A 47,825-nucleotide genomic window follows, 5' to 3' on the forward strand; every position below is an offset into this window, starting at 1 on the left:
AAGATATCTCCTTTCTTCCGGCAGATCCTAAGGCTGCTGCCTCTCAGGGAAGTCAGGTCGGCCCCGTCGCGCAGGTCTTGGGTGGTGAGGCTGCCTTTGACAATGTGCTGTTCCAGAAAAGCCTTCAGCTGTTCCGGTGAATCTTGCTGGTGCTGCGCCAAAGTGCTTTCTGCGGGCGCAAAAAAAGTATACGCCTCTCCGTTAGACAACACTGGCATAAGGCCGGCCCTAGTTACCAGTTCCAGCAGCAAGGGGTTCTGTTGGGCAATGCCTTCGCCAAGGCTCAAAGAGGATACTTTTGCTGAGGCCGCTACTTTTCCCATGAGCGACTGGCCTTCACTTCTTGCCTGTAGCAGCAAGCATAAGCAAAGCACCAAAAATATCTTGGCATTATACAACCTGCGTTTCATCTTCACCTCCCTTGAATTACCTGTATTACAGTAGTATACGGAAATTTCAGAAGAAGAGTCAACTGGTTAGACTATGGGAAGTCCTACTAAGGGTTACCCGATGATATCACTGATGAAATGCGAAATTTGGCCAGGCACCAAGATCAGGCTCACCAGAAACCCGAACGCCGCCCCATAGAAGTGGGCGCTGTGGTTAATGCCATCATTGCCTTTCTTGCTCAGGTAATACGAATAGAAGAGGTACAGGCCCCCAAAGATATAGCCCTTGATAGGAATAGGAATGGGGAAGATAATGAGTTCTGTGAGGGGGTTGAAATAGATGCTGGCAAAAATAATGGCCGCTACCCCGCCAGAGGCCCCCAGAGAATAGTACCGGCTGTCATTGCGGTGTTTGAAAAGCGTAGGCAGGTCTGAGACCACAATAGCCAACAGGTACAGCAATATATAGAACGCTGCCCCTGCCCCAAAGCCGAACACGGCCATGAACTGTTGCTCTACCACTCCTCCAAAAATGTACAAAGAGAACATATTAAAGAAAAGGTGCATGAAATCTGCGTGCAGAAAGCCTGAGGTCAGCAGGCGCCACCATTCATTGTTCTGCGCCACCGACTGCGGATGGTGTACCCAGTTCTCCATCAAATTCTGGTTTCGCCAGGCAAACAGAGATACCAGAACCGTAACGGCAATAATGATGAAGGTGATGCTTATTGGCATAAGAAGATGGCAAGTAAGGGAATGGGTTTCAGGCCGGGTTCTAAGAAAACGACCTGAAACGTGATATATTGGTTATACTATATTTAATCTGTCACTGGGTCACTGTCATGCCCCCAGAATAGCTTTCTCTAAGGCTTAAAGCCGCAGGAAATCAGTTATGAAAGACCTTAGCTGTCGCGCTCAATCAACTGAATAGCCAACAGCCTAAGAAGCTCTTTTTTGCTGTTCAGGGCGTTTACCTCGTTCAGATGGTGCAGGCCTTTCTGGAAGTAATGATTGATCTGGTTCTGGGTGATGCTCTGAATGTTCAACCCATCATAGATCTCCTTCACCGCCTCCACTTTCTGCTGTTCCGTTTCAGGCTTTGTCTTGCTCTGCCATTTCACCAACTCTTTGCGCTGGGTGGCCGAGGAGCGTTCCAGCGCTGTCAGCAACAGATAGGTCTTTTTGTCTGAAAGGATATCGCCTCCTACCCGCTTGCCAAACTTGGCTTGATCACCGTACACGTCCAGCAGGTCATCGCGTAGCTGGAACGCAATGCCCATGTTGATCCCGAACTCCTTCAGATGGCGGGCATCCTCCGCGGCGGCATTGTTGATGAGGGCGCCTAGTTCCAGGCTGAAGCCCAGCAAGACTGCCGTTTTCAGCCGGATCATGTGCAGGTATTCCTCAATCTGCACATCTTGGCGGGTCTCAAAATTCATGTCCAGTTGCTGCCCTTCGCACACTTGGGCGGCGCAGGTGCTGAAGAGCTTCAGGGCGGTAGGGAGTTTCTTGGGCTCAATGCCCAGGAAGAACTCATACGCACGCACCAACATCACATCACCACTCAGAATGGCGGTGTTGGTGTTCCATTTCTCATGCACCGTGGCGTTTCCTCTGCGCAGCGGGGCATTGTCCATGATGTCGTCATGCATGAGCGTGAAGTTGTGGAAAACCTCTACCCCAATGGCGGGCATAATGGCTTTCTCCACCTCATCATGAAAGAGGTAAGCCCCTAAAACAGTCAGCAGCGGACGCACCCGTTTCCCCCCCAGTTCCATCATATAGCGGATTGGCGCGTACAGCTCCTCTGGCGTCTGCCCATAATGGAGCGTGGACAGCGTCTGGTTTATGCGTTCCGAGAATTGTGAGATATCCACAGTTTTTTGGTTAAGCGTAATGGCAATTTGCTCTAAAATAGGGTAAACCGGCTTCTTTACCGGACCCCAAAGCTACATTAAAATAAAGGAACCGGAGGTATTGCCGGCAAAGAAAAGCGTTCTCAGCACCTTTTCTGGAAAAGGGACTGAAAACGCTTCTGGGGTAAGTTGTTTCTATTTTACCGTGTCTACCAGGGTAAGGTCAATGGTACGCTCCAGGATATTGGCGGCTTTCACCTCCACTATCACCTCATCCCCGAAGGAAATGATGCGCTTGTTGTTCTGCCCGATGATGCGGTAGTTGGCGGCATCCAGTTCATAGAAGTCGTCTTGCAGGTCTGCCAGACGCACCATGCCTTCGCACTTGTTTTCTTCTATCTCTACGTACATGCCCCAATCTGTGAGACCGGAGACAATGCCCTTGAACTGTTGCCCCACAAACCCACTGATGTACTCTACCTGCTTGAACTTAATGGAAGCCCGTTCCGCATCGGCGGCGCGTTTCTCCATGTCTGATGAATGCAGGCTGCGTTCTTCAAACTCCTCCTTCTCAGCAGTGAAGTCTTTCTCACTGTACTGGTAGATAAGCCGATGCGCCATCATGTCTGGGTAACGTCTGATAGGCGAGGTAAAGTGCGAGTAGTGCGCAAACGCCAGACCAAAGTGGCCTTCCTCCTCAGTACTGTACTTGGCTTTGGCCATGGTTCTGATAGCCAGGCTTTGCAACACGCTCTGCTCTGGCTTGCCCAGGGTCTGGTCAGCTAGCTTGTTCAACTCCTTGGAGATGTCACGGCCTTCTTCCAGATCTACCTTATACCCGAACTTGCGGGCGAACAAAGAGAAGTTCATCAGTTTCTCTGGGTCTGGGGCGCCGTGCGTACGGTACACCATGGTCAGTTTCTTGTTGCCTTTCCGCTGTTTGTACACGTGCTCGGCCACGTACTTGTTGGCCAGCAACATGAACTCCTCAATGAGCTTGTGCGCGTCTTTGCGTTCTTTCACGTACAGGTGCAACGGCTTGCCGTTCTCATCCAGCTTGAATTTCACCTCAATGGTCTCAAAGTTAACGGCCCCGTTCTGGAAGCGTTTGTCTTTGAATTTCTTGGCCAGCTCATTCAGCTTCAGGATTTCCTGGGCATAGTCCCCCTGGCCGGTTTCAAGCACCTCCTGGGCTTCTTCATAGGCAAAACGACGGTCTGAGTGGATGATGGTGCGGCCAATCCAGTAATGATGGATCTTGGCACTCTCGTCTATCTCAAACACCACAGAGAAGGTGAGTTTGTCTTCATTAGGCCGCAATGAGCACAACCCGTTAGACAGGCGCTCTGGCAGCATAGGAATGGTACGGTCTACCAGGTACACCGAGGTGGCGCGGCGGTAGGCCTCTTTCTCCAGTTTGCTGCCCGGCTGCACGTAATGGGTCACGTCTGCAATGTGCACGCCAATCTCCCAGTTGCCGTTCTCCAGCTGACGCACGCTGAGCGCATCATCAAAGTCCTTGGCATCTGCAGGGTCAATGGTAAAAGTGGTAATGTCTCTGAAGTCACGGCGTTTGGCAATCTCCTCCGGGGTAATTCCCTCAGGAATAGATTCGGCTTCTTTCTCCACTGATTCTGGGAATTCAAACGGTAATCCAAACTCCGCCATGATGGCGTGGATCTCGGCGTTGTGTTCCCCAGCCGGACCGAACACCCTGATGATCTCCCCGGTTGGTTTCTTGCTAGGGTCATCTGGCCACTCGGTCACTTTCACCAGCACCTTGTCGCCGTGGTTGGCATCGGCCAGGCCGCGCTCCCCCACAAATACGTCAAAGTACATGCGTTTCTGGTCAGGCACAATAAAGCCGTAGCCTTTTGACATCTCCAGGCGGCCTACAATCTCTTCGCGCTGGCGTTGGATCACTTCCACCACTTCGCCTTCGGGGCGCTCATTGGCCCGGCGGCTGCGCCGAAGCTGTACCCGCACGGTATCCCCGTCCATGGCGAACATGAGGCGTTCCACGGGAATTCTGATGTCCTGCTCGCTTTCCTCGGTGACCACGTAGGCATGGCGGCCGTTGGCCAAATCTACTTTACCTACCACGGTGGGGCCGCCTCTTCTGGAGACTACGCCACCTCTATCTGTTTCCCGCTCTCTGCGGTTTCCGCGGGCCGGGCGGTCCTGAGTTTTCTCAAGGCTTTCCCTGAACGCGGGGTTCAGGATATAGGCATCTTCCGGCAAGAAAATCAACTCGCCGTTTTTGCTCATTTTCTTTAAAAGGCCAGATACTTCCTCGCGGCCCTCCTTGTCATTGATGCCCAAGCGGCGGTGCAACTGACGGTAGGTGAATACTTTCTTGGGCTCCTGGCTGAAGATGTTCAGCAGCACATGCCTGGACACTTCACCGGCGTTTGGGCTGCCGCCTTGTCTTCCAGCTGAATCGCCTTTGCCTCGGCGCGGGGCGCCTTTATCTTTTCTGTTATTGGCAGACCTGGGGGCAGAATCTCTTCCTGCGCCCGGGCCTCTTCTTTTTCTTTCCATTAATTCTTGTCAATTGGTCATTGGCCCTACTCTTTGAGAGCCGAACCAATTTGGGCTGTACGTTAACAGCCTTTTTCTTTTTGTTCAATTCGCCTTCCTTCTTGCCGCTGCCTATCTGCCGAAGCAGGATAATGACCCCTTTTTAGAAAATAAGGTCAAAACAGGTGGGAAGGAAGCAGGTCGCAAATATACCTATTCGTCTATACTTGCTTTGTACCCTTTTCGTTTCTCTTGCGCCCTTAAAATATCAGAAAGGTTGCCAGACGGAATGGCCTGCAGCAATGCCTGGGTATAGGGATGCCGGGGAGAAGAAAAGATTTCCTGCGCGTTCCCCTGTTCCACCACCAAGCCCTGGTCCATCACCAGCAGGCGATCAGACATGAACTTAGCCACTGAAAGGTCATGGGTAATGAAGAGGAGCGTGAGGTTCAGTTCCCGCTTCAGGCGGTTCAACAGGTTCAGGACCTGCGCCTGCACAGAAACGTCTAAGGATGATACAATCTCATCACAGATGATACACGAGGGTTCCAGGGCGAGGGCTCTTGCAATGGAGATACGCTGCAGCTGCCCCCCGGAAAATTCATGGGGATAACGGTGGAAATGTTCAGGAAGCAGTTGAACGGTTTCCAGCAACAGAAGAGCCCGTTCTTTTCTTTCCTGTTGGTTCTGTAACACATGATGCACTTGCATGGGTTCCATGATGGCTTCCCCTATTTTCATGTACGGGTTCAGGGCCGAAAGCGGATCCTGAAAAATCATCTGGAAGTTCTTGCGCTTTTTCCTCAGTTCTTCCGGGTGCAGGGAAGCCCAATCTTCCCCGTTGAAAACTATCAGGCCGCTGCTGGGTTCTATCAACCGTAACAAGGTCCGGCCCAAAGTAGTTTTTCCACAACCCGATTCGCCTACAATGCCCAAGGTCTCTCCGGGAAAAACCTCAAAGGAAACGCCTTTCAGTACTTGTTTCACCTCTTTTTTCTGCCAAACGAACATCCGGTTGCGCATGAATTCCACGTGGATATCCTGCACCTGAAGAAGAGGTTTGTCTGCCTGGGTAGATACCTGCAGAGAAGGTGCATCTGCCACTCCATTCTTTATTTTTTCCACGGGAAATAACCCTTCTTCTCCTGTGCGAAGTCCCTGCATACTTCGCATAAGAGAAGATGAGCTTTCCAAAAAGTCTGAGATGGTAGGCAGGCGGGTTCCCTGGGTCTGCAAGGTGGGCCTACAGGCAAGTAAAGCTTTGGTATAGGGGTGCTGCGGCTGGCTGAAGATCTGGGTAACGGTTCCTTCCTCTACTATGCTGCCCTGGTACATGACCAGAATCCGGTCTGCGATCTGGGCTACTACGCTTAAATCATGTGAAATAAACAGCAGGGCCATTTCCTTCTTTACCCGCAGCTCATTGAATAATTGCAGAAGGCTTGCCTGTACCGTCACGTCCAGCGCGGTGGTAGGCTCATCAGCAATCAGAAGTGCCGGGTTACAGGCCATGGCCATGGCAATCATGATCCGCTGCTTCTGCCCCCCAGACAATTCATGTGGGTAACTCCTGAACATGCGTTCGGGCTGCGGGAGCTTTACCAGATCAAAAATGGCCAAGGTACGCGAATACGCCTCTTTTTTGGAAATAGGCAAGTGGATGAGCAAGGCCTCTGCAACCTGTTTTCCACACGACATGATGGGGTTCAACGACGACATGGGGTCTTGGTACACCATGGAGATTTCCTTGCCCCGCACCTTCTGCAGTTGCTTCTCGGTGAGCTGGTACAGGTCTACCAAACCTAATTGCTCAGAAGAGAAAAAGGCCTTGCCAGCTTTGTGGTCTGCCCTGGCAGACAGCAGCCGCATCAAAGAAAGCGCGGTTACCGTTTTGCCCGACCCAGACTCTCCCACAATGGCGACGGCTTCCCCTTTCCTGATTTTGAAAGACACCTCCTTTACCGCCTGCACCTCTTTCTGCCCAGCATGAAACGAGAGGTGCAGGTTGTCTACCTGTAATAAAGGGGTGGTTAAGAGCATTGCCAGTTTAAGTATTTAAGAGCTGCGATGGGGCCATGCTTATAAAAGCAGAGACTTATGGCAACTTTTGACAGGCCGGTAGATTTGTTGTTTCCTGCCCTCTTTTCTCAAAAGAGCCAGAAAAGCCTGAAATTTCTTTAGAGACACAACTTAAATAAATAAACCTAAGTATGCACAATACAATTTGCCCTATATTCCCTTTTGCCCTTTTTTCTTTTCCGTTATGAAAAACATTACCCATGTAAGCACCCTCTTCTTAAAAACTGTTTTGGCTGGGTTTTTCGTCCTCTTTGCCCTGCAAGGGGCCACTGCGCAACACCGCTACCCTAACCATTTTAGAACGGGGGTAGGTTTTGCCTATATCTTAGACGGGGACAACAGTGGGGCTCTGTTCTCTCAACAGTATACGCGTGAACTCACAGATCACTTGCATTTCTCGGTTTCTGGTGAATACCTGAGTTCTTCCCGCTACAGTAAGGAAATCAGTCTTTTCACCTCCAGAAAGGCCTTTGTGATGTTTGATGCTTCGTTTTTCTATGACTTGTATGAGACCCCTAAGTACACCATCAAATTAGGCGCCGGGCCAGCCGTGAGAAGACGTTCAGAGCTTGACCTGGTAAGAGGCGGGGTTGAAGAAGGAGCCGTTATCACGCCAGGTAGAAACGACGACGAGGTATTCGTGCACATCCGGGAAAAGGACTTCGGGGGTAAAGTGGTACTGGAAACCGACTTCTTCAATGACAACCGCCTTTTCTTTGGGATGCGGGCCGCCGGCTATATCTACAACAAAGGCACTTCCATCTTTGCCGCACAGCTTAACATGGGCTATTCCTTCTAACAGGAAACCATGCATAAAAAAGAGGGCTGCCTTGCAAGGCAGCCCTCTTTTTTATGCTTCTACTATGTTTATCTCATGCTTTTCTTTGACCGGCGGCTGGTTCAGGAACCTGTTCTGGTTGAAGATAATGATCAGGACCCCTACAAAGATGGCAGCGTCTGCCACATTGAAGATAGGCCAAAGCGACATAGGCGTACCCCCAATGATGGGGATCCAATGCGGCAGAATCCCTTCCCATATATCAATGTAGAACATATCAATCACCTGCCCGTGCAGCCAGGGGGTAGAAGACCCATAGGGCGCATTGTCAAGGTACACGCCATAGAAGATACTGTCAATCAGATTCCCGATAGCACCCCCCAGAATAAGTCCTACGCACCAGATCAACCCTTTGGGATAGCGGTGCTTTACCAGGTAGAACACCAGATACCCAATGGCTACCATGGCTACCATCCTGAAAAGGGTCAAAATGATTTTACCGTAGTCAGAACCCAATTCCACGCCAAAGGCCATGCCCGGGTTTAGGGTATAATGCAGCTTGAACCAATCCCCGAAGACGGGTATTTGGCCGGCCATTCCCATTTGCATGTTGTTATGGACCAACATCTTCACGGTTTGGTCAATGGCGATCACCAGCAGAGCGACCAGGTAGTATTTTGCGTACTTCATGATTTAGGTTTAGCCTGCTGTTTTTACCTCTTTTTCTCGAAAAGCGGTCTAAAACAGCAGGCGTTCAATCTTCATTTTTATTCCTGGGAAGGAGAAACTTATCTGGCTACCTCTAACCGAACCGGCAGGCTGAAGCCTTCCAGGTCAAGGATGGTGGCCTCTGTCTCCGCCAAAGAAGAGACCAGTGCCAGTTCCACCGCTTGTACCTCCTCAGAGATATACCCGCCAAAGGCTTGAACGGCAGCAGCTACCTCTTCATTGCCATCTTGCAGGAATACCCTGATTTTGTCCTGCACGTCAAGGCCGCTGTCTTTGCGCAGGTTCTGCAGGCGGTTCACCAGCTCGCGGGCCATGCCTTCCAGGCGCAGTTCCTCGGTGATGGTGATGTCCAAGGCCACGGTCAAAGCACCCTCAGAAGCCACCAGCCAACCCGGAATATCTTCCGACATGATCTCCACGTCTTCGCGGCTCAGCACGGTGGTGTCATCTTCCACCGCAATCTCAAAGAACCCCTCGCGCTCCATCTTCAAAATATCTTCCTGGCTCATCTTCTGGATCTGCGCGGCCACCAACTTCAATTTCGGCCCGAACACCTGGCCCAGACGTTTGAAGTTCGGTTTTATTTTTTTGACCAGAATACCGGTGGTGTCTTCTAGGTACTCCAGGCTTTTCACGTTCACCTCAGAGAGAATCAGGTCTTCCACGGCTTGCAGCTGCGTTTTCATCTTCTCATCTAAAATAGGAATCAAGATACGGCTCAACGGCTGACGCACTTTGATCATGTGCTTCTTGCGCAAGGAGTGCACCAGCGAAGACACGTTCTGCGCCAGTTGCATGCGCTGCTCCAGATCCACGTCAATCAGGTCTTCCTGCACCTGCGGGAAGTACTCCACGTGGATGGAAGCCGCCGTGCTGCGACCGCTCACCCGGTTCAGGTCCAGGAACAGGCGGTCCATGTAGAACGGCGCGATGGGTGACGCCAGCTTTGCCACGGTTTCCAGGCAGGTGTAGAGCGTCTGGTAAGCGGCCTGCTTGTCTTGGTTCAGTTCGCCTTTCCAGAAACGTTTGCGGTTCAGGCGCACGTACCAGTTGCTCAGTTCATCGGCCACGAAATCCTGGATGGCGCGGGCGGCCTTAGTAGGATCATAGTCGTCAAAGTAGGCGGCTACTTCTTTCACCAGGGTGTTCAGGCGGGAGATGATCCAGCGGTCGCTTTCCGTGCGCTGGGCCACTGGAATTTCTGCGCCCTCAAACGTGAAGCCATCCAGGTTGGCATACAGCGCGAAGAACGAGTACGTGTTCTGCAACGTACCGAAGAACCGACGCTGCACCTCCGTGATGCCGTCCAGGTTGAACTTGAGGTTGTCCCAGGGTGGCGCGTTCACGATCATGTACCAGCGGGTGGCATCCGGCCCAAAACGGCCGATGGTCTCAAACGGGTCAATGGCGTTGCCCAGGCGCTTGCTCATCTTGTTGCCGTTCTTGTCCAGCACCAAGCCGTTCGCGATCACGTTTTTGAAGGCCACGCTGTCTTCCAGCATCACGGCCAGCGCGTGCAGGGTGAAGAACCAACCGCGGGTCTGGTCCACGCCTTCGGCGATGAAGTCAGCGGGAAAGTTGGCCTCAAAGATCTCTTTGTTCTCAAACGGGTAGTGCCACTGCGCGTACGGCATAGCGCCAGAGTCAAACCACACGTCAATGAGGTCCAGCTCCCGTTTCATGGGTTTGCCGCTGGGGCTTACCAGGATGATGTTGTCTACGTACGGACGGTGCAAATCAAAGCCTTCGTAGTTGAAGTCGGTCACGCCCAGTTCAGCGCGGGGTTCCTCGGTTCCGGTGGGGCTCAGGGCAAATTCACCGGCAAACTCCAATAGGGTGTTGGCCTCATGCTCGGCTTTGGTACCCGTAGGTTTCTCCACGGATTTTTTGGCGGCCCGCAGGGGGTTCTCCGTCATGAAGCCTTCCAATATGCTGCGCTCAATCTCGCGGTCTAGCTCGGCCACTGAGCCGATGCAGATTTCCTCGTCGCCTTCCTCGGTGCGCCAGATAGGCAGCGGCGTTCCCCAGTAGCGCGAGCGCGACAGGTTCCAGTCCACCAGGTTCTCCAGCCAGTTCCCGAAGCGGCCTACGCCGGTAGACTCCGGTTTCCAGTTGATGGTCTTGTTCAGGTCAATCAACCGCTGCTTCACCGCGGTGGTCTTGATGAACCAGGCATCCAGCGGGTAATAGAGAATCGGTTTATCGGTGCGCCAAGAGTGCGGGTAGGTGTGCTCGTATTTCTCAACCTTGAAGGCTTTGTTTTCTTCCTTCAGGATGATGGAGATGATGATGTCCGTGGTTTTGTAGTCCGGGTGGCTTTCATCTTCATTCGTGTAATTCTTGACATAGAAGTCATCGGGCCCAAGAACTTTATGGGTTTTGATGTTGTACTTCGCAACGCCTTCCTGCAACCTTACGCCAATCTCGTTGATGAACTTTCCTCTGCGGTCAACCGTGGGGAGTTCATTGCCCAATTCGTCTTTTATGGTGAGGGCGGGAATGCCGTGCTGTTTGGCTACCCTAAAGTCATCGGCCCCGAAGGTAGGGGACGTATGCACCACGCCGGTACCGTCTTCAGTGGTCACGAAATCTCCGCCAACTACCTGGAACGCTTTATCCGCGTCATAGAAGGGCTGCAGATAAGGCATCAGTTGCTCATACCTTAGACCCACTAACTGCTTACCAGTAAACTCCTGCACAATCTCAAAAGGGATTGCCTTGTCTCCGGGTTTGTAATCTGCCAGTTGTAGGTCTTTGTTCTTGTCTGAAAAATACTTTCCTACCAGGGCTTTCGCCAGCACCACACTTAAGGGTTGGTGGGTATACGCATTGAAAGTATTTACCTGCACATAGGTGATTTTGTCACCAACGGCCAAAGCCGTGTTGGAGGGCAAGGTCCAGGGGGTGGTGGTCCAGGCCAGGATATAGACGCCATCGTTAGACCCAGAGAAAAGGAAATCTGATTTGGAATCTTTGATGACTTTGAACTGCGCCACGATGGACGTATCCTTCACTTCCTTGTAGCAGCCCGGCTGGTTCAGTTCATGGGAGCTTAATCCGGTTCCGTCTGAAGGGGAGTATGGCTGAATGGTGTAGCCTTTGTAGAGGTAGCCTTTGTCATAGAGTTTTTTGAGCAGCGCCCAATTAGACTCTATGTATTGGTTGTCAAAGGTGATGTAAGGGTTGTCCAGATCTACCCAGTAGCCCATGCGCTGGGTGAGGTCGTCCCACTGGTCTTTGAAGCGCATCACGGTTTCACGACAGCGGGCGTTGTAGTCCTCTACCGAGATGGTTTTGCCTATGTCTTCTTTGGTGATGCCCAGTTCTTTCTCTACCTGCAATTCAATAGGCAGGCCGTGGGTGTCCCAACCGCCTTTGCGCTGCACCTGGAAACCCTGCAGGGTTTTGTAGCGGCAGAAGATGTCTTTCACGGCTCGGGCCATCACGTGGTGAATGCCTGGTGCGCCGTTGGCCGAGGGTGGCCCTTCATAGAATACGAACGTGGGCTGACCGGCACGGGTCTCCACGGATTGCTCAAAGATGCGGTTCTCCTTCCAGTAGGCTCTCACCTCTTCGGCCAGGTTCGCATAATCCAGTTGCTTATACTCGTTGTACTTCACCTTTGTGTCTGTATGGGTGGTAGGTGTTATTCTATAATAATAGGGTAAGCGCTAAAAAGAGCCAGGCTCCCTTTCAGCTGCTACCTTTTGGAACAATGAACCCGCAAAATAAAACCTATGTGGCTCTCTTCGCTCCTTTTAGCAAAGTTAAGCAATAAAAACTTGTGTACGGGTTTCAAGCCAAGGTGCGTTTTAAGGCCGCTATTCAGAAAAGAGGTTCTAAATAGAAAATTGATTACCGCTTGCTGTTCTTAGCGCATGAAACTATCTAAAGTTTTTTCTAGTGTTCGGATGGTGCCCTGGGGCTTAGAAGGAGGAGTATCAAGATGACCTTACCGGTGGCAGCAGAGAAAGCAAGGCTGTTGTATTTCTGCTTGATCCTTACGCGGGGAATGGTTTTCTCATCATTATCAAACTCATCATCTCCGCCGAGTCCCAAGATTCACCTCATCCCGAGCCATGAAACCAAAGTCGCTGCAGTTGGGCTTCTTAGAAATATGGCAAGACCTGACGTTTCGAATTTCCTCCTGCCCCCGTGGACAACTCCCTATTTGAAGGCTTCTTTTCCTGAAACTGCCTTGAAACAGGAAAGCTACTTTTTCACAGCATAACTCGTTAGATTTTTACCCCTATTCTATTCCACCACCCATTTTTAGTTGGTACCCTCTCCTTTCTTTGCTTATTTGCCGGAGTACTTATAAACGAATAACCATGTCTCCCACCCAGATTACCTCTGTGAGTTATCAACCGCTCAATTTGCCACTGATTGAACCCTTCGCCATTGCCACCGGCACGCAATACCAGGTAGAGAATGTGGTGGTGCAGGTCACCCTGGCAGATGGGACCACGGGCTTAGGCGAGGCGGCTCCGTTTCCGGCGGTGAGCGGTGAGACACAGCAGAGCACCCTGGTGGTTTTGCAGGAACTGGAAAAACACCTGCTCCAGAAAGACGTGAAACAGTGGCGGACGCTGGCCCAGGAATTGGCACGTTTGGCCTCTGATGCCCCTGCCGCCCGTTGCGGTCTGGAGATGGCTTTGCTGGATGCACTTTGCAAACATTACCAGATGCCGCTCTACGTTTTCTTCGGCGGGGTACAGACCCAACTTACCACTGACCTCACCATTACCGCCGGTGATGAGGCCCATGCAGCAGCTTCTGCCAGTTCCATTGTGGATCGTGGCTTCTCTGTGATCAAGGTAAAGACCGAAGGGGTGGATGTGGATTATGATTTCCGGCGCCTCTTGGCTATCCACACGGCAGCGCCCACGGCTAAATTGATTGTAGATGGCAACTGCGGTTATGATTTGGTACGGGCACAGCAGTTTGTTAACAGAGTAAGAGAATCCGGAATCCCGGTTATCTTGCTGGAACAGCCACTTCCGCGGGAAGATTGGAAAGATCTGGCAGTGTTGGCAACTACGTGTCCTTTCCCCATCGCCGCCGATGAGTCAGCGCGGGGTGCCAAGGACGTGGCGCGGTTGGCGCAGGACCAGAGCGCCAGCGTTGTCAACATAAAATTGATGAAGGGCGGCGTACTGGAAGCGCTCCAGATGGCAGCTTTGGCAAAGGTGCACGGACTGGGACTCATGATCGGTGGAATGGTAGAAAGTATTCTGGCCATGACTTTCTCCGCGCACTTCGCCGCTGGGATTGGCGGGTTCGACTACATAGATTTAGACACACCCCTCTTCATTGCCGAGCATCCGTTTACCGGCGGGTTTCAACAAGAGGGAGAGAAACTGACGCTGAATGCAGAGGCCGCTGGCCATGGCGTCATTTTGGCTTCTCCCCTCTCCTGAGGTATAAGTCCCTTAAGAACCAAAAAGCGAATCGGGCCTGTTTTCACTAAAACAGACCCGATTCGCTTTTACTTTTTGAATTAGAACATAGGGTTGATTAAGCGGAGCAGTAGCCAGTAAGTTTTCATGGTTCAAATCTGTGACTTGGACCCATCATGACTGCAGTTCGTAACTGCCGCAGGACACATTGCTGGGGTGAGTTAGCATCTCGTGTATAGAGGTAATGCTGAATAGAAGTTCTTTGGCTCTCTGCTATAAAGGAACACCACACCTTAATATTAGCGCTTTCGCTCATGCCCTTCTAGTTCGCCCACAAGATCCTTCCAGGATGACAAAAGGAGGTGCAGCGTTCAGCTGTGCCTGCGGACACGGGTTGCAAGCTTGTTCCAGCGGTTCTCTTCTATATTATAGAATCATGTTTTCTCTGGAATCCCTGGCCTTGCTCTATACTAACTATATATAAGGAGTGCTTTTTAAACTCCCGCCTTACTGCAATTGCAAACTGCAGACCATAGGAAGTCCAAGTCACAGACGTGAACCAATTGCTTTTCTTGTGGCATTGCTTAAACATCCACGTGGATAACCAACTTTCAGGCGATTACCTACTCTTAGTTTATCTCACAATAAAAAGGCCTCTACATTGCTGCAGAGGCCTTTTTGTTGTTGGTATGTTTAGAAGCTGTTTTTGAGAAATCAGCTTATTCCACAGGTTAGATTTTCTCGAAAATGCGCTTGAAGCTCACGGCGTCGCCGATGTACTGACGGAGCTCAGAGATGTGCATGCGCTTCTGCTCGCGGCTGTCGCGCTCGCGTACGGTGACGGTGTCATTCTCCAAAGTCTCGTAATCTACCGCGATACAGAAAGGCGTCCCGATCAGGTCTTGGCGGGTATAGCGTTTGCCTATGGCGTCACGCTCCTCGTAGATCATGTTGAAGTCGAACTTCAGGTCATCGAAGATCTGCATGGCCTTCTCGGGCAAGCCGTCTTTCTTTACTAGCGGGAACACGGCGGCTTTCACCGGGGCTATGGCCGGGTGGAATTTCAGGAAGGTCCGGGTCTTGGTGTTCTCGCCTTCGGTGATTTCCTCTTCCTGGTAGGCGTTGCACAAGGTCATCAGGAACAAACGGTCAGCGCCTACAGAGGTCTCTACCACGTAAGGCACGTAGTTTCCATAGGGCTTGCCGTCTTCGTTCAGGTCGTTGTCAAAGTACTGCTGCTTTTTGCGGCTCAGTTCCTGGTGCTGTTTCAGGTCAAAGTCAGTACGGGAGTGGATTCCTTCTACTTCTTTGAAGCCGAACGGGAATTCAAACTCGATGTCTACGGCAGCGTTGGCGTAATGGGCCAGTTTCTCATGGTCGTGGAAACGGAGCTTTTCAGTGGGCACACCCAGAGCCTCGTGCCAATTGCGGCGCATGGTTCTCCAGTGCTGGTACCATTCCATCTCAGAGCCGGGGCGTACGAAGAACTGCATCTCCATCTGCTCAAACTCACGCATCCTGAAGATGAACTGACGGGCCACGATCTCGTTCCGGAAGGCTTTGCCTATCTGGGCAATCCCGAAGGGCACTTTCATACGGCCTGACTTCTGCACGTTCAGGAAGTTCACGAAGATTCCCTGGGCGGTTTCAGGACGTAGATAAATGGTGCTGGAGTCCTCGGCCACAGATCCAACCTGTGTGGAGAACATCAGGTTGAACTGGCGCACGTCGGTCCAGTTGGAAGTGCCTGAAATGGGGCACTTTATATTCTCTGAGATAATCAATTGCTGTACGCCTTTAAGGTCTTCGGCGCCCAATAAGCGTCCCATTTCCTGCAGCAGCGCCTGGGCTTTCTCCACATCTCCGGCTTTCTCGTACTCAGCGGCCTTTTCTTCCAGCAGAACGTCGGCGCGGTAGCGTTTCTTGGAGTCCAGGTTGTCAATCATAGGATCGTTGAACGAGTCTATGTGGCCTGATGCCTTCCAGGTAAGCGGGTGCATGAAGATGGAAGCGTCTATACCCACCACGTTCTGGTGCAATTGGGTCATGCATTTCCACCAAAGCATTTTTAGGTTGTTCTTCAACTCCACCCCATTCTGACCGTAATCATACACGGCCTGCAAGCCGTCATAGATCTCGCTGGACGGGAACACGAAACCGTATTCCTTTGCGTGTGAGATGATGTCTTTTAACTGTGCGTTTTCTGTGGTTTTCTCAGTAGTGCTCATGGGCGCAAATATAGAGGTTTACTTGGCACTTTCTCTAAAAGGCCGCATTGCTTTGAAGTAGGACCTACCTCTTTTACAAAGTAATTGTTCAGGTAAATGGATTGAGCATGAAGGGGCTTACCACTTAGTTTGTACTTTTGCGCTCACAAAATTTCCACCTGAACCATTCCTTAACAATTCGGTAACATTGAGCGGAAATTTATCCGCTACTTTTGGCACCCTTTTCTCACCACAATTACATTATGTTCGGATTAGAAACAGATCTACTGATCTTGCTGGTAATTTGCTTACTGGCCGCGTGTGCTTTTGAGTTTGTGAACGGATTCCATGACACGGCCAATGCCGTGGCCACCGTTATCTACACCAACACCCTTCGCCCATGGGCGGCCGTGGTGTGGTCTGGTTTCTGGAACTTTATTGGGGTATTTGCCGGCGGTATTGGCGTGGCCATGGGTATTGTGTACCTCTTACCCATTGAAACGCTCATTGACCAGGATGTCTGGCACGGCATTGCCATGATTGCCGCCTTGTTGATCAGCGCCATTGTTTGGAACGTAGGTACCTGGTATTATGGCCTTCCTTCTTCCAGCTCGCACACCCTTATCGGTTCCATTTTAGGCTTGGGTATTGCCTATTCCCTCTTGCCTTCTACCACTGAGGCTTCCTTCGCCTGGTCTGAGGCAACCAAGACGGGGATGTCCCTGTTGGTTTCCCCCATCCTGGGCTTCACCCTGACTGTTTTCCTGATGTTTCTCTTGAAAAGGTTCGTAAAGAACAAGACCATCTTCAAAGAGCCCCACAAAAGAAAGGCCCCTCCCCTCTGGATCCGGATTATCCTGATCATCACCTGTACGTTGGTGTCTTTCTTCCACGGTTCTAATGACGGCCAGAAAGGTGTGGGCTTGGTGATGCTGATCTTGATTGCCATTGTTCCTTCTTACTATGCCCTTGATATTGACAAAGACCCAGCCGGGTTAAGAAACTCCATTACCCAGGTAGAGCAGGTGCTGGCCAAGGTAGACCCAACCGTTCTTTCTGCCTCAGACGCCAATGAACTGACTAAGCTGAATGCGGAGGTACTGGAGATGCGGAATGTATTTTCTTCCAACCCAGACATGACCAGCCTTCCTGAAGACACCCGTTTCCTGTTGCGCCGCGACATTCTGCTCATTACCAAAGGCACCGATAAATTAATGGACAGCCAGGACATCACCATGAGCCAGCGTGACCGTGACGATTTGAAGGCAGGCGTGACTGGCATGCGTTCTTACACGGATTACGCTCCTGACTGGGTAATCATGATGATCGCGCTTTCTTTGGGAATTGGTACCATGATTGGCTGGAAACGCATTGTGAAGACCATTGGCGAAAAAATTGGGAAAGAGCACTTGACTTACGCGCAAGGAGCCTCTGCTGAGTTCATGGCTGCCAGTGTGATCGGTTTCTCTACGTTTGTCTTCAAATTACCCGTAAGTACCACCCACATTCTTTCTTCTGGTATTGCCGGTAGTATGGTGGCCAACCGCGGTATCAAAAACCTGAATGCCGGTACCATCAGGAACATTGCCCTGGCTTGGGTACTTACTTTGCCGGTATCCATGTTCCTGTCTGGCTCCTTGTTCCTGCTTTTCCGTTGGATGCTCAACTAATAGCCGCTATTGATAGATAGAAAGAGCCGCTTCAGAAATGAGGCGGCTCTTTTGCTTTATAGGCTTATAAAGGAAAATGCGTCGGTGGAAGTCACTTGGTACTTCTACAGGTACTCCACCTTCCAATAAATCTCTAGCTGCTTACCTACTTTTTCCTACTCTAGAGGTACTTGCCCGTATGTAGCTACCATTAGTGCTATTGGAGGGAAGGCATTAGTGTATGCCTGGTACCTTTGAGCTACGTTTTACTAAAACAATGTTGAATGGCTAAAAGAACAAAGGGTAAAGGGTCAATAGTACCCGCCCAGCCTTACAAGTTCAGAAGAAGAATTGGTGTACTGGACATTATCCTTCGGAAGGAAAAAAACTTCCTTTATTTCATAGCCTTCTCCCTTATTCTTTGTGGTGTGGTGTATCCGTACGCCTCTATTGCCATGTGGGTGGGTTTCGCTTTTGCTGGCTATTCGGCCATTGCGAATGACAGTATCCAAACCATTGGTACCTTCATTGTCTCTAATGAAAACAAGAAGTGGTACTGGCAATGGCTCTTCATGGGCGGTATTTTCCTGGCTACCGTGTGGTACAGTTGGTACATGTTCAACGGAGATGTCACCTACCAGCGGTTAGCTTCCAAGGGATTCAAAGACACCCCAGAAAACTTTGTATTCTTACAGTTGGCGGCCCCGGTTATTCTGCTGCTGTTAACGCGCTTCCGTATCCCGGTTTCTACCACGTTCATGCTCTTAAGCGTGTTCACCATTGACTCTGGTGCCATTTTTAGCATGGTGAACAAAAGCCTGATGGGCTATGTAGCAGCCTTTGTAGTAGCATTGCTGATTTACCTGCTGCTGTCTGGGGTCATCAAGCGTTTTATAAAGGGCGAGGCGCACGGAGCCTGGATTTGGGCGCAATGGATCATTAGTGGTTTCTTGTGGCATACCTGGTTGGCCCAGGATTTGGCAAATATTGCCGTTTACCTGCCCCGGCAGCTAAATGTAGTTGAGTTCTCCGTCTTTGCTGCCTTCATTTTCTTTGGACTGGCCTACATCTTCTACATGCGGGGTGAGAAGATCCAGGGCATCATCAATGAGAAATCTGAGGTGAGAGACGTGCGCAGTGCTACCATCATTGATCTGGTGTACTCTATCATCCTGTACTACTTCAAAGAGGTCAACAATATTCCAATGAGTACCACTTGGGTGTTCGTAGGACTCTTGGCAGGCCGTGAGCTGGGAATGCGCATCAGGGCCAAAGATCCAGGCACCAAATTCTCCAAGACCTTTGTCTTAATAGGCAGAGACATCTTTTCAGTCACCCTGGGCCTGGTTATCTCAATTATTCTGGCCATTGCTATCAATCCAGTTATCCAGCAAGAGATTAAAGCCTTTTTTACTAAATAGAATAAACCACTTCTTAAAACCCTATAAAGCAAAAGAGCCGTCCTGTCGTGGGGCGGCTCTTTTGCTTTATAGGCCTGGGGTTCTATCTGGCAGATTGTGTTGATCTCTATCCTAAGCTGTTTTCAGGTTGTTTTTAGGGAACAATGGCAAAAACACCTAGCATTCTTCCAATGGTTCAGTTCGGACAGTTTCTCTGACAAGCCTTAGAACTTCTCATTTGCTCTCTTCTTAGAACAAGTTCAAGTGTAGAAATGGCCTTTGTCTTTACAGACGCTTTAGGAGACTCTGGCAAGCGTAGGCTCTCAGAGTCCGTTATTTGTTGCCCATACTCCTGAAGGTCTTAAAAACCGCCTTTCTCAGGCCCTTTTGAATAGCTGTTCCACGGTAAAATGCGTGGAACCTCTAAAACGAGGGCCAGGAGAATTCCAAATTCGGCACAGACCACGGCCTTTCCTGGGAATTCAGCCGCAGTTTAGGCTTGTTTTTGGGAATCACGCCATAAACTAGATGCACCCAGAAGGACTATAAACAGAAAGAACCGCTTGAGGCGGTTCTTTCTGTTTATTGGGCGTTTTCTTTCCTGTGAGAAAAGATGCTGTTTTCTTATTTGCCCTCTTCAGGCCAAAGTACCTCCAGGTTATCATCCATGTGTACCCCGAAGTTGACGGCTAAAAGTTTGCCCTCTTCAAAGTAAAGGTCAATCATCTCTTGCTCAAAAGAGAGACAGGTCACATTGTTCTCAATCTTCTCTTTCTCTACGTTCTGCACGCCCTGTTCCTTGAACAACTGCTCCACTTCCTGCTGGCTCATCTCAAAGATCTTCTTCCCGAACAGCGTTACGTTAGGGTTGGCGGTCTCTATGCAGCTCAGTCGATAATCGTCTTCTTTGTCAAAATAGAACGAGAAACCGCTGTCCCAGTAATTCCAGGCCTTGTGCTCAAACTCGTCTTCCTCGTCAGACTCCTCTACCTCTTCCGGCTCGCCCATGATCTCCTCCACGTCGTCCATGCTCAGCCCGAAGCGTAAATCGCCTATCCCGTATCCTAACTTTATCTCGTTGTCGAATTGTTCTCTGTCCTGTTCCATAGTTTCTATTGGTTATATGGTACCGTTTCCGGCTTGATTTTCATAAAACTACTCAAAAATCGCGGTTCTTCCACATTCTGCGGTCCCAGGAACGCCTTCCGGATCAAATCGGGCCGCGCCCCAGCTCCCCTTTCTCCTTCCCGATCTGCGCACTTCTCCCACTTTTCCACGAAGTCAACCGGATATCTATTATAAAACTCTTTTTTTTAAAAAAACTTCTCTTTCATCGTTAGGGCTGTGCAGAAGTGGATAAGATTTCTTGTCCCCACGTTTTCCCCGCGCTTTTAGAATATCCTCTTAGTAGTCCCACTTATTCAGTTTCTTCTGTGGATTCTTCTGCGGTAAGAATCAAGCACTTAAAGAGGATTTCCACTTCTGCACATAAAAACGGGTCAAAGTCCGGCAACGTTTATACTCAGGTGCATAACTTCCGGGAATTTCTGTTTTTATGCACCGCTACGCACACTTGCCCTGTTGAACGCAGATTTCAGGGGTTCGGGTTTCTGGATTTTCAGACTTGGCCTTACTTTATCCATAATCTTGTCCACAATTATCCACTCTGTATCCACCTTAGAATTGGATCACCTGAGACTCTATCTCCCAGTTGGCTCTGATCTCCCAAATATCTTTGGGGAACACCACGGGTTCAGGCAACCGACGCTCTTTCAAGAGGCCGTTGTCCCATTTGCCGTTGCCGTTTTCATCTACCAGGATCCGGATCTGGTAAGAACCGGGTTCCAGATTGTTCCAAAGAATGGTCTTCAGGTTTTTAGCTTCCTTCACCACGGCATTCTGGCGCAGGAGCTGTACCAAGAAGCTTTTCTGCGTGGTGGCCAACTGAATCTTGAGGCTACCAGTGGTAGGCTTGTCACTTACCTGAATGGTGCGCGAGGTTTTAGCAAAGGGCTCCCCTATGAAGGGAAGTACTTTGGTGGAATCCATGGCGATGATGATTTCCCGTTTGGCGGGCAGAGGAAGTTTCACCGCTATCTGCGTGCCGTCTGGGGACAGCAGCAGGTCTTTGGCTTCTTTGGTTGTCACGGTGGTGGTAGAATCTAAGGTAAAGGTGAAGGCTCCGGCGGGCGAAACAATTTTGAGGGGCACCTCAAATTGAAGCGTTAATTCATCGCCGGGCTGTACGGTGGCGCCATTTCGAACGGCGAAGCCGTTGTTTTTTCGGGGAGCGGCCTTGCCGCTGAGGCGTACGGCTATGGTGTCTACGCGGGTGTTGCTGGCACTATCCTGCACTTCCAGAAGCCAGGTTTTCTCCGCTGCGCTGCCAGGGTATAAACTCACCACTTTGCCGTTGGTAGACAGCAATGCTTTGATGTTGGTGTCTTTGTCTGAGGCAGTGACGGTAGCGGCGGTAAGCCCCTCGTTGTATTCCACCTCATACACGTTGGTGAAGCCTCTCCTGGACACCACGTTGGGCCGGGTCACATCTTGTGAGTGCAGTTTGAGTTGCAGCCCTTCTACCGCCGGCCTTACCTTGATGGGCTCTGGGTGGTAGGCGATGTACTCTTTCTCATTATCATAGCGCAGGTTGTTGTTGGTCTCTGTCAATGCATAGATAAAGTAGTCTCCTTCTTTGATGTTCCGGAAGGCAAAGTTCCCCGTGGAGTCTGCGCCCGTCACGTAGAGCGGCCTGCCCTTGGTCACCTGGGAGGTATCTGTAGTAGGGTACAGCAACACGTTCACTTCTTTGGGCGGAGTGTTGCTGAACAACTGGCTCACCGTGCCGCTCACCCGGCCAGAGTCTAACCAGGCCCCGGTACTGAAGGTAAGGACCAAATTCTTGGCGGGGTTTTTCTCCGTGATGTCTGCCAGGCTGTTCCTGAAGTTGAGGCTGTAGGTGGTGTTTTCTTCCCAAGGCTTGGAGAAGGTCAGTTCCACGGTTCTGTCCTTTACCCGGCTTTTGTAGTTATTGTCTGTAAAGGGCGCTATGATCAACTGGCGGGTGAGGTCTAGCGTCTGAATGGCTTCATCAAAGGTGAGCACAATGGTCTCTGGTTTCACGTTGGTCTGTCCATCTTTGGGAGTACTCATGACCAGCTTGGGTGCGGTGACGTCTCTTGCGCCCCCTTCTGGGCTACTGATGCTGGCGCATCCGCCAAGGAACAAGGCAAATCCTGATAAAGCGTTTTTAAGCAGTTTTTTCATTTTTGGCTGTAAAATGGAAATGACCTTATAGTGCGAACTATAAGGTCATTCCTCTTATGGTATCTGGTTATTTTTTCTGCGCGATGAAGATTTGGCTGGAGTAGGAATTGTCATTCTTAGCCCCGTGCAGGTTTGACCTGAACCCTGTGAAAAACGAGTCCAGCATCTTGGTTTGACCATGCTTGTACTTCTCGCTCAGGATGCTCACGTAATAGGAGTCCCACTTCATGGGTAAGACCTCTTTCAGATCTAACCGGTGTTTCTTCAACAGCCGCTGCATGCTGGGTTTATTGAAGTGGTACAGATGCCGGGGTACATCATAGGCGGCCCAATCTGCCCCGTATTTCTTGGCATCATAAGAATCTGCGTTAGGAACGGCCACCACCAGGTACCCCCCTTTCTTGGTGGCATTCACCAAGGCCTTGAGCGTTTCATTGAGCGTGTGCACGTGTTCCAGCACGTGCCACATGGTGACTACGTCAAACGTTTCGGCGCCCAAATTCTCTAAAGGGCCCTGAAACAGCGGCTTCCCAATTTTCGCTTCGGTTTGCTGGCGGGCCGCTTCATTGGGTTCTATGCCTTCTATCTGCCAGCCCTGTTTTTGACAAGCCTGTAAGAAATAGCCTACCCCACAGCCGTAGTCCAGAAGATTGCCTTTGGCACCTAACCGGTTCACCAATTCCACCTTGTTCTTGATGGCCATGGACCGTACCAACCGATAGGTTTTGTTCAACAACCCTTTGCTGGTGTCAGAATGGGAAATGTAGGCTTCAGAAGCATAGTACGGCGCTATGCTTCCTTCCTCTGGCCGGGGGTTGGTGAATTTGAGTTGGCAATGCAGGCACTGCACAATCACGAAACTCTCCTGGCTTACGCTCTTGTCTTGTACTACTAGAAAATTCTTAAACTCTGTCTTGGAACAAATGGGGCAATGGTCTAGCCGTTCGTAGCTCATTCTATTTTCCTAAATATACCATCAGGATGGAGATATCCGCAGGGGATACGCCACTGATGCGCGATGCTTGTCCTAGGGTTTCTGGCTGTACTTTCAGCAGCTTCTCCCGGGCTTCATTGGAAAGCGCGGTAATGGCTTTGTAGTCCAGCCGGTCTTTGATGCGGTAGTTCTCCAGTTCTTCCATCTTAGAGGCCATCTGGTTTTCTTTGTCAATATAGCTCGCATATTTCAAAAGAATAACCGCCTGCTCCAGGCTGTCTGGTAAATATTTGCTCAGGAACAGGTTCAGGCTCTCCGAAGATTCCAGCAAGTGCTCCAGCTCCACGTTGGGGCGCTTCAACAAATTGCCCGCTTTGGCTCTTTCGCTGATAGGTGCTGAGTCCAGGGAAAGCAGCATGGCATTTACTTCTTCCGGCTCAATTCCTTTCTGCTGCAGATACGCCAGTACTTCCTGAGTCTCCTGCTTTTTGCGGTTCACTTTCTGCAGACGTTCTTCTGAGGCAAGACCCAGCTGATAGCCTTTCTCGGTTAACCGAAGATCAGCATTGTCCTGGCGCAACAAGATGCGGTGCTCGGCGCGCGAGGTGAACATGCGGTACGGTTCGTTAGTCCCTTTATTCACCAGGTCATCGATCAAAACACCTATGTAGGCTTCTGATCTTTTCAAGATGAACGGTTCTGAGTTATGCACCTTGTTATGGGCGTTAATTCCCGCCATAAGACCTTGGCAGGCCGCTTCCTCGTATCCGGTGGTACCATTGATTTGCCCCGCGAAGTAGAGGTTTTCCACCAACTTTGTCTCCAGGGTCAGGTTCAATTGGGTAGGTGGGAAGAAGTCGTATTCAATGGCGTAACCGGGCCGGAACATCTTCGCGTTCTCAAATCCGGGAATCTCCCGGAGGGCTTTCAACTGCACATCTTCCGGCAACGAGCTGGAGAAACCATTCACGTATACTTCCACGGTGCTCCACCCTTCTGGTTCCACGAAGATCTGGTGACGGTCGCGCTCTGCGAAACGGTTGATCTTGTCTTCAATGGACGGGCAGTAGCGTGGTCCTAATCCCTGTATCCTTCCCTGGAACATGGGTGATTTCTCAAACCCGGTTTTCAGGATGTCATGAACCTTGGAATTGGTGTAGGTGATGTAGCAGCTTCTCTGTTTGGTGAGGGCAGGCGTGTCTGTGTAAGAGAACTTGGAAGGATTCTCATCTCCCTTCTGCTCTTCCATTACCTCATAGTTCAGGCTGCGGCCGTCTACGCGCGGAGGCGTTCCGGTTTTCATGCGGCCTGCCTCAAAACCCAAAGACACCAATTGCTCGGTGATGCCTTTCGCGGATTTTTCGGCGGCTCTGCCGCCGCCCAATTTTTTCTCGCCAATATGGATGATGCCGTTCAGGAAGGTACCGTTGGTTAAGACTACGGCGTTGGCTTTGATCTCAATGCCAAGGCTGGTCTTCACTCCTACTGCCCGGCCATCTTCCACCAAAATCTCAGAGACCATCTCCTGCCAAAAATCAACGTTGGGCGTTTGCTCCAGTGCTGTTCTCCATTCTTCGGCAAACCGCATTCTATCGCTTTGGGCCCGGGGGCTCCACATAGCGGGGCCTTTAGACATATTGAGCATCCTGAACTGGATCATGGTTTTATCGGTGATGATTCCGCTCATGCCACCTAGGGCGTCAACTTCTCTTACTATTTGCCCTTTGGCCACGCCGCCCATGGCTGGGTTGCAAGACATTTGGGCAATGGTGTTCATGTTCATGGTTACGAGTAGTACTTTCGATCCCATGGTGGCGGCCGCATGTGCTGCTTCGCATCCGGCATGTCCCGCCCCAACTACTATTACATCATAACTTGTGAACATAGTGTGGATTAGTGTGATGTTTCACGTGAAACATTGTTGATAAGTGAGGAAAACTAAGGGAAGAGGTGTTTAAAACTAAAAGCTATCTAAACACTCATTTTCTTTGGAACGCATTAACGCCTTCTTTTCAGGCGTTTTATCATCAAAACCTAGTAGGTGGAGCAACCCATGGGCCATGACCCGATGAAGCTCTTCTTCCTGTGAAATGTTGAAAGTGGCGGCATTGTCCACAATGCGGTCAATACTAATGAAAACATCACCTTCAATAACTCCCTCTACATCGGAATTATCAAAGGTGATGACATCAGTGAGCGTATCGTGCTCCAAGTATTCTACATTCATTTGATGAAGATATTCATCTGAACAAAAAATGTAGTTCAATGATTCTAGTTCGAAAGAATATTTCGAAATAATTTCAGAAAGCCACGTTTTGACCTTCTCTTCGTTCTTTACCTCAAATTCTACCTCCTCGGTAAAGAACTCAATGGGTAGTTCCTGCATTCTCTATATTAAAGGTTAAGGAAACCGTGCGGCCGTCATTGCTGAAAGAGACGTCGTCGCAGAGGTTGCGCATTAAAAAGATACCTCTTCCGCCGGGGTTCTCCAGGTTCTCTGGGGCTGTGGGATCAGATAGGGTTTCTGGGTCAAACCCGTTGCCTTCGTCCTGTACCTCAAACCGCAGTTGATTGGGCTCTACAAAAAGAGAAAGATAAACGTTTTTATCTTTATCAAACTTGTTTCCGTGTCTGATGGCGTTGTTCACAGATTCTGTCACGGCAACCATGATATTACCATAGATGTCATCTTCAATCTGAAATTTCTCCCGTGAGTTGTCAATAAAGCTCTCCACGATGCGGATATTCTCAATGATAGAAGGAATCTGAATTTTTACTTGATTCATAATATGTTTACTATATCTGAAATGTCTGCAAATCTAATAACCTAATCGCTTAAAATAAGCATCTACTTGCTTTTTATAATAAGGTGTCAAAGCAGGTAGGTTCTGACGGAGCGATTCTGTCTGCTGTTTCTGCCGTTCCTGGTATTTCTGCAGCGATGGCGGGATACGGGCAGGCAATTCCTTGGCGGTATTGGCCTCCCGTTTCTCGTCCAGGTCGCGCTCATTGGCGGCCTTCTCAGCTTGCAGCAAACGAGTCAGGATCTCCTTCTGCCGCATCATGGTCTGCTCTGTAAGACGTTTATTAACGAGATCAGTTTCGGTTTGTTCCATGAGCTTGCTCAAATTGCTGAGTTTCTCCCCGCCTTCCTTGCCCCCTGGGGCGGTGGGCGAAGGTGCCAGCTCTTTCATGGCGTTGCGCAGCATTTCCTGCTGGGCCGCCAAGCGGGCTAACTGCTCAGACAGTTCTTTGCCGCTCTGCCCGCTTTTCTGAAGCTGCTGGATCTGCTCATTCAACTGCTGCTGCATCTGGCCCAGCGCCCCCGGTTGGTTTTTGCCGTTCTTGCCTTTGCCTTTCTTCTTGCCCGGGCCGCTCTGCTGCATGGCCATCATGGCCTGCTGCATCTGCTGCTGCACATCACTCAGCATCAACGCCAGGTTGTTCATAGAGGTCATGGCCAGTTGCTGGTGGTTGCCTGTTTTAGACAGGTTACGGTCTTTGATTGCCTCAGAGCTGTTCTGCATCTCCCCTTCCATGGCGCCTACCTCACGGGTTACGAAGGACTGGATCTGCGGCACGCGCTTGGCCAGGGAGAGCAAAGAGTCTTCAATGATCTTGGCGTCATCTGAGAGCTTGATCTGCTGTTGGGCCAGTCCGATGAAGCGTGGGTCGCTCTGCTGCACGTTCCGGAAGTCTTTCATGAGCTTCTCCTGGTCAAAGGAGAGCGTCACCAGGTTCTCCAGGATGTCGCGGAGGTGGTCCAGGTTCTGCTGCGCTTGCTGCATGTCGCCTTCCATCTCCTGGCTTTGCATCTGCTGCGACATCTGCTTCATCTTCTGGGCCGCTGATTTCTGCTGCTGGCTCGCTTTCTTGTTCTGGCCTTTCTCCATAGACTCCTGGGCGTTCTCCTGCTCCTGCTCTATCTGCTCCTCCATTTTCTCAGTGTCTGGAATGTCCTCAGGGTTCTCCAGCTGCTCGTTCATCTTCTCAGCCTCCTTGAGTTCTTCCTGCATCTGCTTGAATTCCTCTTGAAGCTGCTTTTGTTCCTGCTGCAGTTCTTGGTTGGCTTTGTCTTTTTGCTCACCCGTCTTATTAGCCAGATCTTCCTGTTTCTTGGCTAGGTCATCCAGCTTCTGTTGGGCGTTGTCCAGCTTCTGCTCTACCTGCAGCTGCTTGAACATTTCCAGCAGGCGGTCCAGCTCTTTCTGCAGGTTCTCTTCTTTGTTGTTGAGTTTGTCTAGCAGCGGCTGAATCTGCGCGGGATTGGGTTGTTTCTGCTGCAGGAGCTTCTCCAGTTCCTCGTAGAGTTTTTTGGTCTCGTCATCCAGCAGCTGGTCCATCATCTTCTTGAGCTGGTCGCGTTTTTCGGCTAGTTTCTCATTTTGGGGCGAGAACCGCTCCTGCTGCTGGTTCAGCTGGTCGTTCATCTTCTGCAGCTCGGCTAGTTCTTCCTGCAGGGCTTTCTTCTTCTCAGCGAGTTCCTGCAGGGCTTTCTTGTCCTGGAAAGACAGTTCTTTCTTCAGCTTGGTCTTCTCCTCGTTCTGCTCCAGTGATTTCTTCAGTTCCTCGGCTTTGGTGAGCGAAGACTTCATCTGGGACTGTACCTGCTGCGAGGACTCTTCAATGGATTTCTGCACCTCAGACGGGTCTGGGTACTTGAAGATGAAGGTAGACGTACGGGCACTCTTCGGCTGGGGTACCTGGTCGTTGTCGGTTACCTGCACATAGTATTCCAGGCGGTCACCGGGCTGGAGGTTGAGCGGTTTCAGGTCCATTTGCCGGAAATAGCTTTGCGTAGCCAGGGAGCCGCTGAAAGGAATGGCCACTGCCCGGTAGCCGGTAGCGGCTTTGTTGCCCCGCAGCACCCGGTAATGCAGCGCCAAACGGCTGAAACCGTAATCATCTGAGATAGTCCCGCCTACTACTAAATAAGAGTACAGCACCGAATCACGGAACTGTTCCAGGGTAATCTCAGGGGCACGGTCTGCGATCACGGTGATTTGGTGCGAGATCTGTTCTTTGTTCTCAGAATACTGGTTCTTGAGGTGCATGCTGTAGCCCTGGCTCTGCAAGAACGTCTTGCTCACTACGTATTCATCGGCGCGTTGCTGCGCCTTCACGGTTTGGGCCGGCGACGTAAACCGGAGCCAGAGCGAATCGGCATTGTCTGCGGCTAACCGCCAGGTCACCTGGGTGCCTTCGGGAATGGTGAGGTCACCTGTGTTGTCAAGGGTTTCAGCGGCCTTTTTGGTATAAGCCGGGTATTTCAGGTCGGCCTTCAGTTGCCGAAGCATGGGCCGGGCCACTACTTTCAAGGTGTTGGGGTCTGAGTAGAAGCCCGCGCCGGTCAGCTGGAAATCAACAGACTCCTGCACTTGCTGAAATTCATAGACAAAGGTGTTTCCGGGGCCTTTTTTGAGTTTCAAGGGTCTCCCGTCCACCACCAGGGCTACCTCTTCTGGGATGGAGTTTCCTTCAATAGCTACGGTCAGCGCAAAATCCTCTCCTTTGAACGCCTGCAGCGAAGGGTTCTTGATCACGAATTGAAAGGGAGCCTTGGGTGCGTAATGCCTCTTGAAATGGATAATGCGCTCGGTGCCCTGCACAAACAAGGCCGGGTACACAAAGGCTAGAATGATCACCAGCGAAAGCGGCAGGAGCAGGTATTTAAAGTAAGACCGGTTCTGGGTGAGTTTAATGCGCTCCGGGAAGTGGTAACCGGCCAGTTCCTCAGACCGCTGTTCCACACTGGCGGCCACCAGGTCATTGTTCAGGGCCACGTTCTTTAACTGCAGCAAATTGAGAAGCCGGTCCTGGATCTCAGGGAAATAATGCGATACCTGCACCGCCGCCTGTTCATCTGAAAGGAGTTTCTTCAGATTAGCCAAGCCCATAATTGGTGCCCAAAGCCACCTGATGACGGCGAAGGCACTGATGGCCAGAAAAGAGAACAGAAGAAAGGCCCGCACCTCCGGCTGAAAATAGAAGAAGTATTCCAGAAGGGTGATGAGCAGATAAGAGGAAAGCACCAACCCAAAGGTGAGTAAGGAGCCTTTAAAGAGCAGGTTCAGGTAGAATTTGCGCTTAAACGCCTGAAGCTGCTGTAATACTGTGTCTAAAGAACCGGCAGCCCGCATAAGTAAAGGAAGATTAGAGGAACCCAGGAACGGTAGTAACAGGAGAAAGCGTACCAGCCGATTCCATTTTTATCATACGTGTTTCATCAATAGAGTTTTAACTCTTCTGCTTACTAATTTATTGTTAATTCTTTGATTTGGCAGCAAGTTGCCCTGTTTTTAACCCGTTTTACAGAAATAGGACTTAAAATCAGGTGCGCGGGAAAAAGAAGCGCTAATGAATACCTAATTGCTCCTGAAGATAGCCACTCGGATAGTTGGCAGCAGACTAAAAATGAAAATGCGTTTATGGACTGTTTCCGGAGAAACAGACTATAAACGCATTCTTGAAAGGTATCCACTGAGGTTACGCAATCCTGTTGGTGGTTCCCGGCGAGTCTGGAGACTCGGTTCATCCTAAGTCACGAGACTATAGTCTCACGCCAGTTGACTCTAAACCTGTGAGGTCTTCAAGACCTCACAGGTTTTTTCGTTTTCCGCAAGGTCGCCTGCTCCATAGACCTCGTAGTGCGCGCAGCTCCTACGAGTGTCTCCACCAAGACCGTTTACAGCCTGTTTTCTCAAAACAGGTCTTAAACGTCTCTACATATCTATGCCTCCACCGGGTGCATCTCCAGCAAAATGGGGCAATGGTCAGAGTGCTTGGCTTCCGGTAGAATGGCGGCTCGTTTCATCAAGGGTTTTAGGTGCTCAGAAACCAGCAGGTAATCAATACGCCAGCCCAGGTTCTTCGCCCTGACGTTGGCGCGGTAGCTCCACCACGTGTACTGGTGCGGCTCGGTGTTGAAGTGCCGGAAGGAATCTATGTACCCATCCTGTAGGAAACTGGAGAACCAGTTGCGTTCCTCAGGCAGGAAACCGGAGCTTTTGGCGTTTGATTTAGGGTTGTGGATATCAATGGCCTGGTGGCAGATGTTGTAGTCGCCGCAAATGACCAAACCGGGCACAGTGGCTGTTAAACCCTGAATGTACTGTTGAAAATCGCGGAGCCATTCCATCTTGAACCCCTGTCTATGCTCCCCGCTGGAGCCTGATGGCATGTAGACATTCAACACAGAATACCCGTTATAATCAGCCCGGATCACTCGTCCTTCCTGATCATATTGGTCTATGCCACAGCCAATGCAAACGTCCTTAGGGGCAACCTTGGATAAGATGGCCACTCCGCTGTAGCCTTTCTTTACCGCGGGATGGATGTATACATGATACCCTATCTCTTCAAAGCACGCTTTGTCAAATTTGGTCTCGTCTGCCTTGATCTCCTGAAGGCAGAGCACATCTGGGTTAGCAGCTTTCACCCAATCTAGAAAACCTTTGGATATGGCAGACCTAATGCCATTCACATTGTAACTGATAATCTTCATTTACCTCAATTCATCAAAATACTCCAGCGCGTGCCACTTCAGCATGCGCTCCTGTTCTTTCAGGTTGCAGGCGGGCAGCGGCTTCACTGATTTCCAGTGGGGCCATCCTTCCTGGTCGGTGCCTTGCAGTTCATAGTAACCAGACAAGCTCAGGAGTTTGCAGGTGGCAATGTGCATCAGGTCCTGCTTTTCCTCTTTGGTAAACTCCCGAATACCCTGTCCTAGTTCCTGCACACCAATCAAAAAGAGGATGGCATTCAGATCAGGCTTTTTGCCAAATGTACTTTTGATCTCCTGGCGCAAGGCAGCCCACCTTACATCAAAATCTTCTTCGTGGTCCATTCTATACGATGTGAATAAGTAGGGGCGGAAAGGGATTCTCTCTATGTTGATAGCTACTCTTTCTCCACCCATCCTGCAGAAGCATTTTATACCTGTTTCTGCGAAAACAGCCTGCAAACAGCGAAATGACATTGGTTTACTTGATGTAGTAAACCACGCCGGAGCAGTAGTTACATAGAGTAATCCACAGCTGAATTACCTTTGCTTTTGCGGGTAGTTTTAGGAAAACAGCCCTAAAACGCATTCGCGGGGAACCCCTGTTTTCTACGAACCCTGTTGCTCAGTCTTTAGTTCTTCCCAGTATTCCACGGCTCTTCTAAAGTGCGGAATCACGATGGAACCACCAATCAGGTTGGCAATGGCGAAGACTTCGTATACTTCCTCGTCAGAGAGGCCGCACTCAAAGCATTTGCCCAGGTGGTACTTGATACAGTCATCGCAGCGCAGCACCATGGAGCAGGCCAGGCCCAGCATCTCCTTGGTCTTTACATCTACGGCACCCTCTGCGTAAGCATTGGTATCCAGGTTGAAAAAGCGCTTGATTACTTTATTGTCCGCCTCCATGATCTTCTCGTTCATGCGGGTGCGGTAGTCGTTGAATTCTTTTACTTGGCTCATTGTTGTGCGTCATTAAGGCGGCATCTGCGCCGCTGTCGTAAAGTTACATCAAAATCAGGAAGTAGTAGTCTATGTCACAGCTGCAGATGGGGTTCCGTACGCTATACCATGATTTCCTGGCCTTGCTGTTCCCCGAGGACTGCCGCGCCTGCGGTGGGGAACTGGCCCTGGGCGAGGAAGTCATCTGCAGCCATTGCCGCATCAAGCTCCCCTACACCCACTTCCACCTCTCCCCTACCCACAACGCACTGCATGAAGTTTTCTGGGGCCGGGTTCCTCTTCAGTTAGCCGTGGCTTACCTCAAATTTCAGGAGAAAGGCCGGGTACAGCGGCTGTTGCACCAGTTGAAATACCGGGGGCAGGAAGAGGTGGGTGAATTGCTGGGCAGGTGGTTTGGGGCGCAGCTCAAAGAACAGCCGGAATTCCATTCGATTGATGTGGTGGTGCCGGTACCGTTGCATAAAAGCAAGCTTCGGCAGCGGGGCTATAACCAGGTAACGGGCTTTGCGCAGGCATTGGGGCAGCATTTGGAGGTACCCTTGGCGGCAGACGTCTTACTGAAGAACCAGGCCAGTAGTTCTCAAACCCGGAAGAACCGGCAGGCGCGCTGGGAAGCCATGCAACACTTATATGGCATCCAACAGCCTTGGGCAGTAGAAGGAAAACATGTCTTACTCGTAGACGATGTCATTACCACCGGAGCTACCATTGAGGCTTGTGCCGAGTTGCTGCTGCGGCACGGGGCACGGGCCGTGAGTGTGGCTTCCATGGCGTATACCCTGTAGTTTTTACAAACCCCTATAAAACAAGAAAGGCCGGATAGACCGGCCTTTCTTGTTTTATAGGGGTAATAAGATTTCTTATTTGTTGGAGCCTGTGTTGATCATGGCGCAACGGAAACCAATGGTAGAGGTGGCAGAATCCTGCTCCATGAAACGACGGGTTCCTGGCGACAACCAGTATGCTACGTCTTTCCAGGAACCGCCTTTGTACACGCGCACCGTGTTGGTGATCAACGACTGGAAGCCAGCCACGTCATACATAGAAGAGTCATCTTGTACCCCGTTACGGCGTACTGGGTTCAGGTCTTCCACATCCTGGAAAGAAAGCGGACGGTACACGTCTTGTACCCACTCGTTCACGTTACCCGCCATGTTGTACAGACCGAAGTCGTTGGGTGGGTAAGCGTATACGTACTCAGTGATCATGGCACCGTCGTTCAAAGAACCGGCAATACCAGCGTAGTCACCACGGCCCCGCTTGAAGTTAGCCAGGAATTGGCCTTGGCCTTTTCCGTATGGGTTACGCACCTGGTGGCCGTCCCATGGGTAGATCCGCTTATTGGTTTGGTTTTCCTCTTCGCTCAACTGGGTTCCAATCAAGGCTTGGGCTGCATATTCCCACTCAGCCTCTGTGGGGAGACGGTAGTTGGGAAGAATGGCGCCAGACTCAATGGGAGGCGTAGCACCTTCAGCCAGATCACCGTCATAGTCAGCAGCCAGGTTCTTGTTCACCATGGCCGTACGCCAGGTACAATAATCCTGCGCCTGCAACCAGCTCACGCCCACTACCGGGTAGTAGCGGAAACCTGGGTAACGCAGGTAATAGTTAACGTAAGGGTCGTTGAAAGAAAGTTCACGCTCCCAAACGGTGGTATCAGGCAGAGCCTTGGCGTAGATTTCCTCAGAAGAGTCTTTTCTGATGTAGTGCAGGTACTCTAACCAGTGAATGTTGGCTACCTCGGCCTCGTCCATGTAGAAGGAAGCCACGGTAACGGTACGCTCAATGTTGTCACGGGTCATGGCCACATCTTCCTCAGAAGAACCAAGGGTGGTTCTACCGCCTTCAATAAATACCAAACCCGGACCTTCCGGCACGTCACTGTAGTCTGCTACCGCAAAACCACCATCTTCATCATCGTAGGCAATACCAGTAGCAGTACTTTGCTTCCCGGGATCCTGGCTTGTGGGACGTTTGTTCTTGGAGCAGGAGGAGAACACGATGGCTCCTGCCGCCAGTACATACATTAAGTGCTTAGAAAGTTTCATAAAATTGGTAAGTACCAGGTAAAATTGTATTCTTTAGATCAAATGTGGCTTTTAACACGCAATAATATAGAAAATTAGAATGCTGGGCAAGCAATGCGATTGTATTTTTTGTCGGAGCCTAGCTTTTTAAAAATCTTCAAGTAATCCACTTTCTCAAATGAAAGAACAAGTTCATGGGAAGGACCCAACGCCACTGGATTTGCCGCCAGCGGATGCCGGTACCCATACCCTATTTTCAATCCTTTATGTGTAACGCCAACTATACCCTGAATAGTGCTAGCCAATGAAGTATTTTTTACACCTGGTAGCATGGTGACTCCCAGGCCAAGCGTAACCGGAGTGATGTTCGCATACAGGCTGGCATCTAAGCGGTTAAAAGAACGTTGTTGCGTATACGAAAGCGTAGGAATAAAGCTGACTTCTTCAAAATGGTTTCTGTCAAAGTAGCTTTTTACGTAAAATCTGTAACCGGTTTGTAGTTGCAAGACGGGCGCCGTGGTGCTGCCCGCCATTTCCCCTACTCTTGGGTTATTCATATGATGGCCAGAAAGACCTACCCAGAACTGGCGGGTGAAAAGGAGCAGGCCCGCGGACACAGTGGCATAAGAAGTTTTGTCCAATCCGAAGGTCTCTGCCGTAGGTTGGGTGACCGTGCCGCCCGCTGAGAGTTGATCCTCGAAAATAAGCCCGTTGGCAGAAGGCTTCTGTGACCCGTATCCTACTTGCATGCCGGCACTTAGGTCCAGTTTTTCCCGTAGTTTGGTGTGATAGGCATATAACAGGCCCGCCTGCACTTTCTGATACCCACCAGTTGGCGCCCGGTCTGCCATGAAGGTGGCCCCTACCGCATTCTTACTTGTCTTAAACCGGTATTCACCGCTGGCCCACTGGGTGCTGTAGCCGCCGTTGACCCCAGTCCATTGGGAGAGGTGCCCCGCCGTAAGGCTGTAGTCAGACAATAAACCGGTGTAGGCCGGGTTAAGGAAAAGGCGGTGGGCATACGGCAGGGTACTGGAGGTTTCCTGGGCCAGGGCCGCGCTGGACAAAAAGAACGTGAAACAACCCGTGAGAAAATACAAGACGCTTCTCTCCTTCTGCTGGGAAAACCCCCGGCACATTAATTGCAATAGCCTGCAGAAGAGTATATTCATCTGAAAATACCTAAACTTACAAGCTGAAAACACATCATTACCAACATGAGAAAAATATTTATAGGTCTGGCGGTTTTTCTAGTGGTGTTAGTGGCCGCTGCTGCGCTGGTCCCGGTCTTTTTCAAAGATAAGATCAAAGAGCGTTTAGATAAAGAAATAGCCAAGAGCATTAACGCCCAGGTTTTATACGAAACAAATAACGTAAGTCTGTCGCTTTTTAGCACATTCCCAGACCTGGGGCTGAACGTGAAGGAGTTGACCATCATCGGGAAAGACTCTTTCCAGGGAGACACGCTGGCGTACCTGCCTAATTTCAAGCTGGGCCTGGACCTCATGAGCGTGCTCACCGGCGACCAGTTAGAGGTGAACTCGGTGCAGATGGACCAGCCGCGCCTGAAACTGCTGGTGCTCAAGAGCGGGAAAGCCAACTGGGACATTTTAATCCCGGACTCTGCGGCCACCCCTGACACCCAGGATTCCACTGATTTCAAGATGGCGATTGACGAATGGAAGATCAACAATGGCCAAATTGTGTACCAAGACCTGAGCATCCCGTTTGGGGTGAACGCCTACAGCGTGCAGCACAGCGGCAGCGGCGACCTGGCCAAGGAGGTGTTTGACATGAAGACCACCACCCAGGCCGAGCGCTTCACCGTAACCTACGGGGGCGTGAATTACCTGGAGAACAAAAAACTGGACGCTGACGTGACCATGGCCATGGATTTGGCTAACTCGAAATACACCTTCAAAGACAACAACTTCCGGATCAATGATTTTGCCCTGGGCATGGCCGGTTCCATTGCCATGCCCTCTGATGACATTGCCCTAGACCTCACCTTCAAAGCCTTGGAGACCGATTTCAAGAACATCTTCTCTCTGGTGCCTGGCGTGTTCACGGACAAATTCAAAGATATCAAGACCGATGGCAAAGTCGCGTTCAACGGCTATGTGAAGGGGATCTTCAATGAGACCACCATGCCGGGCTTTGGGGTAGACCTGAAAGTGAACAACGGCACCTTCCAGTACCCGGACCTTCCGCAGGCGGCCCGTAACATCAACCTTGACCTGAGCGTGAAGAACACAGACGGCAACCTGGATCATACCGTGATTGACGTGCGCAAATTACACCTAGACCTGGGCAAGAACCCGGTAGATGGCCGCGTCTTGATAGATGGCCTGGATCCCATGAAAATTGATGGCGCCTTACAGGCGAAGCTTGACCTGGCCGAAGTCACGAAGGTATTCCCATTAGAGGGCACCACCCTGCGCGGCTTACTGGACGTGGATGCCCAAGCCAAAGGTGTGTATTTTGAAAACCACATGCCCATGGTGACCGCCAAGTTAAACCTGACCAATGGCTACGTGAAATCGGCTGAGTTTCCGGCGCCTTTGGAACAAGTAACGGTGGTCTCTACCGTAGTCAACCGCACCGGTAAAGCCGCTGACACGGATATTCAGGTGTCACGTTTCAAGATGCTGCTGGACAAAGAACCGCTGGAAGGCCGGGTGTCTATCAAGAACCTGGCCCAACCCCAGTTTGACGCCGACATCAAAGGTGTTTTGGATCTGACCAAACTCACCAAGATCATCCCCATAGAGGGCACCACGCTGAGTGGCCGCCTGAACGGGAACATCCTGGCCAAAGGAAAAATGACTGATGTGGACGCGGGCCGCTACGGAAACGTGCAGGCCAGCGGTACGGTGCAGATCTCGCAGTTGAATTACAAGAGCGTGGACTTACCCCAAGGTATGCGCATCAACTCGGCCAAGGCTACCTTCAACAATGAGCAGGTGGCCCTGCAGCAACTGAACGGGTTCCTGGGCAAGAGTGACGTGCAGATGAACGGAACTATCTCCAACTACATGGGGTACCTGTTCTCTGAAAACCAGCCCTTGCGCGGTAACTTCACCTTGGCCTCTAACAGTTTCAACGTGAACGAGTGGATGGTTGATGAGCATACCGGGCAAACGGTTCCTTCCTCTACCCAGGAAGCGCAAGGCGTTGTGCAGATACCCGCCAACTTGGACATGGTGTTGACAACCCAGGCCGGTACCGTGCTCTATGATAACCTGAAACTACAGAACCTGAAAGGGAAAGTGACGCTTAAAGACCAGATAGCCAGGCTGGAAGATGTTTCTTTCAACACGTTGGGTGGCAAGTTTTCCACTACCGGTTCCTATGATTCCAGGGACCTTATCCACCCCAAGTTCTCCTTCGGGCTGGACATTAAGAGCCTTGATTTTCAGGAAGCTTTCAATTCCTTCAACACAATCCAGAAGTTGGCTCCTATTGCCAAACTGTTGGAGGGCGAGTTCTCTACCAAGTTCAACCTTAGTGGAGAATTAGGCAGCGACATGATGCCGGTCATGAGTACGCTTACTGGTAAAGGCCTGGTAGAGGTGGTAGAAGCGGTGGTCTCCAATATGCCTACTTTGGCCAAGATCAGCCAGATCACCAACCTCAAGGAGGTGCAGAACTTCTCGTTGAAAAACCGGGGCTTTGCCGCCGAGATCATTGGCGGGAACCTGGTGGTGAAACCCTTTGATTTCGCCGTGGGCGATATCAAGATGACGGTGGGGGGCACCAACAACATCAGTGGAAAAGTAGACTACGTGGTGGCCATGGATGTGCCTTCCGGCAAGGTAGGAAATGCCCTGGCCGGTAAGATCACCAGCTTAACAGGGGTGCAAAACCTGGATGGTTTAGACCGGGTGACTTTACATTTGGGGGTGACTGGTAATTACAATGACCCCGCCGTGGCGCTGAAAGGCAGCAGCCTGAAAGCTGAAGCCTCCTCTTTAGTGAAACAGGTGGTGACCAATAAACTGGAAGGCGTCAAGGAGAAATACAACGTGAACGTGCCCACCAACAAAGACAGTATCAAAGCCGAAGTAGCCCGGCAACAGCAGGAACTGGAACTCAGGGCCCGGCAAGAACTGGAGGCGAAACGCCAGGAGGCAGAGCAGAAGCTCAGAAACGAAGCCAAGAACCGGCTGAACAAATTGCTGACGCCTAAAAAACCTGCCGCCCCTGTGCCCCCGGTAGACACCACTAAGCAGCAGTAACAGAAATATAAATAGCAGTAACAGAAACCTTTACCTGTAAGGGAGCCGTTTTTGGGGATGTTTTGATAAAACGCCCCAGAAACGGCTTCGTTTTTGTTATAAACCTTCTACCTGTTTTACGTTAAAGCAGGCGGCCACTACTGGTGGCCTGGTCTCCCCTATTTTACCTATTTATGAAAAAACGCTTAGTATTTGGAATGCTGTGGATGGCGGCCTTCGGGTTTGCCTCTTGTTCAGATGAGAAAGACATAGCTGGTTCTGCCCGCATGGAGGTTCGGTTAACGGATGCCCCCGGTGACTACGAAGAAGTAAACGTAGACATACGCGGGGTGCAGGTGCACCGCGAAACGAATGATGACGGCACCGGCTGGACTACCCTGGAGACCATCAAGCCCGGCGTCTACAACCTCCTGGATTTCGCCAACGGCCGTGATACCCTGTTGGCGACCGCCAATCTTCCCGCCGGCCGTATCTCGCAGATCAGGTTGCTACTTGGTGATAAGAACTCCCTGAAGTTGAAAGGCGAATCTACTACCCGGGCCCTTACCACCCCCAGTGGACAGACCTCTGGGTTAAAGCTCCAGCTCAACGCTGACCTTCAGGCTGATGTGACCTATGTGGTGCTCCTGGACTTTGATGCCGCCAAATCTGTCGTGCCCCGCGGCAACAGCGGCCAGTACAACTTGAAGCCCGTGATCAGAACCCTCACCCATGCGGTAGCCGGGGGCATCAGAGGTACGGTCACCCCTGCCGCTGCCAAACCCGGCATCCTGGTCATCTCCGCTGCGAATGATACCATTGGAGGTTTCGCTGATGATGCCGGCCGGTTCCTGATCAAGGGTGTTCCCGCCGGTACCTATAAAGTACAGTTCAGCACCAAAGAACCATACAAGAACAAAGAGCTGCCCAACATTGTGGTGACCAATGACAGAATCACGGAGGTACCCGCTGTATCCTTAAATTAAGGTTGATCATATCATATAAAAGAGAGGGGGAAGCTGTCATAGCTTCCCCCTCTCTTTTATATTTCCTCTGTTTTAGAGTTCCTTTTCTAAAAAAGGCTCCTAAACAAGTCTATCTTAGATTTCCAGATCCTGGCCGTACACAATGCGCACGTAGGTCACGTAGTCAGAGTTGATGGGCTCATGCCCGGCCAACCGCAACTCACGTGCTACCTGGCCCCGGTGATAAGTGGCGTGGTTGATGGCGTGGGTCAGAATATCCTGTACTTTGGTAGAATAAGCTTTGCCTTGGGTATTGGTGTACTCTATAGTGCGGTTCAACTCGGCCTCGTCAGCGTTGGCATATAGCTCTGCCAGTTTAGCGGAGGTTTGCTCATGCAGCTGGTGCAGTTCCGGTAGGGTATGCCGCTGTAGAACCGTTACCGGGCTTTTGGTACCCGTGATGCGGGCAATCCAGATGGCTTGGGCATTCAATGCGTGGCTGAACATCAGCTGGGCATAGTCAGGAAGGTCTCCCTGGATGCGGTCAAAGCTTTTGAGCACGCGCCAGTTCGCCCACACGTTATATTGGGTGAGGTTCTTCAATACGTCGTTCGTAGTCATGGGTAAGGTAAATTAAGACACCTAGAGAGGCCACTGCCTTTCAAAATTGGGCAAAAGTAGTAAACGCGGGACTGAGAAAGAATGTTTAAGTGTACTTTTCCCACAAAGCCCACAGATAAGGTAGAAATACGAAGAGCCCAGCCACCATAGCCGTCAGCGAAGCCACCAACACCGCGCCGGCCGCTATGTCTTTGGCTTTGCCCGCCAGCGGATGGTGGTTGGGTGAGACCAGGTTGACCACTACTTCCAAGGCGGTATTGAAAAGCTCTGCCATCCAGACCAGGCCAATGGCAAAGCAGATCACCACCCATTCCAGGGCTGTTAGGCTAAGGTACAGGCCGGCCGCCACCACCATGCCGGCAGAGATAACGTGCCACCGCAGGTTCACCTCAGACCGGAAAGCCGCCGAGATGCCTTTCAACGCATACCCGAAGCTATTCAGGCGACTTCTGATAAAGGGAGGGCGTCTTCTTTCCATTAGTAGGCCATACGGATTAGCCAATAGGCAGGTGCAATTTCTGCTATTCAAGAGTTCTTACCAAGCAGATGCTTTACAGACTCTAGGCCTCTCTGCCTTGTTTCTACAGAAAAGGCCACTAACTAGTGGCCTTTTCTGTTTTGGTTCTTGCGGTAGTTCCGGTCAGACCTTAATGATGATGTTCTTTTTGTACATGATCCAGAGAATGACCATCCAGAAGAAGATCCAGGTAAGGGCCCAGGCCAAGGAGGCATTGTAAGGGCTGAAGGAAGACGTGTAGAAGGTCTCATACAGGTAAGTCTTGCTGTCTACTTCTCCGGCGGGGGTGTCTACTTTGATCATGCCCATGATCCTGGGAATAAGTCCGGAGAGGAAAAACACGGTAATAGCGTTCACGCCATAAACTAAAAATGGGGTAGTGAATCTCTGGTAGCCTTTCACGTCAATGACCCAATAGCAAAGGCCCAGGCCCAGCATGGCCAACCCTGAAGTATAGAGAACATACGAACTGGTCCAGAGGCTTTTGTTGATGGGGAAATGCAGATCCCAGACCAAGCCCAGGCACGTGCAAATCACGCCCCACACCATGAGCCAGGCGATCTTGTTTCCCATATCGTCTTTCTTCTTGAGCCACTGCCCGGCCAGTACTCCTGTGAGGGCAGTAGCCACGGCGGGCAAGGTGCTCAGAATGCCTTCGGGGTCCCACACCTTCGTTGACTTCCAGAGGTGGCCCGGTAACAGGGTATTGTCCAGCCAAGCGGCCAGATTGGTGGTAGGCAATAAGTTAGAAACGCCAATGCCTGGTACCGGAACAAACATCATCACCACCCAATAGCCTATCAGCAAAAAGGCGATGATCATGATTTGGGTGCGTTTTTCGGTTTTCAGGAAGATAATGGCCGCCAAGATGAAGACCACCCCAATGCGTTGCAGCACCCCCGGTATACGCACCGTTTCGAAGTCGAATTTTGGAAACAAGGCCAAAAACATACCCAGGGCAAACAGCGTCAGGCCCCGCCTGATGATTCTGCCAATAGTTTTGGTATGGCTCTCCGGTATCTGCTTTGCCCCCGAAAAGGCATAGGCAATGGAAACACCTACTATAAAGAGGAAGAACGGGAACACCAGGTCAGTGGGGGTGCAGCCGTGCCAGGCGGCATGTCTGAGGGGCGCATAGATTTTACCCCAGCTGCCGGGGTTGTTCACCAGAATCATAGCCAGCACGGTAATGCCCCTAAAGACATCTAATGACCTGAGTCTTAGTCTAGGTGCGGCACCCGTTGCCTCTGTGGCGCTGGTGGGTAGATTGGGCTGGGGAGTAGAAGTTGTGGTCAAAGTGGTAAAGGTGGGGTGATGAGTTGTTTAGGTGAATTGGGCTGGTGGCGTTTCTACCTGGGGAGCATAAAGCGGTAAAGCATGAAAACCACAGGTTACTTACAAAAATATTCTTTGGCTGCTATTTCTTTTTGTCATCGGCTAAATGGCTCTAAAAGTTTACTTAATAATATAGTAAAATATTCCTGCATGTCATTGAATTTGAAGCATATAAATGAAGAAAATTGCCTTGTTTAAAGTTATGTTTTAGCCGATAATCGGCTAATTGGTAATTTCATAATAAGGGGGACTATATTTGTGATTAAAATTTCTTTTTAATAAAAATAGGCTATTCGGGAAGATTTAATTTTATAAAAATCATCATTATTGCTAATATTATAGCGAAATAAGCAAAAGATTAATTAGTAAGTGAATTTTTTACAAAAGTATCCAAAGAATTAACATTTGCTCTTCTTATTCAGTCCATATGTCATACTTAATACCAGCTAATACAAGATAAGCCTATGAGATAATTTCCTTTTTATTTCCCTTTGACAGATTAACAACAATAACCAATTAGTATCACTTAATTCTCACTTATGAAAATAATGTTACGGCTAATGCTTTTCACCTTAAGCTTGTGTATTGCACAGGCTGGTTTTGCCCAAAGCAAGACCATTACCGGAAGGGTTACCTCTTCTGAAGACGGATCCGCCATGCCTGGTGTGAGCGTAGTAGTGAAAGGAACAACCAACGGTTCTTCCACAGACGGAGATGGCCGTTATTCCATTCAGGCTCCAGTAGGTGGAGTATTAGTTTTCAGTTTTATTGGTACTATTTCCCAAGAGCGTACCATAGGAGAAAGCAATTCCATTGACGTGGTGTTAAGAACCGACTCTAAGGCTTTGGATGAGGTAGTAGTGACGGCCCTGGGTATTGAGGAAAGAAAAGCAGCTTTAGGTTATGCTATCACTGAGGTGAAAGGTGCTGATGTTGCCCAAACCCAACGGGAAAACTTTGTGAACGCTTTGGCGGGCCGAGTGGCCGGCGTAGATGTGCAATCTACTTCTGGCCTTCCTGGAGCATCCGCCTCTATTACTATAAGAGGGGTAAGTTCTTTAAGTGGAAGCAATCAACCATTATTTGTGGTGGACGGTCTTCCTGTAAGCAATAATACCTTTAGTACTGCAGATCTTGCTTCGGCTTCTACCCGGGATTTGGCTAATAGAGGTGTTGATTTCGGTAACAGAGCCTCTGATATCAATCCTGAAGATATTGAATCCATCACCGTTCTGAAAGGGCCAGAGGCCTCTGCCCTTTACGGTATTGATGCCGCCTCTGGGGCCATTGTGATTACCACCAAAAGGGGAAAAGCGGGCCAGGCCAGGATTAACTATAGCAATAGCTTTAGAATGGACCGGCTGATGAAATATCCTCAGGTTCAGCGTACCTACGGAAGAGGTGCCTTGGGTGTGACAGATGAAGGTTCAGCTATAACAACCTATTTTGGAGAGGCCTATGATGAAGGCGATGTTATTTATGATAACGTTAAAAATTTCTTTCAAACCAGCACATCTCAGCGTCATAACTTATCCCTCTCCGGCGGAACAGATGCTACAACTTATCGGGTTTCAACATCTTATATAGATGCCGGTTCATTTGTGCCAAATACTGGGCAAGAAAAATTTAGCCTTTCTTCAGCAATTACTTCCAAGTTAAATAAATATATATCTACAGATGTATCATTTGCTTATACTTTCTCAGATGTAAAATCAGCATTCAGCCTTGGCGGTGGTCCTATGCTAGGATTATTGGCCTGGCCTGCAAATGATGACGCAAGTAACTACTTGGATGTGAATGGCGATAGAAGATACTTCTCTTCCAAAACTCAAGCTGATGCTGGTACTGAGTTAGAGAACCCCTTCTTTAACATCAATAAAAACTCAATCGGAAACATTAGTGATCGTTATATGACCAGTGCTAAACTGGTGATTGATCCAGTTTCATGGTTTAAGTTTGTAGGAAATGTTGGATTAGATTATTTCACCCAAGAAATAAAGATGGTACGCCATGCACAGTCTAATCTGTCTGGTGCCACTGGGGGAGTTTTTGATCAGACCTTGAATACAAGCAGAAACTTAAACATCCAATACTATGGGCAGTTTACTAAGTCATTGCTAGGTAATAAGGTTGGTGTTGATCTTAAGATAGGTAGCGCCGTCAATGACCAGAACAATTACAGTCAGTCTGTAACAGGTCAAAAATACCTAGCCCCTAATTTCTATTCTATAGAAAACACAGACCCAGTTACCCATAGAGGAAGAAACAGGTTATCGCAGAGAAGGTTAATTGGTGCTTTTGCGTCTTTGGGCTTAGATTACAATAAAATGTTGTTCTTGAACTTCACTGGGCGTAACGACTGGAGTTCTACTCTTCCTAAACAGAACAATTCTTTCTTCTATCCTTCTGCTAGTGTAAGCTTTGTGTTCACTGAGCTTGCTCCATTTGCTGATATTAAGAACATTGTTTCCTTTGGTAAGCTAAGAGCGTCTGCTGCGCAGGTAGGTAAAGATGCTGCTCCTTATATGATACGCCCCTGGTTAGAGCCTAGAGCTACAACAGGCGGTGGTTTTGGCTATGCCGCTAATGGCCCATCTGAAGCATTGGTGCCAGAAATGACCACTTCTTATGAAGTTGGGGGTGAAGTTAAATTTTTCAATGACCGTTTAGGAATTGACTTTGCTCACTATAGAAAAGTTTCTAAGGAGCAGATTGTGAGAGGTTTAAGATTAAGTTATGGAACAGGGTTTATCCTGAAAACCTTTAACGCTGGACAAATTGAAACTGGTGGATATGAATTCCAGATCAATGCTACCCCTCTTATCATAAAAGACTTTAGCTGGGACATGAACGTGAACTTCAGCCATAATTACTCAGAGTTGGTGAAGCTTCCTACAGCTATTCCTGAATACTATAACTCTGATACCTGGTTGTATGGCAACGTGAGAAATGGTGCCCGCGTGGGTGGTCCGGTAAACTCTTTTACAGGATATGATTACTTGAGAAACAACAATGGTGATATCTTGATCAGCCCTACAACAGGTTATCCTCTTAGAAATACAACTGATTGGGTAGTGATTGGAGACAGAACACCTGATTTTACAATGGGTGTAGGAAATACCTTCAAGTACAAAGGCCTTTCCTTAAATTTCCTACTTGAAATTAGAAGTGGCGGGGACGTATTCAATGCTACTGAACATTTCCTTACGGTTCGCGGCTTGAGTATGAGAACGTTGGATCGTTTTCAACCTAGGGTTTATCAAGGTGTGATTCTGGATGGCAGAGAAAATTCAGATAACCCTACTAGAAACAATATTGTCATTAATCCGGCTACTGACCCTACCTACTATTCTTCCACACTATTGGATATAGACTTTATAGAGAAGGATGTAAAATGGGTTCGCTTACGAGATGTAACATTGCGGTATAATCTACCTACCTCTTTGCTTCAGGCCACAAAAATTGCCAAGTCTGCTAATATTTTTGTTACCGGCACAGACTTATTTATTATTTCAAATTATTCTGGCCTAGACCCAGTAGGTAGTGCAACAAGCTTGGCTACAGGTGGAAGTGGTGGATATGGCTTTGATTATGGTAATATGCCAATGCCTATGGGGCTGAATGTTGGGATTAATATTGGATTTTAATTGTTATTGAATATGAGGAAATTATTATATACTTCTCTTGTCGCAGCTAGTTTACTTGCCTCCACAGGATGCGAGACTTGGTTAGATGTTAATACTAACCCTAATGGGCCAGATCAGGCAGTGGATCCACACCTGTATCTTGCCCCAATTCAGTCTGAGATTGGATTAGCTCTTCAGTTTGATGCCCGTTATTTAGCAAAGTACATTGGTAACTGGCACCAGTCAACAACAGAAACTATCTGGGATAGACATGGATACGTGAATAGTGTGGCTGACCTTTCTCAACAATTGTGGAGATCAACATATTTCACCAGTGGCCTTAATCTACGTGATTTGATCCTGAAAGCGGAGGAGCAGAAGAAGTGGGATTTCGCCGGGATTGGGTATGCGCTCCAGGCTTATAACTGGCAGATGACCACAGATTACCATGGTGAGATAATTGTGTCGCAGGCTTTTGATCCTTCCAGATCAGACTTCGATTATGATTCGCAGGAGTTTGTTTATGAAGAGGTAAGAAGGCTTTCTCAAAAAGCCCTTGATGCATTCGCGAAGGGGAGAAAGGAAATCCATCCTAATTCTCGGATTAAAGATGGCGATTTAATTTATGGACAGTTCCATAATGCTAACAGCCCAGATCCAGACATGGCCATCAGAGATAAATGGGAAAGGTTTGTATACGGCTTGTTAGCTATCAACGCCAACCATATGTCTAATAAGGCTACTTACGCAGCCCAGTGGGCTCCTAAAGTGATTGAATACGTAGATAAGTCTTTCCAAGGCAATGCAGATGATGCTTCCATTAGATTTGAGGGAGTTGTAAATGGCAATGCGAACTTCTTGGGGCCAATGCGTGGCAACTTCCTGACCGTACGTCAATCAAGATTCATTACTGGGTTATTGGGTGGCAATAACCCAGTATTTAGAAATGTGGATGCCGCTAATGGAACCATAACCCCTAAGGTAAAAGACCCTATTCTTACGGCTGAGCACATCAAGGATCCGCGTATAGGTATTATGTTGGCACCCTCCCCCAGCGGGAAGTACACCGGGATTGGATTTAGCGGAACAGCTGAAATTACAGTTGCAAATGACCGGCCGCTAAACCTTTATGGTACTACTTCAGACGTGGCTACTGCCAATGCTACTGCACAAGGAAAGTATTTATTCCAGAACGCTGCCAGATTCCCTATCATGACGTATGCACAGCTACAGTTTATAAAAGCTGAGGCTGCCTTAAAATTAGGGAATAAGACAACAGCGCTAGCTGCCTACCGAAACGGCGTTGAAAAGCATATGGATTTTGTTTACTCTCTTGGTACAGCTGCAGAGAAAGCCACGTTTGACCAAAGGAAAACTGCATATTTAGCAAATCCAGAATTATTTCCAAGTGCTAACAACCTTACCCTAGGCCATATCCTAATGCAAAAATACGTTGCTCAATGGGGTTGGGGCTTTATTGAAACTTGGTCTGACCTTAGAAGATATGATTACAATGTAGCAACTGAAGTTGATCCAAAGTCAGGAACTGCCAGACCAGTTTTTGCAGGGTATGAATTACCCCCTATCTACTTTGGGGAAAATGGAGACCAACCTGCGCAAAGAGTTCGCCCTCGCTATAATTCAGAATACATCTGGAATAGAGCAGCATTAGCGAAGATTGGCGCATTAGAAAATAACTACCATGTCAAACCAATGTGGTTTAGCGAACAATAATCAAAAGGTTTCATAATATGAAAAAAGCTTTTAGAAATATATTGGCTTTCCTTGCCTTAGGAACACTCCTTGGAGCCTGTGAGGAAAACGCAATCATTGAGAAAACTGAGTATGTTACGTCAGGTGCTGATATAAAATTCTCTGTTGCTGCCCAAGATGCCCCTATGGTAAATTTTTACCTGAACGGGCAAAAAGTCACCGCCAAAACTCCTAGTAATGGTAGAATTGTTGGGTTGGCGTGGAGAGATGGCGCATTAGCCAATGCTATTCATCCAGCAAATTATGGATACGTAAACGTACCCGCTGGAAGCTATACGTTATCAGCTATTGACACTACAACAATAGCCGGTACTACGAATCTTAAAATGAATGAAGTTTTGAAGACGAACATTCAGCTAAATGAAAAGGAAAGGTATACGGCATATCTAGTTGGCCAAGGCGGAAATTATGAGTTCCTGACTGTTAAAGATGAAATACCACCTTATGATTTTAGCAAATCTTACCTCAAGTTTGTAAATGCTATGGCAGGTGCACCTGGTAAATTTACCATCAAGGCAGTGGGGACTTCTCCGGTGACAGATACAGTGGTGATTGCTTCTAAGGTGTCTTTCAAAGAGGCTACCAACTATGTTACCATTCCCCCAGGGACCTATAACATCGCTGTATTCTTAGAAGGAAAATCCACTGCTTATACAACTTGGACATCAGGTAACATCCAGCCAGGAAGAACTTATACCTTCTTTACAAGAGGCAATTATATAGCTTCTCCAACTACTGTTAACAGACAACTGATGAGAGATAGGTAAAATATTATCTTTCTGAATCGTCCTGCTATAAGTTGACAGATTTACCATTTCCCGGTTTGCTTCAGCAGACCGGGATTTTTATTTGCTGTTGGTGTACTTGTTCAGGTGCCCTCATCTGCAAGGATAAGTGGGGCCTGTGATGATTGTATAGTTCCACCGCTTGTCTGGCCAATAGCTCTGCCTGCTGCAGGTCAGCCAACACTCTGCCCAGGCCGAATTCCTCTTTCAGCGTGCGGTTCATGCGCTCGGCCAGGGCGTTCTCGTACGGGTCCGAGCCCTGGGTCATGCTCATCCTCATCCCGTTCC

General features: G+C 49.6%; 34 protein-coding genes (1 of these 34 cut by a window edge). 10 read left to right on the forward strand and 24 right to left on the reverse strand.

Annotation, left to right across the window (positions count from 1 at the left end; all coding sequences use genetic code 11):
• The 5 genes from FOE74_RS13890 to FOE74_RS13910 all read right to left on the reverse strand — a co-directional run.
• On the reverse strand, nucleotides 1-323 hold the 5' portion of the coding sequence (locus tag FOE74_RS13890; protein WP_188686669.1) for a fasciclin domain-containing protein. The gene continues 100 nt to the left of window position 1, outside the view; the window shows 323 of its 423 coding nt (coding positions 1-323); the start codon lies at nucleotides 321-323; its stop codon lies off the left edge, out of view.
• A 180-nt stretch (nucleotides 324-503) separates the two neighbouring features.
• Entirely contained in the window at nucleotides 504-1,124 is a 621-nt protein-coding gene (locus tag FOE74_RS13895; RefSeq protein WP_308422701.1) for a rhomboid family intramembrane serine protease, read from the reverse strand.
• A gap of 167 nt (nucleotides 1,125-1,291) precedes the next feature.
• On the reverse strand, nucleotides 1,292-2,266 hold the full coding sequence (locus tag FOE74_RS13900; protein ID WP_149099207.1) for a polyprenyl synthetase family protein: 975 nt from the start codon (nucleotides 2,264-2,266) through the stop codon (nucleotides 1,292-1,294).
• A 174-nt stretch (nucleotides 2,267-2,440) separates the two neighbouring features.
• Entirely contained in the window at nucleotides 2,441-4,786 is a 2,346-nt protein-coding gene (gene rnr / locus FOE74_RS13905) for a ribonuclease R (RefSeq protein ID WP_149099208.1), read from the reverse strand.
• A 192-nt stretch (nucleotides 4,787-4,978) separates the two neighbouring features.
• Nucleotides 4,979-6,805, reverse strand: a complete 1,827-nt coding sequence (locus FOE74_RS13910) for an ABC transporter ATP-binding protein (RefSeq protein ID WP_149099209.1) — start codon at nucleotides 6,803-6,805, stop codon at nucleotides 4,979-4,981.
• A gap of 268 nt (nucleotides 6,806-7,073) precedes the next feature.
• Between FOE74_RS13910 and FOE74_RS13915 the strand changes: the two genes are divergently transcribed.
• Nucleotides 7,074-7,643, forward strand: a complete 570-nt coding sequence (locus tag FOE74_RS13915; protein ID WP_225840816.1) for a hypothetical protein — start codon at nucleotides 7,074-7,076, stop codon at nucleotides 7,641-7,643.
• A gap of 51 nt (nucleotides 7,644-7,694) precedes the next feature.
• Here the strand turns inward: FOE74_RS13915 and FOE74_RS13920 are convergent, their stop codons facing one another.
• Together FOE74_RS13920 and ileS are read right to left on the reverse strand one after the other, a co-directional pair.
• Complete coding sequence (locus FOE74_RS13920; RefSeq protein WP_149099211.1) at nucleotides 7,695-8,312, reverse strand: lipoprotein signal peptidase; 618 nt, start codon at nucleotides 8,310-8,312, stop codon at nucleotides 7,695-7,697.
• A 98-nt stretch (nucleotides 8,313-8,410) separates the two neighbouring features.
• Nucleotides 8,411-11,971, reverse strand: coding sequence for an isoleucine--tRNA ligase (gene ileS, locus FOE74_RS13925; RefSeq protein ID WP_149099212.1), 3,561 nt, complete (start codon nucleotides 11,969-11,971; stop codon nucleotides 8,411-8,413).
• Nucleotides 11,972-12,682: 711 nt separating this feature from the next.
• On the opposite strand from ileS, the gene FOE74_RS13930 reads away from it, so the two are divergent.
• Nucleotides 12,683-13,771 (forward strand): dipeptide epimerase, encoded by a 1,089-nt coding sequence (locus FOE74_RS13930; RefSeq protein WP_149099213.1) that lies wholly within the window; start codon nucleotides 12,683-12,685, stop codon nucleotides 13,769-13,771.
• Between the two features lie 710 nt (nucleotides 13,772-14,481).
• Here the strand turns inward: FOE74_RS13930 and FOE74_RS13935 are convergent.
• A complete protein-coding gene (locus tag FOE74_RS13935) occupies nucleotides 14,482-15,978 on the reverse strand; it encodes a glycine--tRNA ligase (RefSeq protein WP_149099214.1) in 1,497 nt (498 codons plus the stop codon).
• Between the two features lie 242 nt (nucleotides 15,979-16,220).
• On the opposite strand from FOE74_RS13935, the gene FOE74_RS13940 reads away from it, so the two are divergent.
• Both FOE74_RS13940 and FOE74_RS13945 read left to right on the forward strand, forming a co-directional pair.
• Entirely contained in the window at nucleotides 16,221-17,627 is a 1,407-nt protein-coding gene (locus FOE74_RS13940; protein ID WP_149099215.1) for an inorganic phosphate transporter, read from the forward strand.
• A 263-nt stretch (nucleotides 17,628-17,890) separates the two neighbouring features.
• Complete coding sequence (locus tag FOE74_RS13945; protein ID WP_149099216.1) at nucleotides 17,891-19,027, forward strand: hypothetical protein; 1,137 nt, start codon at nucleotides 17,891-17,893, stop codon at nucleotides 19,025-19,027.
• A gap of 603 nt (nucleotides 19,028-19,630) precedes the next feature.
• Here the strand turns inward: FOE74_RS13945 and FOE74_RS13950 are convergent.
• The 10 genes from FOE74_RS13950 to FOE74_RS13995 all read right to left on the reverse strand — a co-directional run bounded on the left by FOE74_RS13950 (nucleotide 19,631) and on the right by FOE74_RS13995 (nucleotide 31,671).
• Nucleotides 19,631-20,113, reverse strand: coding sequence for a hypothetical protein (locus tag FOE74_RS13950; RefSeq protein WP_149099217.1), 483 nt, complete (start codon nucleotides 20,111-20,113; stop codon nucleotides 19,631-19,633).
• Nucleotides 20,114-20,683: 570 nt separating this feature from the next.
• Nucleotides 20,684-22,273: an Ig-like domain-containing protein gene (locus tag FOE74_RS13955; protein ID WP_149099218.1), complete on the reverse strand. Its 1,590-nt coding sequence runs from the start codon at nucleotides 22,271-22,273 to the stop codon at nucleotides 20,684-20,686.
• A 67-nt stretch (nucleotides 22,274-22,340) separates the two neighbouring features.
• A complete protein-coding gene (locus FOE74_RS13960) occupies nucleotides 22,341-23,228 on the reverse strand; it encodes a class I SAM-dependent methyltransferase (protein WP_149099219.1) in 888 nt (295 codons plus the stop codon).
• Between the two features lies 1 nt (nucleotide 23,229).
• Entirely contained in the window at nucleotides 23,230-25,092 is a 1,863-nt protein-coding gene (gene mnmG / locus FOE74_RS13965; RefSeq protein WP_149099220.1) for a tRNA uridine-5-carboxymethylaminomethyl(34) synthesis enzyme MnmG, read from the reverse strand.
• 75 nt (nucleotides 25,093-25,167) lie between these two features.
• Entirely contained in the window at nucleotides 25,168-25,593 is a 426-nt protein-coding gene (gene ybeY / locus FOE74_RS13970; RefSeq protein ID WP_149099221.1) for an rRNA maturation RNase YbeY, read from the reverse strand.
• Nucleotides 25,574-25,993 carry an ATP-binding protein gene (locus tag FOE74_RS13975; protein WP_123127003.1) on the reverse strand — a complete coding sequence of 140 codons (420 nt, stop codon included), beginning with the start codon at nucleotides 25,991-25,993 and terminating at the stop codon, nucleotides 25,574-25,576. The genes ybeY and FOE74_RS13975 overlap by 20 nt, the downstream gene beginning before the upstream one ends.
• Nucleotides 25,994-26,026: 33 nt before the next feature.
• Nucleotides 26,027-29,347 carry a coiled-coil domain-containing protein gene (locus tag FOE74_RS13980; protein WP_149099222.1) on the reverse strand — a complete coding sequence of 1,107 codons (3,321 nt, stop codon included), beginning with the start codon at nucleotides 29,345-29,347 and terminating at the stop codon, nucleotides 26,027-26,029.
• Nucleotides 29,348-29,937: 590 nt separating this feature from the next.
• On the reverse strand, nucleotides 29,938-30,711 hold the full coding sequence (locus FOE74_RS13985) for an exodeoxyribonuclease III (RefSeq protein ID WP_149099223.1): 774 nt from the start codon (nucleotides 30,709-30,711) through the stop codon (nucleotides 29,938-29,940).
• Nucleotides 30,712-31,053 carry a hypothetical protein gene (locus FOE74_RS13990; protein ID WP_149099224.1) on the reverse strand — a complete coding sequence of 114 codons (342 nt, stop codon included), beginning with the start codon at nucleotides 31,051-31,053 and terminating at the stop codon, nucleotides 30,712-30,714.
• Between the two features lie 264 nt (nucleotides 31,054-31,317).
• Nucleotides 31,318-31,671 (reverse strand): carboxymuconolactone decarboxylase family protein, encoded by a 354-nt coding sequence (locus FOE74_RS13995; RefSeq protein ID WP_149099225.1) that lies wholly within the window; start codon nucleotides 31,669-31,671, stop codon nucleotides 31,318-31,320.
• 71 nt (nucleotides 31,672-31,742) lie between these two features.
• Here FOE74_RS13995 and FOE74_RS14000 point away from each other — a divergent pair, with 71 nt between their 5' ends.
• The gene (locus FOE74_RS14000; protein ID WP_149099226.1) at nucleotides 31,743-32,456 is read left to right on the forward strand and encodes a ComF family protein; all 714 of its coding nucleotides are present in this window, start codon (nucleotides 31,743-31,745) and stop codon (nucleotides 32,454-32,456) included.
• 75 nt (nucleotides 32,457-32,531) lie between these two features.
• Here the strand turns inward: FOE74_RS14000 and gldJ are convergent, their stop codons facing one another.
• Together gldJ and FOE74_RS14010 are read right to left on the reverse strand one after the other, a co-directional pair.
• Nucleotides 32,532-33,719 (reverse strand): gliding motility lipoprotein GldJ, encoded by a 1,188-nt coding sequence (gene gldJ, locus FOE74_RS14005; protein WP_149099227.1) that lies wholly within the window; start codon nucleotides 33,717-33,719, stop codon nucleotides 32,532-32,534.
• 74 nt (nucleotides 33,720-33,793) lie between these two features.
• Complete coding sequence (locus FOE74_RS14010) at nucleotides 33,794-34,798, reverse strand: PorP/SprF family type IX secretion system membrane protein (RefSeq protein WP_188686667.1); 1,005 nt, start codon at nucleotides 34,796-34,798, stop codon at nucleotides 33,794-33,796.
• 117 nt (nucleotides 34,799-34,915) lie between these two features.
• Between FOE74_RS14010 and FOE74_RS14015 the strand changes: the two genes are divergently transcribed.
• On the forward strand, nucleotides 34,916-37,936 hold the full coding sequence (locus FOE74_RS14015; RefSeq protein ID WP_149099229.1) for an AsmA family protein: 3,021 nt from the start codon (nucleotides 34,916-34,918) through the stop codon (nucleotides 37,934-37,936).
• A gap of 173 nt (nucleotides 37,937-38,109) precedes the next feature.
• Nucleotides 38,110-38,901, forward strand: coding sequence for a DUF4382 domain-containing protein (locus FOE74_RS14020; protein ID WP_225840817.1), 792 nt, complete (start codon nucleotides 38,110-38,112; stop codon nucleotides 38,899-38,901).
• A 114-nt stretch (nucleotides 38,902-39,015) separates the two neighbouring features.
• Here the strand turns inward: FOE74_RS14020 and FOE74_RS14025 are convergent, their stop codons facing one another.
• From FOE74_RS14025 to FOE74_RS14035, 3 genes are all read right to left on the reverse strand, one after another.
• On the reverse strand, nucleotides 39,016-39,501 hold the full coding sequence (locus FOE74_RS14025; protein WP_149099230.1) for a DinB family protein: 486 nt from the start codon (nucleotides 39,499-39,501) through the stop codon (nucleotides 39,016-39,018).
• Nucleotides 39,502-39,586: 85 nt separating this feature from the next.
• A complete protein-coding gene (locus FOE74_RS14030) occupies nucleotides 39,587-39,979 on the reverse strand; it encodes a diacylglycerol kinase family protein (RefSeq protein WP_149099231.1) in 393 nt (130 codons plus the stop codon).
• 162 nt (nucleotides 39,980-40,141) lie between these two features.
• Nucleotides 40,142-41,314: an acyltransferase family protein gene (locus FOE74_RS14035; protein ID WP_225840818.1), complete on the reverse strand. Its 1,173-nt coding sequence runs from the start codon at nucleotides 41,312-41,314 to the stop codon at nucleotides 40,142-40,144.
• 599 nt (nucleotides 41,315-41,913) lie between these two features.
• Between FOE74_RS14035 and FOE74_RS14040 the strand changes: the two genes are divergently transcribed.
• Genes FOE74_RS14040 through FOE74_RS14050 form a run of 3 tightly spaced genes read left to right on the forward strand, consistent with a single transcriptional unit; the run spans nucleotide 41,914 to nucleotide 47,519 of the window.
• Nucleotides 41,914-45,000 (forward strand): SusC/RagA family TonB-linked outer membrane protein, encoded by a 3,087-nt coding sequence (locus FOE74_RS14040; protein WP_225840819.1) that lies wholly within the window; start codon nucleotides 41,914-41,916, stop codon nucleotides 44,998-45,000.
• 12 nt (nucleotides 45,001-45,012) lie between these two features.
• Nucleotides 45,013-46,713, forward strand: coding sequence for a SusD/RagB family nutrient-binding outer membrane lipoprotein (locus FOE74_RS14045; RefSeq protein ID WP_149099232.1), 1,701 nt, complete (start codon nucleotides 45,013-45,015; stop codon nucleotides 46,711-46,713).
• Between the two features lie 17 nt (nucleotides 46,714-46,730).
• Nucleotides 46,731-47,519 (forward strand): DUF4397 domain-containing protein, encoded by a 789-nt coding sequence (locus tag FOE74_RS14050; protein WP_149099233.1) that lies wholly within the window; start codon nucleotides 46,731-46,733, stop codon nucleotides 47,517-47,519.
• A gap of 61 nt (nucleotides 47,520-47,580) precedes the next feature.
• On the opposite strand, the gene FOE74_RS14055 is transcribed toward FOE74_RS14050, so the two are convergent.
• A partial coding sequence (locus tag FOE74_RS14055; protein WP_149099234.1) for an integrase core domain-containing protein occupies nucleotides 47,581-47,825 on the reverse strand: 245 nt, incomplete at its 5' end.

The organism is Rufibacter glacialis (genome assembly GCF_008271745.1).
In the GTDB taxonomy this organism is placed as follows: domain Bacteria; phylum Bacteroidota; class Bacteroidia; order Cytophagales; family Hymenobacteraceae; genus Nibribacter; species Nibribacter glacialis.

Coding starts and splice junctions, on each gene's coding strand:
- FOE74_RS13985 (WP_149099223.1), bottom strand. CDS start 30,711: ATGAAGATTATCAGTTACAATGTGAATGGCATTAGGTCTGCCATATCC.
- FOE74_RS14025 (WP_149099230.1), bottom strand. CDS start 39,501: ATGACTACGAACGACGTATTGAAGAACCTCACCCAATATAACGTGTGG.
- FOE74_RS13945 (WP_149099216.1), top strand. CDS start 17,891: ATGGCTAAAAGAACAAAGGGTAAAGGGTCAATAGTACCCGCCCAGCCT.
- FOE74_RS14030 (WP_149099231.1), bottom strand. CDS start 39,979: ATGGAAAGAAGACGCCCTCCCTTTATCAGAAGTCGCCTGAATAGCTTC.
- FOE74_RS13995 (WP_149099225.1), bottom strand. CDS start 31,671: ATGAGCCAAGTAAAAGAATTCAACGACTACCGCACCCGCATGAACGAG.
- FOE74_RS13895 (WP_308422701.1), bottom strand. CDS start 1,124: ATGCCAATAAGCATCACCTTCATCATTATTGCCGTTACGGTTCTGGTA.
- gldJ (WP_149099227.1), bottom strand. CDS start 33,719: ATGAAACTTTCTAAGCACTTAATGTATGTACTGGCGGCAGGAGCCATC.
- FOE74_RS13980 (WP_149099222.1), bottom strand. CDS start 29,347: ATGCGGGCTGCCGGTTCTTTAGACACAGTATTACAGCAGCTTCAGGCG.
- rnr (WP_149099208.1), bottom strand. CDS start 4,786: ATGGAAAGAAAAAGAAGAGGCCCGGGCGCAGGAAGAGATTCTGCCCCC.
- FOE74_RS14050 (WP_149099233.1), top strand. CDS start 46,731: ATGAAAAAAGCTTTTAGAAATATATTGGCTTTCCTTGCCTTAGGAACA.
- FOE74_RS13955 (WP_149099218.1), bottom strand. CDS start 22,273: ATGAAAAAACTGCTTAAAAACGCTTTATCAGGATTTGCCTTGTTCCTT.
- mnmG (WP_149099220.1), bottom strand. CDS start 25,092: ATGTTCACAAGTTATGATGTAATAGTAGTTGGGGCGGGACATGCCGGA.
- FOE74_RS14000 (WP_149099226.1), top strand. CDS start 31,743: ATGTCACAGCTGCAGATGGGGTTCCGTACGCTATACCATGATTTCCTG.
- FOE74_RS13990 (WP_149099224.1), bottom strand. CDS start 31,053: ATGGACCACGAAGAAGATTTTGATGTAAGGTGGGCTGCCTTGCGCCAG.
- FOE74_RS14020 (WP_225840817.1), top strand. CDS start 38,110: ATGAAAAAACGCTTAGTATTTGGAATGCTGTGGATGGCGGCCTTCGGG.
- FOE74_RS13910 (WP_149099209.1), bottom strand. CDS start 6,805: ATGCTCTTAACCACCCCTTTATTACAGGTAGACAACCTGCACCTCTCG.
- FOE74_RS13935 (WP_149099214.1), bottom strand. CDS start 15,978: ATGAGCACTACTGAGAAAACCACAGAAAACGCACAGTTAAAAGACATC.
- ybeY (WP_149099221.1), bottom strand. CDS start 25,593: ATGCAGGAACTACCCATTGAGTTCTTTACCGAGGAGGTAGAATTTGAG.
- FOE74_RS14015 (WP_149099229.1), top strand. CDS start 34,916: ATGAGAAAAATATTTATAGGTCTGGCGGTTTTTCTAGTGGTGTTAGTG.
- FOE74_RS14045 (WP_149099232.1), top strand. CDS start 45,013: ATGAGGAAATTATTATATACTTCTCTTGTCGCAGCTAGTTTACTTGCC.
- FOE74_RS13950 (WP_149099217.1), bottom strand. CDS start 20,113: ATGGAACAGGACAGAGAACAATTCGACAACGAGATAAAGTTAGGATAC.
- FOE74_RS13940 (WP_149099215.1), top strand. CDS start 16,221: ATGTTCGGATTAGAAACAGATCTACTGATCTTGCTGGTAATTTGCTTA.
- FOE74_RS13960 (WP_149099219.1), bottom strand. CDS start 23,228: ATGAGCTACGAACGGCTAGACCATTGCCCCATTTGTTCCAAGACAGAG.
- FOE74_RS14040 (WP_225840819.1), top strand. CDS start 41,914: ATGCTTTTCACCTTAAGCTTGTGTATTGCACAGGCTGGTTTTGCCCAA.
- FOE74_RS13975 (WP_123127003.1), bottom strand. CDS start 25,993: ATGAATCAAGTAAAAATTCAGATTCCTTCTATCATTGAGAATATCCGC.
- FOE74_RS13920 (WP_149099211.1), bottom strand. CDS start 8,312: ATGAAGTACGCAAAATACTACCTGGTCGCTCTGCTGGTGATCGCCATT.
- FOE74_RS13930 (WP_149099213.1), top strand. CDS start 12,683: ATGTCTCCCACCCAGATTACCTCTGTGAGTTATCAACCGCTCAATTTG.